This is a genomic window from Leclercia sp. M50, assembly GCF_037150775.1.
Lineage (GTDB): Bacteria > Pseudomonadota > Gammaproteobacteria > Enterobacterales > Enterobacteriaceae > Enterobacter.
The window spans coordinates 1-50021 of sequence record NZ_JBBCPK010000026.1 but is presented as its reverse complement, the minus strand read 5'-3'; the positions used below and the strand labels follow the sequence as shown (position 1 = coordinate 50021).

At 51.9% G+C, this 50021-nt stretch carries 53 protein-coding genes and 4 pseudogenes; 44 read left to right on the top strand and 13 right to left on the bottom strand.

What is annotated here, in order from left to right; all coding sequences use genetic code 11:
• The 4 genes and pseudogenes from WFM46_RS08805 to WFM46_RS08790 form a co-directional block, all read left to right on the top strand.
• A pseudogene (locus tag WFM46_RS08805) lies at positions 1 to 198 on the top strand (IS3 family transposase); the annotation flags it as partial.
• Positions 199 to 257: 59 nt separating this feature from the next.
• Positions 258 to 830, top strand: a complete 573-nt coding sequence (locus tag WFM46_RS08800) for a type II toxin-antitoxin system HigB family toxin (protein WP_309236370.1) — start codon at positions 258 to 260, stop codon at positions 828 to 830.
• Positions 827 to 1243, top strand: coding sequence for a helix-turn-helix domain-containing protein (locus tag WFM46_RS08795; RefSeq protein WP_114388500.1), 417 nt, complete (start codon positions 827 to 829; stop codon positions 1241 to 1243). Before WFM46_RS08800 ends, WFM46_RS08795 begins: the two co-directional genes overlap by 4 nt.
• A gap of 88 nt (positions 1244 to 1331) precedes the next feature.
• On the top strand, positions 1332 to 1571 hold the full coding sequence (locus WFM46_RS08790; RefSeq protein ID WP_114388499.1) for a hypothetical protein: 240 nt from the start codon (positions 1332 to 1334) through the stop codon (positions 1569 to 1571).
• A 316-nt stretch (positions 1572 to 1887) separates the two neighbouring features.
• Here WFM46_RS08790 and WFM46_RS08785 read toward each other — a convergent pair whose 3' ends face one another.
• Positions 1888 to 2067: an MbcA/ParS/Xre antitoxin family protein gene (locus WFM46_RS08785; protein WP_114388498.1), complete on the bottom strand. Its 180-nt coding sequence runs from the start codon at positions 2065 to 2067 to the stop codon at positions 1888 to 1890.
• A gap of 880 nt (positions 2068 to 2947) precedes the next feature.
• Here WFM46_RS08785 and WFM46_RS08780 point away from each other — a divergent pair.
• From WFM46_RS08780 to WFM46_RS08725, 12 genes are all read left to right on the top strand, one after another.
• Complete coding sequence (locus WFM46_RS08780) at positions 2948 to 3601, top strand: VRR-NUC domain-containing protein (RefSeq protein WP_114388497.1); 654 nt, start codon at positions 2948 to 2950, stop codon at positions 3599 to 3601.
• Positions 3598 to 4188 (top strand): hypothetical protein, encoded by a 591-nt coding sequence (locus WFM46_RS08775; RefSeq protein WP_139157132.1) that lies wholly within the window; start codon positions 3598 to 3600, stop codon positions 4186 to 4188. Before WFM46_RS08780 ends, WFM46_RS08775 begins: the two co-directional genes overlap by 4 nt.
• Positions 4189 to 4435: 247 nt before the next feature.
• Positions 4436 to 4558 carry a hypothetical protein gene (locus WFM46_RS08770; RefSeq protein ID WP_256369321.1) on the top strand — a complete coding sequence of 41 codons (123 nt, stop codon included), beginning with the start codon at positions 4436 to 4438 and terminating at the stop codon, positions 4556 to 4558.
• A 5-nt stretch (positions 4559 to 4563) separates the two neighbouring features.
• Complete coding sequence (locus tag WFM46_RS08765) at positions 4564 to 4842, top strand: hypothetical protein (protein ID WP_139157131.1); 279 nt, start codon at positions 4564 to 4566, stop codon at positions 4840 to 4842.
• Positions 4835 to 5155: a helix-turn-helix domain-containing protein gene (locus WFM46_RS08760; protein WP_114388494.1), complete on the top strand. Its 321-nt coding sequence runs from the start codon at positions 4835 to 4837 to the stop codon at positions 5153 to 5155. The genes WFM46_RS08765 and WFM46_RS08760 overlap by 8 nt, the downstream gene beginning before the upstream one ends.
• A gap of 426 nt (positions 5156 to 5581) precedes the next feature.
• A complete protein-coding gene (locus tag WFM46_RS08755; protein WP_114388493.1) occupies positions 5582 to 5872 on the top strand; it encodes a hypothetical protein in 291 nt (96 codons plus the stop codon).
• 149 nt (positions 5873 to 6021) lie between these two features.
• Entirely contained in the window at positions 6022 to 6450 is a 429-nt protein-coding gene (locus WFM46_RS08750; protein ID WP_234600378.1) for an ead/Ea22-like family protein, read from the top strand.
• Complete coding sequence (locus WFM46_RS08745; RefSeq protein WP_114388491.1) at positions 6447 to 6839, top strand: hypothetical protein; 393 nt, start codon at positions 6447 to 6449, stop codon at positions 6837 to 6839. The genes WFM46_RS08750 and WFM46_RS08745 overlap by 4 nt, the downstream gene beginning before the upstream one ends.
• Before the next feature lie 288 nt (positions 6840 to 7127).
• Complete coding sequence (locus WFM46_RS08740; RefSeq protein ID WP_114388536.1) at positions 7128 to 7403, top strand: type II toxin-antitoxin system RelE family toxin; 276 nt, start codon at positions 7128 to 7130, stop codon at positions 7401 to 7403.
• 80 nt (positions 7404 to 7483) lie between these two features.
• Positions 7484 to 7858 carry a helix-turn-helix domain-containing protein gene (locus tag WFM46_RS08735; protein ID WP_114388490.1) on the top strand — a complete coding sequence of 125 codons (375 nt, stop codon included), beginning with the start codon at positions 7484 to 7486 and terminating at the stop codon, positions 7856 to 7858.
• 107 nt (positions 7859 to 7965) lie between these two features.
• Complete coding sequence (locus WFM46_RS08730; protein WP_234600377.1) at positions 7966 to 8364, top strand: DUF2314 domain-containing protein; 399 nt, start codon at positions 7966 to 7968, stop codon at positions 8362 to 8364.
• Between the two features lie 9 nt (positions 8365 to 8373).
• A complete protein-coding gene (locus WFM46_RS08725) occupies positions 8374 to 8607 on the top strand; it encodes a hypothetical protein (RefSeq protein WP_114388488.1) in 234 nt (77 codons plus the stop codon).
• A gap of 879 nt (positions 8608 to 9486) precedes the next feature.
• Here the strand turns inward: WFM46_RS08725 and parM are convergent.
• Positions 9487 to 10239 (bottom strand): plasmid segregation protein ParM domain-containing protein, encoded by a 753-nt coding sequence (gene parM, locus WFM46_RS08720; RefSeq protein WP_234600376.1) that lies wholly within the window; start codon positions 10237 to 10239, stop codon positions 9487 to 9489.
• A 664-nt stretch (positions 10240 to 10903) separates the two neighbouring features.
• Between parM and WFM46_RS08715 the strand changes: the two genes are divergently transcribed.
• From WFM46_RS08715 to WFM46_RS08700, 4 genes are all read left to right on the top strand, one after another.
• Positions 10904 to 11329, top strand: a complete 426-nt coding sequence (locus WFM46_RS08715) for a hypothetical protein (RefSeq protein WP_114388477.1) — start codon at positions 10904 to 10906, stop codon at positions 11327 to 11329.
• Between the two features lie 139 nt (positions 11330 to 11468).
• Positions 11469 to 12314, top strand: coding sequence for a DegT/DnrJ/EryC1/StrS family aminotransferase (locus tag WFM46_RS08710; RefSeq protein WP_139157128.1), 846 nt, complete (start codon positions 11469 to 11471; stop codon positions 12312 to 12314).
• The gene (locus WFM46_RS08705) at positions 12314 to 12439 is read left to right on the top strand and encodes a hypothetical protein (RefSeq protein WP_256369320.1); all 126 of its coding nucleotides are present in this window, start codon (positions 12314 to 12316) and stop codon (positions 12437 to 12439) included. The genes WFM46_RS08710 and WFM46_RS08705 overlap by 1 nt, the downstream gene beginning before the upstream one ends.
• Positions 12403 to 13818 (top strand): terminase, encoded by a 1416-nt coding sequence (locus WFM46_RS08700; protein WP_246843654.1) that lies wholly within the window; start codon positions 12403 to 12405, stop codon positions 13816 to 13818. The genes WFM46_RS08705 and WFM46_RS08700 overlap by 37 nt, the downstream gene beginning before the upstream one ends.
• Positions 13819 to 13861: 43 nt before the next feature.
• On the opposite strand, the gene WFM46_RS08695 is transcribed toward WFM46_RS08700, so the two are convergent.
• Both WFM46_RS08695 and WFM46_RS08690 read right to left on the bottom strand, forming a co-directional pair.
• On the bottom strand, positions 13862 to 14632 hold the full coding sequence (locus WFM46_RS08695; RefSeq protein ID WP_139157127.1) for a hypothetical protein: 771 nt from the start codon (positions 14630 to 14632) through the stop codon (positions 13862 to 13864).
• A 462-nt stretch (positions 14633 to 15094) separates the two neighbouring features.
• Positions 15095 to 15382 (bottom strand): hypothetical protein, encoded by a 288-nt coding sequence (locus tag WFM46_RS08690; protein ID WP_104677979.1) that lies wholly within the window; start codon positions 15380 to 15382, stop codon positions 15095 to 15097.
• A gap of 370 nt (positions 15383 to 15752) precedes the next feature.
• Between WFM46_RS08690 and WFM46_RS08685 the strand changes: the two genes are divergently transcribed.
• The 5 genes from WFM46_RS08685 to WFM46_RS08665 all read left to right on the top strand — a co-directional run bounded on the left by WFM46_RS08685 (position 15753) and on the right by WFM46_RS08665 (position 19553).
• A complete protein-coding gene (locus tag WFM46_RS08685) occupies positions 15753 to 16874 on the top strand; it encodes a tyrosine-type recombinase/integrase (RefSeq protein WP_114388533.1) in 1122 nt (373 codons plus the stop codon).
• 86 nt (positions 16875 to 16960) lie between these two features.
• Positions 16961 to 17533 carry a hypothetical protein gene (locus WFM46_RS08680; RefSeq protein ID WP_104677981.1) on the top strand — a complete coding sequence of 191 codons (573 nt, stop codon included), beginning with the start codon at positions 16961 to 16963 and terminating at the stop codon, positions 17531 to 17533.
• A 90-nt stretch (positions 17534 to 17623) separates the two neighbouring features.
• A complete protein-coding gene (locus tag WFM46_RS08675; RefSeq protein ID WP_168194531.1) occupies positions 17624 to 17797 on the top strand; it encodes a hypothetical protein in 174 nt (57 codons plus the stop codon).
• A 308-nt stretch (positions 17798 to 18105) separates the two neighbouring features.
• Positions 18106 to 19226 (top strand): IS3 family transposase gene (locus tag WFM46_RS08670; protein ID WP_114388532.1). Its coding sequence is split into 2 segments (ribosomal slippage): positions 18106 to 18364 and positions 18364 to 19226, totalling 1122 coding nucleotides; the frame shifts between segments, so codons are not numbered across the junction.
• Between the two features lie 30 nt (positions 19227 to 19256).
• Positions 19257 to 19553: a hypothetical protein gene (locus WFM46_RS08665; protein WP_246843653.1), complete on the top strand. Its 297-nt coding sequence runs from the start codon at positions 19257 to 19259 to the stop codon at positions 19551 to 19553.
• 110 nt (positions 19554 to 19663) lie between these two features.
• On the opposite strand, the gene WFM46_RS08660 is transcribed toward WFM46_RS08665, so the two are convergent.
• Entirely contained in the window at positions 19664 to 19978 is a 315-nt protein-coding gene (locus WFM46_RS08660) for a hypothetical protein (protein ID WP_114388531.1), read from the bottom strand.
• 527 nt (positions 19979 to 20505) lie between these two features.
• Between WFM46_RS08660 and vapB the strand changes: the two genes are divergently transcribed.
• From vapB to WFM46_RS08635, 5 genes are all read left to right on the top strand, one after another.
• Complete coding sequence (gene vapB, locus WFM46_RS08655) at positions 20506 to 20736, top strand: type II toxin-antitoxin system VapB family antitoxin (RefSeq protein ID WP_039032651.1); 231 nt, start codon at positions 20506 to 20508, stop codon at positions 20734 to 20736.
• The gene (locus WFM46_RS08650; protein WP_114388530.1) at positions 20733 to 21149 is read left to right on the top strand and encodes a type II toxin-antitoxin system VapC family toxin; all 417 of its coding nucleotides are present in this window, start codon (positions 20733 to 20735) and stop codon (positions 21147 to 21149) included. Before vapB ends, WFM46_RS08650 begins: the two co-directional genes overlap by 4 nt.
• Before the next feature lie 73 nt (positions 21150 to 21222).
• Complete coding sequence (locus WFM46_RS08645; RefSeq protein ID WP_114388529.1) at positions 21223 to 22785, top strand: ATP-dependent nuclease; 1563 nt, start codon at positions 21223 to 21225, stop codon at positions 22783 to 22785.
• Positions 22770 to 23792: a DNA helicase UvrD gene (locus WFM46_RS08640; protein WP_114388528.1), complete on the top strand. Its 1023-nt coding sequence runs from the start codon at positions 22770 to 22772 to the stop codon at positions 23790 to 23792. Before WFM46_RS08645 ends, WFM46_RS08640 begins: the two co-directional genes overlap by 16 nt.
• Positions 23793 to 24338: 546 nt before the next feature.
• Positions 24339 to 25247, top strand: coding sequence for an HNH endonuclease (locus tag WFM46_RS08635; protein ID WP_114388538.1), 909 nt, complete (start codon positions 24339 to 24341; stop codon positions 25245 to 25247).
• Positions 25248 to 25432: 185 nt separating this feature from the next.
• On the opposite strand, the gene copM is transcribed toward WFM46_RS08635, so the two are convergent.
• The 4 genes from copM to silR form a co-directional block, all read right to left on the bottom strand.
• Positions 25433 to 25783: a CopM family metallochaperone gene (gene copM / locus WFM46_RS08630; RefSeq protein ID WP_114388527.1), complete on the bottom strand. Its 351-nt coding sequence runs from the start codon at positions 25781 to 25783 to the stop codon at positions 25433 to 25435.
• A gap of 147 nt (positions 25784 to 25930) precedes the next feature.
• Positions 25931 to 26362 carry a silver-binding protein SilE gene (silE, locus tag WFM46_RS08625; protein ID WP_114388526.1) on the bottom strand — a complete coding sequence of 144 codons (432 nt, stop codon included), beginning with the start codon at positions 26360 to 26362 and terminating at the stop codon, positions 25931 to 25933.
• 250 nt (positions 26363 to 26612) lie between these two features.
• Positions 26613 to 28088 carry a copper/silver sensor histidine kinase SilS gene (silS, locus tag WFM46_RS08620; RefSeq protein ID WP_114388525.1) on the bottom strand — a complete coding sequence of 492 codons (1476 nt, stop codon included), beginning with the start codon at positions 28086 to 28088 and terminating at the stop codon, positions 26613 to 26615.
• The gene (silR, locus tag WFM46_RS08615) at positions 28081 to 28761 is read right to left on the bottom strand and encodes a copper/silver response regulator transcription factor SilR (protein WP_114388524.1); all 681 of its coding nucleotides are present in this window, start codon (positions 28759 to 28761) and stop codon (positions 28081 to 28083) included. Before silR ends, silS begins: the two co-directional genes overlap by 8 nt.
• A gap of 189 nt (positions 28762 to 28950) precedes the next feature.
• Between silR and silC the strand changes: the two genes are divergently transcribed.
• The 7 genes from silC (at position 28951) to WFM46_RS08580 (ending at position 38619) form a co-directional block, all read left to right on the top strand.
• On the top strand, positions 28951 to 30336 hold the full coding sequence (gene silC, locus WFM46_RS08610) for a Cu(+)/Ag(+) efflux RND transporter outer membrane channel SilC (RefSeq protein ID WP_000475515.1): 1386 nt from the start codon (positions 28951 to 28953) through the stop codon (positions 30334 to 30336).
• Between the two features lie 28 nt (positions 30337 to 30364).
• Positions 30365 to 30718, top strand: coding sequence for a cation efflux system protein CusF (gene cusF / locus WFM46_RS08605; protein WP_114388523.1), 354 nt, complete (start codon positions 30365 to 30367; stop codon positions 30716 to 30718).
• Positions 30719 to 30831: 113 nt separating this feature from the next.
• Positions 30832 to 32124 carry a Cu(+)/Ag(+) efflux RND transporter periplasmic adaptor subunit SilB gene (gene silB, locus WFM46_RS08600; RefSeq protein WP_001446341.1) on the top strand — a complete coding sequence of 431 codons (1293 nt, stop codon included), beginning with the start codon at positions 30832 to 30834 and terminating at the stop codon, positions 32122 to 32124.
• A gap of 10 nt (positions 32125 to 32134) precedes the next feature.
• Positions 32135 to 35281: a Cu(+)/Ag(+) efflux RND transporter permease subunit SilA gene (gene silA / locus WFM46_RS08595; protein WP_336997443.1), complete on the top strand. Its 3147-nt coding sequence runs from the start codon at positions 32135 to 32137 to the stop codon at positions 35279 to 35281.
• 85 nt (positions 35282 to 35366) lie between these two features.
• Positions 35367 to 35807 carry a DUF411 domain-containing protein gene (locus tag WFM46_RS08590; protein ID WP_114388521.1) on the top strand — a complete coding sequence of 147 codons (441 nt, stop codon included), beginning with the start codon at positions 35367 to 35369 and terminating at the stop codon, positions 35805 to 35807.
• A gap of 126 nt (positions 35808 to 35933) precedes the next feature.
• Positions 35934 to 38381, top strand: coding sequence for an Ag(+)-translocating P-type ATPase SilP (gene silP / locus WFM46_RS08585; RefSeq protein ID WP_336997442.1), 2448 nt, complete (start codon positions 35934 to 35936; stop codon positions 38379 to 38381).
• A 40-nt stretch (positions 38382 to 38421) separates the two neighbouring features.
• Complete coding sequence (locus WFM46_RS08580; RefSeq protein ID WP_000843497.1) at positions 38422 to 38619, top strand: DUF2933 domain-containing protein; 198 nt, start codon at positions 38422 to 38424, stop codon at positions 38617 to 38619.
• 33 nt (positions 38620 to 38652) lie between these two features.
• Here WFM46_RS08580 and WFM46_RS08575 read toward each other — a convergent pair whose 3' ends face one another.
• Entirely contained in the window at positions 38653 to 39384 is a 732-nt protein-coding gene (locus tag WFM46_RS08575) for a peptidoglycan DD-metalloendopeptidase family protein (protein WP_077228014.1), read from the bottom strand.
• 62 nt (positions 39385 to 39446) lie between these two features.
• Entirely contained in the window at positions 39447 to 42344 is a 2898-nt protein-coding gene (locus WFM46_RS08570) for a Tn3-like element Tn5403 family transposase (RefSeq protein ID WP_040126169.1), read from the bottom strand.
• A gap of 94 nt (positions 42345 to 42438) precedes the next feature.
• On the opposite strand from WFM46_RS08570, the gene WFM46_RS08565 reads away from it, so the two are divergent.
• The 3 genes from WFM46_RS08565 to WFM46_RS08555 all read left to right on the top strand — a co-directional run bounded on the left by WFM46_RS08565 (position 42439) and on the right by WFM46_RS08555 (position 46518).
• Positions 42439 to 43044 carry a recombinase family protein gene (locus WFM46_RS08565; RefSeq protein ID WP_063618860.1) on the top strand — a complete coding sequence of 202 codons (606 nt, stop codon included), beginning with the start codon at positions 42439 to 42441 and terminating at the stop codon, positions 43042 to 43044.
• Positions 43045 to 43268: 224 nt separating this feature from the next.
• Positions 43269 to 44264: an HlyD family secretion protein gene (locus WFM46_RS08560; RefSeq protein ID WP_044157362.1), complete on the top strand. Its 996-nt coding sequence runs from the start codon at positions 43269 to 43271 to the stop codon at positions 44262 to 44264.
• Positions 44265 to 44331: 67 nt separating this feature from the next.
• Entirely contained in the window at positions 44332 to 46518 is a 2187-nt protein-coding gene (locus WFM46_RS08555) for an ABC transporter permease (RefSeq protein ID WP_158009095.1), read from the top strand.
• A 79-nt stretch (positions 46519 to 46597) separates the two neighbouring features.
• On the opposite strand, the pseudogene tnpA reads toward WFM46_RS08555, so the two are convergent.
• Positions 46598 to 46849: pseudogene (gene tnpA / locus WFM46_RS08550) on the bottom strand (IS200/IS605 family transposase); the annotation flags it as partial.
• On the opposite strand from tnpA, the pseudogene WFM46_RS08545 reads away from it, so the two are divergent.
• A pseudogene (locus WFM46_RS08545) lies at positions 46844 to 47732 on the top strand (IS3 family transposase); the annotation flags it as partial. The pseudogenes tnpA and WFM46_RS08545 overlap by 6 nt on opposite strands.
• 256 nt (positions 47733 to 47988) lie before the next feature.
• Here WFM46_RS08545 and WFM46_RS08540 read toward each other — a convergent pair.
• Positions 47989 to 48102 carry a hypothetical protein gene (locus tag WFM46_RS08540; RefSeq protein ID WP_013087254.1) on the bottom strand — a complete coding sequence of 38 codons (114 nt, stop codon included), beginning with the start codon at positions 48100 to 48102 and terminating at the stop codon, positions 47989 to 47991.
• Positions 48103 to 48492: 390 nt separating this feature from the next.
• On the opposite strand from WFM46_RS08540, the pseudogene WFM46_RS08535 reads away from it, so the two are divergent.
• The 3 genes and pseudogenes from WFM46_RS08535 to WFM46_RS08525 form a co-directional block, all read left to right on the top strand.
• Positions 48493 to 48873, top strand: a pseudogene (locus tag WFM46_RS08535) (tyrosine-type recombinase/integrase); the annotation flags it as partial.
• A 280-nt stretch (positions 48874 to 49153) separates the two neighbouring features.
• The gene (locus WFM46_RS08530; protein ID WP_001067855.1) at positions 49154 to 49858 is read left to right on the top strand and encodes an IS6-like element IS26 family transposase; all 705 of its coding nucleotides are present in this window, start codon (positions 49154 to 49156) and stop codon (positions 49856 to 49858) included.
• 52 nt (positions 49859 to 49910) lie between these two features.
• Positions 49911 to 50021: recombinase family protein (locus WFM46_RS08525; RefSeq protein ID WP_336997444.1), on the top strand; the 111-nt coding region annotated here is incomplete at its 3' end.

Here is a 50021-nt window from a genome sequence, read left to right as displayed (position 1 = left end):
CTTCAGCAGCCGCATTCACAACGCCATCGGGCAGACCTGAGACTGACAGGACAGATTAAACAGTTCTGGCTGGAATCGGGATGCGTCTATGGTTATCGCAAGATCCATCTGGATCTGCGGGACAGCGGGCAACAGTGCGGAGTCAACAGAGTCTGGCGACTGATGAAACGTGTCGGGATAAAGGCTCAGGTCGGATACCCGATTCGGCGTTGAAGGCGCTGCTGGGGGGCCTCACTGAAGAGGACAACCGCCTGCTGATGGTGTCCGAAGCGTACCTGAACGAGGGCTATTTCTACGACACGCAGCACGCCCCTATGGATGAGTATTACTATACCGTTCGCAGCAAGGCGACAGAAAATCCGCTGGTACCTGCGTCCTGGTGCGAGAGGGTCGCAGCCGAACTTTCCCCGGAGCTCTACCGCCCCCACAAAGGGCGGTTTTTTGTGCGCATAAAGTTGACCATTAGGCAACAAAAAGATATTCTGTTGACATACAGACAACACAGAGCGCTCGAAATGCACTTAATTTCAAGGAAGACGATCAGGGAGGCAGCAGAAAAATTTCCGCGCGCGGCTGCTGAGCTTATCGAAATGGCTAAGACGATAGAAAAGGGCTCTTTCGCAACGCCGGAAGACCTAAGAAAATTTTTCCGCTCGTTGGACAACCATAAGGATCTGAATAGACACTACATTATCGATATCGGTCATAACGAATGGCGAGCTGTTTTGAAAATCGACTTTGTTAATCAAATCGTTTTCGTAAAAGGTATTTTTACTCATAAAGAGTATGACGTATTCAACGCCAAAGCGAAGAAAGGAAAGATAAAATGAACATGCCAGAAATCACTAAAGCAGGCGCGGCGCTTTTTGCCGTTGCGCCTTTCATCGCTGGGATTCATACCGAAGAACAGCACGCCGCCGCGCTGGAATTTGTAGAAAATCTTTTCGACGCGAACGATACAGACAACCCACTCTTTGAGATCGTCGCTGCGAAAATTAAAGAATACGAAAGTACCGCGCCGGAATATGCAGAATTTAACGCGCGATTAGCCGCGATCCCTACAGGCGTTGCGGTATTACGCACTCTTATAAGCCAACATGATTTAACATTCTCCGACTTACCGGAGATTGGCGGAAAATCGATGGTATCTCGCGTGCTTAAAGGCGAGCGTAAATTATCATTAGACCATATCAAAGCGCTGGCAGCGCGCTTTGGAATTTCACCTGCGCTTTTCATCGATTAAGAACAGAGCAGCCTATCTTGTAAACCACCTTGATCTACACTTTCATAAAAAATACTGTATATAAAAACAGTAAAAAGGAGCGTAGATCATGGTCCGCCGATACGAAATTCATAGCGCATTTGTCGCAGCAATACATAACAATCCGAAGGGTTTTCAGTGTGTGCGCACTGACGATTTCATCAGCCAGCTGGCGAAAGTTCACTGGCACTTCAACTGGCAAGACGCCAACAACTGGATAGAGCAAAACCAGACGTTTTTCGTCGATAAGACACCCGATGACAGCCAGAATAAACTCTGGATGCTGCGTACTATGGGGAGGGTGCTCTGATGGCCTTCGCATCACCCGCTAACGACTACGTAGAGAGCAGGCTCACTCCAGAGAAGATCTGCGGCGTTGGCATCGACACCCAAATACTGGATACCTCAACGGGCTTTGCGGTGATTGAGCCCATCAGCCAGCTCGTTAATGGGCAGGTGTTGTTGGTGCTGTCTGGAGGCCGTACCCAGTTCGCCTGGGTAATGGGGAAGTCGCTTATATTCAATGACGGCGAGACGATGGAAGGGAGCGCTGCAGAGGAAGTGAATGGACTTACTTCATCAACCGTGCGGCCAGTGATGAGTGCCCCGTGTAGGCCCGCAGAGGCTCAGGAGTACACACCGTGCTCCAGACGAGTGATCAGTTTCATAACCTCATCGGTCCCCGCTTCGGACGCCATCAACTCTGATGGCGTCTTCCATTTCAGGGCCCTGTTAGGCTGACTCATCCAATTTTGTGCTTCAATCTCGTTGCCTTCAAACAGCGCGATCACTCGATCAATGTTCATGGCTCATCTCCGGTTCGTTACTTCAGCATAAGCAGGGCGGGCGTTAAACGGTAATGTTGGTGGCTGTTTTTCCATAGCTCCGCTACTCCTGACGAGCATCACAAAAAAGCGACGCTACAAGCCAGAAGTAGGCGAAACCGTGCCAGCTTTGAGATACAGGTAGTTACCCGCCTGCGCTCCCCTGATTGCGTCCTGACATCACACCCCGTCTCATTTTGCAGCCGGATATCCGCTCTTTCTCCTCGGTGGCGGTATCGCACTCCTCACCTGTTCCGGCACTGCTTGACCTACTGGGTGCTCGCTCCAACGCTGGGCCTTGTAATCAGACTCCCCGTCTGGCCCAGGCTAACGCGTCCACGCGCGGACTTATCTCTCCACTCCACGTCGCGCAGGCACGGTAAATCGCCGCCAAAGGCGTTAGCCAATGCGGTAACTGGAACCAGGGAGCGGAAAAATAGTGCGAGGTGATGGGAAATTTTCCCATATTGCTGCTTTAATCGGCTTGAACATATGCCTTAAGGCAGATACACTGACTTTACATTATGGTGACTGGTCCGCTCCCACGGTTCAGTTACCCGGCAAATGAGTCCTGAGAAAACTCATTTACCCGATTAAACCCCGCGCCTGAGAACGTGGGGTTTCTTCGTTTCAGGGACATACAGTATCCTGGTATCGCTTCGCCTGGAAGATCATTTTAGGGATCCCGGATCAAATTTTTCGCTCCTATTATCACTTTTTCACCACTTTTTCCCTCCCTCACATCAAGACGCCTGAACTCTTTTTAATTAACCTGAATCTAAGTCATTCTTTTGGGCGCGTCGGTTGTTTTAATATCCTAAGACAGTAATTAAATTACATAATCATGAACGATGGAGAGTGAATGGCACGGTTCGGGGAAGACTTTCTGCAGACACAACTAGAACGCCGTCAGAAGTGGGCCGAAAAGGGCCTGCGCAGCGGCTCCGGAAAGAGCTTCAATCTGTCGAACCCGACCAGCAAGCCCTCCAGCAAAAAGAAGGTACAGCGCCCTGTAGGCGCGCGCCTCGGTGACCCGGGCTACGTTTCGCCTCATGCCGTGGCAATGGCCATGCTGGCGAAGAAGCCGGACCTACGGAAAGGGAACCAGGAGTATTACGAGCAGGTCGAATTGTTCGCCCGTATCGAGGTCGCAGACCCGGAGCTGTATGCTCTGACCAGTGCGATCCCGAACGGGGGTTACCGCCCAGGAAAGACGGCAGGCATGATGACGGCCAGCGGCCTGAAAAATGGCTACCCTGATGTTATGGTCGATATGCCGCGTGGTGTATATCACGGTTGCCGTCTGGAACTGAAAGCGAAGGGCGGGCGTATCAGCGAAGCGCAGATATTCAAGCTGCGCCTGCTGGCCGAACAGGGCTACTATTGCACGCTGGCTGAAGGGGTGGAGGAGGCATATCAGTTGCTTATGCAGTATCGTCACCTTGCCCCGGGTGAATCCATACCGACGTGGCCGCGTAATGTTGCCTGGGCAGAAAAGGAGAACAACGAACAGTGAAGATGACAAGCAAGCGCGCCGATATCGTCCGCGCCCTGAAGAGCGGACCAGCGGAGTACCTGATGATCCGCCCGATGGCCAGCGTGCCCGCACACCGCCGCCAGACCCTGCTGTCCGGAGCGAAGCTGGTGGTGCTGATGGACGGCGAAGCCCAGGAGCCCAAGGGCGTACCTGCAGCCAGCGCCATGGCCGCGCACGGACTGATTGACGCGGGCTACCTTGTGGAAGTGAAACCGGGCGTACTGCGCTGGGGTCACCTGTATATGCTGAGCGATAGCGGTAAGGCTCTCGATCTGCAGAATGCCCCGACTGACCGTCTGGGCTGGGACTGTAACCAGGGGCCGCGCATTTTCCGCCGGGACCTGGAAGCGATCGCGGCCGGGTACGGCGCCAACGTGCTGTTTAACAATACCCGCCACTGGTGGGAGCTGGCGATCCCGGGTGAGGGCGTGCGCAAGCGCCGGGTGATGCTGACTAACACGAAGAACCAGCCGATCGCCAAACTTGGTGACCTGCCGCTGAGCGCCTGGCGTGAAGTGATTGACCGTGTGGCCGTGCAGAACGGGCTGGAAAAGAAAACCGACTGACGTTAAGGGGGGCCATTGCGGCGCCCTACCCCCTCAAACATCCTAACGATTTTCTGTTGCGCAAATCAATGGGTTTAACGCGAGGGAAATAATAGCGATTCAGATCGTAAAACGCCGCAAACCGGGTCCGGTTCGCCGCCGGAACCATAAAAAGGAAGCGGACTATCAGCGGGATCGTCGTGAGCGTGAACGTCAGTTGGGGATCCTCGAGCTGCGCGGACTGCGTATCTCACTGACCGAAAGAAAGATGCTGGACGATTTGGTGGATGTAACGAGGTTCAGCAGCCGTGGTGAATTGTTGATGACCCTGGCGCGCCGTGAGGCTGACCGGCTTGGGATGGATTATCGGGTTAGCGGGGAAGTGCTGTGATGCAAATGGAAAACACAAAATGTCAGGCCCTGCTGGAGCTGCTGAATAGCCACCAGGACCAACTGGCCGCCGTGAACGTGGCGCGCCTGTTCGGCTGGGGTAACAGCCGCGTTTTACGCCTGATGACGGCTCTGAAAAAGGCCGTGCTTATCGAACCTATTACGAACCGGCCGGGTGAGTTCACGGCGAACGTGGAGGCGCTGGTGGATGGCCTGCCGCAAAACATCGTTGAGCTGGTTACCGATGTGATGTTCAACGACAAGATCGGGGCCAGTTATGAGTGAGTTGATCACCTGCACAGATTGCGCGGGCGCGGGCTGCAAAAGTGCGTTCATCAACGGCGGCCGGGACTTATCTAAGCACCGCTATGGTGCGGTGACCTGTTTCCGCTGTGAAGGCAAGGGAAAGGTACCGGCGCAGGCCCTGCGCTGGGCTGAGTACGGCCAGATTCTGAAAAGTCGCCGCACCCGGGCGGGCTTTACGCTGATGGCCGGCGCCGAGGCGCTGAAGATGACCCCAGCGGCGCTGTCAGCTATCGAACAGGGCTACACTCCCGCGCCGGTGACCCTTCGTGAGGCTAACAAGCATGGCCGCTGACAAGGTGCGTAGCAGGGCCGTGTCTGTGCGCACCAGCGCCGTGCCCTGTGACGATTGCACACTGTGCTGCAGGGGGACGCGATCAGCTTGCGCCCCGAGCTCGGAGAAGACGTGAGCCAGTATCAGACAAGCCCGAACTGGCCGCCCAGGGCATCCGGATGCTGGCGCACAAAGAGGATCTTACGTGCGTATACCTCACCGACGCGGGCTGTTCCATCCACGGCCGCGCGCCGGTGCTGTGCCGGGCCGGGTGTTTGACTGCCGGGCGCTCATGAAGGCGCTGGGGCCCGAGAGAGCAGTGTGGGCGATAAAGCGCGGAATGCTGAGCCCTGAAATTGTACTGAAGGGACACGAGCTGATCCCCACGCTGTCAGTGTGAATCTGGGCAACTAACTATTCGCAATGCAAATCTACCGGGAAGATTAAATGGATAAGCCTAACAACAACGAAAAACACAAACCCATCCTCGACTTTACTGCCGACGAGGACGCCGTGTCCCGGCTGCATAAGCTGACCATGGAAATGCAGGATCTCAGCATGGCGCACAATATCCCGATGGTGGCGGGCTTCTGTATCGAGGTGCAGGACGGGATTCACGGTATTGTGCTGAGCTCCTACATCGACAGCTGCAAAACGCCAGCCCCTATGAACATGCTGGGCGCCGTTGAAATGCTCAAATCGGAACATATTTCCCCGGAGTTGGTGAAAATGTTGTAAGTGCTGTAAGTGCGTAACAACAGCACAACCCCGTGTGACTGCGAGTCCTGCCGTGCTGAGAGTGAGCGCGAAGACGAGCCAGATAGCTCCCTGCGCGGCGCAGCGCCGGGCGTGGTGCTTCACTGATGGGCGGGGAGAAGGTGGAAGCGATGAAACTGAGTAATGAACAGGTAACGAAGCTGATGGCCAGCGCCGATCCTGATGTTCGTCTGATGGCCCACCGGGTAGACGAACCGGCGACGTTGGCTGAGGTGGCGCTGCTGCGCGAGGAAAACCAGTATATTCGTATGCGTTATAAGGAGGCGGATCTGCTGTTTGGCAAAATGATACTGGCCATGCGTGCGGCCATCATTGAAAGCGAGCATGGCAAGGGTGCAGACGCCGGGATCGAGTGGCTGATCGATGCCCTCGAAGGCCCCGGCGAACTGCCACCAGCCAGCGAGACAGACGCGCGGGCATACTTTGAGCGCGAACTGGTATCCATAGATGCGGAAATGGATGTCTGTTTCGACTATTTCCAGGCACGACAGAAGAAGATCATCGCCGCCCAGCAATCGGCGCAGGGAGACGCACAATGACAAGCGAGAACATCAAGCCGCTGGTGGATGAATACGAGGGCCTGCTGGCAGGCATTCAGTCGAAATGCTCAGGCTTTTCAGCGGATAGCATCGTGCGCACGGTGCAGTTCATCCGTAAGTTCACCGCGGAGTATGCCGCCCTGCTGGAGGTGACGCCGCTCGAAGTGCTGGCGGCGGTCGAGAAGGCGCGGGGCTACACAGCCCCGAACTATTACCAGCAGTCCAATTTCCCTAACATCAAGGATGTGACGGTGTTTGCCAGCCTTGGCGCATTGCAGGCGGCGATCCCCAGCAAGCAATTCCGTTGCCCGTGCTGTATGGGCGTGTCCAGCGGCCCCTACACCTGCAACAGCGGCGAGAAGAGGAAGGATGGGGCGGACTGTAACTGAACGAGCTACGGCCTGTTCGGCACGCTCGGTAAAAGCTTGCGCGTGCTGGTGAAAGACGCCTTCCTGTCCCAGCCCCGCGTGCATGAGATTTTCATGCCACTGATCCCCCGACTGACGCCACGGCGGCCTGAGTGAAAGCCTCTGCGGAGGCTTTTTTTCTGCCCGCTGCGGGTGATGGATATCACTAAATAACTAAATATATAACTAAATATGTTTAGAAATAACTAAATTATGTTATATTGGACTCATCCCACGAGGGATATGTTCTTTAAAAACATGAAGAGGCAAATGCCTGAAATTGTCTGGACGGGTAAAGCCACCAAACAACTTCTAAAGCTCCCCACCGCTGACGGTGACGCGATAGAGGAGGGGGTGGAAGAACTGCAAAAGTGGCCGAACATTCCACACCTGAACGTGAAGAAGCTGACGGATGACAAGAAAGGGCGGTGGCGGTTAGCAGTAGGCAACTACCGGGTTCTCTGGACGGTAATCAAAGGGGAACCCGTGATTATCGAGGTGCTGGAAGTGCTGAAACGAACCACAACAACCTACAAAAAACGCTAACAGGAGCGGCGGGGAAACCCGCCGGAACCTGCCTCTTCATGAATGGCTAAGCACTGAACCTCACAATGACGAGAGTAATCATGAGCAAAGTACAATATGTGACTGACGAGAACGGCAACCGGATCAGCGCCATTATCCCTATCAGCCTGTTTAACCGGCTGGTGGCACAAAGCGATCTGGACGAGCTGTATGAATCCGTGCCCGTTGAGGCGGGCGAAAGCGACGTTGAGACGTACCCTCACGAGGTCGTCAAGCTGCACCGGAAGGAGGGCGTACCCATGCACGTTGCCTGGCGCCTGTTCCGGGGGCTGTCGCAGGAAGACGTGGCCAAAGAGCTGGGCATCACACAAGCCGGTGTCTCGAATATGGAGAAGCGCAAGAAACCCCAGAAGACCACGCTAGAGAAGCTGGCGGCGCTGTATAACTGCCGCGTCACCCAACTGGTACTGGATTAAGCGCCAATGGCTACGTTTGAAGATGCACAACGTATGGAGCGCCTTTACCCGGATACCTTCGCCGCACCTGGCCAGACCGAACTGGATTCGGTTGTGGTCGGGTCAGCGTGAAAGTCTGCGTAGATCGGGAGCGTTTCTGGGTGGCGGTGACGGCTGTCGAAGGTGACACCGTAACGGGACGTATCAACAACGATCTGTTGCATACGGCCAGACATGGCCTGCGCGACGGGGATAGCGTCACCTTTGAGAAGCGCCATATCTACGACGTGCTTGATGAGGAACGCGATCAGCTGCTCGCCGCCACACCGTTCCCGCACGAGGAAGGTGAAGCTATGTGCCAGCGTATCGCCAGTGAGTTTCATGCACGGGGCGGGAAGGCCGATCTTGCCGTCTCTGCGGCGCTGGTGAAGGAGTTCTACGCTTGGACACGCCTACACCAGGAGATTAGCCAGCAGGGTGTGATGGTCATGCAGATGCGCATTACGCACCTGTCGAAGAGTCATTGAGGAGAGAAGATGGAACAGGAAATACCGCTCTTCCCGTGGAGTACGCCGTTTGATCCGTCGCAGGAAACCTACATTCATGATGGAGTGTATGCCCGGTTCGACGGCTACCAGGTCTGGATACGCACCGATGCGGGTGACTCTATCGCGCTGGATGACGCGACGCTGGGCTTGTTGCTGCAATATCGTGGACGGGTGGAGGACGTGCTGAAAAAGGCGGAGAGCCCGCCGGAACCGGCACATTAACCAATAAGAAAGGCGCCCGAAGGCGCCTTTTGTTTTCGTATCAGTCAAAAAACTTACTGATTTGTTCTAAAAGCTCGAGCGCCAGTTTTGCAACGACGATCAGGCCTTTCAGAACGATGATTAATTTACTAATCATACGTACCTCCAACGATGCGGAGGGAGAGCACCGACGTCTACTCCAAATGGCCTGTTACATCGGTTTTTTTCTCTTACGTGTCAGCTAAAGAGAGCACTCCAACCTATGAGAGCACTTTGTATCGCGGTACCACCCGTTCTACAAAGCCAGGGCTTTTGGTGTGTTTTGTATCTAAACGTCGTTTGCCGCGACCAAAATATTCGCGTATCATTTTTCCTGTCAGCTAAAGAGAGTACCCCCCGGTTGAGTTACCAGCTCATCCGGAACCGCAAAGACCCGACCTTACCAGTCGGGTTTTTTGCGTCTGGTCTTTCTAACTCTATGACTGACAGTGATTATTCTAAAGGAGTTTATTTCCTGAACAAGAGTTGATTTTGAGGTTAAATTGAGGTTGTCAAGCAATAAAAAATCGCAAGTGCCCGTACCGTAAGGCTTGGATGTCATGTCAATATTTCAGAAAAAAATGAAAATTTGATCGACTGCTGATTTCTTCAGCTTTTGTGTCAAAAAGCGCGTCAAACCTATGCTCCATCGGTGTCAAAAGTGAAGTTTTCCCCTCTAAATTTCAAAAATAAGGCCCCAAAAGGAGCCTTATTTATGCTGGCGGATCGGTTACTGGCCCATTTTCGGCAGGGCTGGTCTGTGCGCAGGAGTTTGCTTCGTTTCCGTTGGTGGCGTCTGCACGGTCTGAGGTGCGTGTTGCACCGGTACTTCCTCTACAACCGGCGTAACAGGTTTCGCTGTTACCACGTCACTTTCTGGCTGGTGGACGGCTGACCCAGCAGGGCCAGCAACTCATTGATCAGGATGTTTCGACGCACCGATGGCGTACCGGCCAGATACGCAGGGTGCTGATCCAGCATGATGAGCGTATCCAGTACGCCACACTCTTTAAGCAACATCCCGCCCGCTACGCACTGCGTAACCAGCAGGCCCTTACCAGCGGTATCGGCCTGTAGCATGTTGTTAAGGTATTCAGCAGCCTCTGTAACCAGATCAGAAACGTCGATACGGGCGGCAATAGCCTGCGGGGTTTCCAGTGAGGAACCGATGTAACCACGGCTGATCACGGCCTTCACGTCCGAGTCTGGCATCGACTGCACGTCTTCAATGTGACGTTCACGCGCCAGCAGGGTGCGGAAGTGGCTAACCATCAGGTGAATGCCGTGTTCATGGGTGCTGAAGTCCACGATCTCGTCGCCGGTGCTGATGATGGCGTAATCGGCGGTAAACTCGCCCAGGTCAACGACCAGCGTCTTATGCTCTTCCGGGTAGGACTGGTTACCTTCCTCACGGGTGGCGCAGTAGTAATAGGCTGGCAGGGCTTCCGGGTAGACGGTAACGGACATGATGACCGGGGGCTCATACGCGCCGTACGCGTTGGTGCAGCCGCCCATGAGGTTGTCTTTTTTGGCCTGAATACGGGTCAGGTTAACCGGCTGCGAGGCGTCGCCGCGGTTATAGAACTGTTCCACCGGCAGGGTGCAGCCAACCACGCACGCTACACCGCCAGATTCGCTTTAGACATCGTATCAACGGCCAGAACGGAGTTGGTAGGCCGGATCTAGGGTAGTCAGTGGTTTGGTAGGGTTACGACGCACGGTAAAGCGGTTTCCCAGACGCTGTTGCTCATGTGAGAGGAACCGAACCCGGCGGAGGCATCTTGCTCGATCAGTGAGGGCTGGTGGGTTTCATACAGGGCACCTTCAGCGTCATGGAACGAACAGGCGATGTTGCCGCTGCCGTCGTCTAGTGCTACCAGCGCAATAAATGGCTATTCAGGGTTAGGATGTTCTGCCGCTGCTTTAATTTTTTTAACGTTCATCTTCTTTGCTCCTTGATGTCAGATGAGGCTGATAAGCCAGACGACATGATAGCCGTAAGTGGCTCTCAAAAGAACCTATTTTCCTCTAAAAAAACTGAATAATAATTCGCGTCGCGGAGCTCTTCACGTCGCCACCACATTTTAAGGTACTGAAATTCCATAAAATGGCTAAAAATGGGCAAAAAAAGCAAACAGGGATTTTGTGGTATTAATACGGGGCGATTGTACGCTTCATATGCGACCGAACCGGTGCCTGTTTTTGTTTCTGGTTTACAGATTAATAGATAGGAAAAATCGTTAGGATGTTTTTAAGCGGGCATAACAGAGGCGCGGGCGTGGCAAAGACGGACTGGCAGTATCACATAGCTAACTACCTGGAGCAGTACGCCAGCACGCTGACGCTCGCGCAATATGCCGAGGCTAACGGTCTTAACCCGAATACCGTCCGTCGTGAAATGAAGCCCGCTATCAACGTGGCGCAGGCCAACCAGCCCGCCGGTAAGAAACCCGCCAGCAAGAGCAAGAAGCCCCCGAAAACCCCCGACGAACCGGCCCCTGTCCTGAAGGTCGGCAAGGTGCTGCGCGCGGAAGTCCGCCAGATGTCCGCCGACCAGCGGGCCGCCCGAAAACGTGATCAAAACAGTGATCAAAACAGTGATCAAAACGGTGGTGATCAAAATTCTGATCACAATCAGGCTGATCACAATAAGGGGCGGGGAAAGCGGGAGCCCGCACCCGGCAAGGCGTCCGGGGGGAGGTAAGGGCAAAAAAGCGGGGGGCGACACACACGCTGATCACCCGGCCAGCACGCGTGATCAGAATTTCCGGGATCATTCACCGACGCGCCCAAATGATGCCGCGTTGCCCGCGTTATACGGCGAGGTGGGCGGCACCCATAACATGGATTTCGGCGGTTACTGTTCGCTGCTGGAAATGGACGACGACATCGTGGAGCTGGCGCTGGCCACCGGGCTGGATAACCGCGACCTCGTTTTAGCCCAGGGCCGGTACATGACCATGTACCGCAAGCAGAACCAGATCCTCAAGAAGATAGCCGAGGACTACGACAGCTCGCCGTGGGTGGATGAGGAAGGCCAGCCGATGCCGCGCGACCAGGTTGAGGCGCAGGCTATCTTCGGTACCAGCCAGCGCATGACCGAGCTGGAGTCGGCGATCGCCCGCCACAAGCTGGGGCTGATGAAGTTCGAGCTCGACCGGCAGAAACAAGCGCTCGATGCCCGCAAGCAGGCACTGGCCGAGTGGAACCGGCACCCGATGCCGCTGGCCGAACGTATCGAGCATACCCGGGCCATCATGAAACACCGGGTGGACAATGAGCTGTCAGCCCTGGAGACGGCGCGCCTGTTCGACCTGGAGCACCTCGAGTACCCGCCATCGCTGCACGCGGAAATGCTCAAAGAGGTGAGCTGGATAGAGCCTACCGCCCATAAGGAAGGCGGTGTCACTGACGAGGAGCTCGAGGCAGAGTCCCGCGCCTACCGCGAGCAGCAGCGGGTGCGCGAAGAGTGGCTTCTGGCCCGTAATGAAGAGATTACCGGCATCATCGCCAACGAGGCCGCACACCAGGCCGGCGAGCTCCTGCAGGAGGACGACTTCACCGGTACCGACGGTGCAGACGGCGAGGGCGTGCTGGTGGGGGATGTCGTGGACGCATGGACACCGGATGACGCCCTTCCGGACGACGAAGACGACGACCCGAACGCTGAGCCAGAGGAAACCTGGTAATGGCCAAGATACGCTCCATTACCCGCGACCCGCGCTACCGTGACCTGGTGCGCCGGTACCGTTATGACTGGACGACGGCCGCGGTGGAGTGTTCGGTAAACACCCCACCTGGCAGCAGGAGCTGATCCTCAACTCCACGCAGGAAACCGGCGCCAAGACGGCCGTCTCTTCCGGCCACGGTACCGGTAAGTCGGACATGACCAGTATCATGATCCTTATCTACATGCTGTGCTTTCCCGGCGCCCGTGTGGTGGTGGTAGCCAACAAAATCGGCCAGGTACAGCAGGTCGTCTGGAAGTACCTCAAAATCAACTACCGTGAGCTCTGCCGCCGTCACCCGTGGGTGGAGCAGTATTTCGTGCTGACGGAAACGACCTTCTTCGAACGCTCCAGTAAGGGCGTATGGTTCGTCAGCCCGAAGGGTTGCCGTATCGGTAACGAAGAATCCCTCGCCGGTGAGCACGCCAAACACCTCTTCTACATCGTCGATGAGGCCTCTGGTGTCTCGGATAAGGCCTTCGGGGTAATGACCGGCGCTCTGACCGAGGAAGACAACCGCATCCTGCTGCTGAGCCAGCCAACGCGTCCAAGCGGCTACTTCTACGATTGTCACTACAAGCTGGCCAAGCGTCACCCGGGCGACAAGGAAGGCTACACGGCGATCAAGCTCAACTCCGAGCAGTCGCCGCTGGTTACCACGGCGTTTATCCGTACCAAGATCCGCGAATACGGCGGGTCCCGTGACGCGCCGGAATACATGATTAAGGTCCGGGGCGAGTTCCCGCGCACCAGCGCCGCTAACCTGCTGTCACGCGACGAGTGCGAACGCGCCACCAAATCCACACCGAAGCTGGCCAAGGGCTGGGGCTGGCTGCTGCTGGCCGACGTCGGCAACGGCCGCGACAGCTCCGTGGCCACCCTGGTGCGCGTCAGCGGCGATCGCTACGAGCGCCGCGTGGTGCCGGTGTCCGTGAGGGAATGGCCGGGTACTATCGATCCGGTCAACTTCGGCCGTCTGCTGGCCGCTGAGTACACGCCAGACCAGTACCCTAACCTTTCCTATGCCTTTGACGGCGACGGCGTAGGGGCCGATACAGCGACGATTCTGGAGGAGGCCGGGCGGCGGGTGCAGCGCATACGCTGGGGTCAGCCGTGCTTCTCCCAGGACGACAAGAAACGATTCCTCAATAAACGCGCCTACGCCAACATCATGACGCGCGATGCCGTGCGAACCGGCCGCCTGCGCCTCGATCGCCACGAGAAGACCCTCGACCAGGCCTCACGTTTGCCGTGCAAGCTGAACGAGCTGGGGCTCTGGTGCATGATGCCCAAAGAGACAATGCGTAAGGAAATGGGCCTGCCGTCTCCCGATCGCTGGGATACCTATTGCTTCAGCTTCATGGTTGATTATGTTCCGGCTGAAATGGTTATTACCCGCGATATGGTCAAAGAGCGTGAATCGGTGGCGGGATGGGCGAAGGATCTGGTTGCGGAAGATGTCTGATGCCCCGCCTGGGGAAGGGTGCGGCGGGGTGCAGAGACAACACTTATTTTTGCTTCTGACGGGCCTGATATTGGGCGCGGGCCTTCAGAATCTCACTTTCCTTGTAGACCAGCCCGGCGAGCCCGGACAGGGAGCAATCCAGCGGTACCACACCCAGATGCTCGAGACGGTCTGAACGCGGCGCCATGACGCGCGGCGTGCGGATCTCGATGCTGCTGTTTGGGGCGGCGAACGCGATCCCTACGCGTGGTACCCGTACCTTATTGCTGGTTCCATCCGTGAACGTCAGAGTACAGATTGTTTCCGTGCTGCAGGTATTGCGGATCCGGTAGTGAGTCTCACTGTCACCGGCCAGCATTTCACGTTCACGCACGAGCTGGCGCAGCAGCGTGCTGTCGTGGCTCACATCCACGCCCTGGCGCGCGTGACGAATAGCGCGGTCATAGCGGCCCAGAATGCTCGCTTTGGTGTACTTTTTGCTGGTGGTGGCGCTGCCGACGGCAATGGACATCGAGCGCACGCCATGGATCACCTGCGGTACCGGCGCCAGCACAAAAGCATTGCTGGGGAAGCGTACCGGGTCGGCGAGGGTGAGGTCGCGTGCGCGGTTTTCCCACTCCTGCGTCAGGCGCTGCAGGTCCAGAATGATGTCACTGTCAGACAGCACCGCAACGTGACGGTGTTTAACGACAGCAGCCGGGGCCTCCTGTGACTCCGGGTCGGTCCGCTCTTCCAGCGGGATATTCTCTTCTTTTATTTCATGATGGACCGAAAAGCTCTCGATGATCTTTATAGCGGTATTTCGAACGTTCAAAAACTTTTCGTACCGAGCGATGTCGATGGCCATGGTTGGTTTTACCTTTGCCTAATGTAACTTCAGATAAATGCGAGCCTGATACAGATAAATGCGACCTTAATACGGGGGGGTACCGGATCAATACGCCGGGTCATATTAGCTCACAAAAGGACCGTTTAAAATAGCTTAGGAAGTGAATCAAGGCTTTACGCCAGAACTTGGGAGGAACTGGCGTCGATACGGTTTAGCGGCGTTTAACGTCTCTGTTAGCCGCAAAGAGCACCAGGAATAGCCAGAGAATGGCGCCAGCTATGGTGAAGTGTAGTTGAGTATTGAATGCGTGCAGTGCAAGGATGCAAAGAGTTATGCTACATATGCGTACAGCAAGTCGATAAGGAGTATCCGTTAGGAAGTCGAGAGGGAGGGAAATTAAGATTAATCACACTGCGGCCTGGATGGCTATATCTACAGGAACCCGGCTTAGCACTCCACCGGTAAGGAGTCGCTGGCGGTCGTGCGGGCCAGTTCTGTCAGTTGAGTCGCTGGGGTGTATTTAATCTCCTTCATGGCGGCCACGAACAGGCGACGGATTCTGGCTATTTCGCCCTGGAGGCTGTCTGGGATCGCAAACTGATAAATGATCCACGCGGACAAGATATCTGAACCTCCACATACGGCTTCCACGTCGGCGATGTTCGCCGGGAGCTGAAGAGAGGCCCGATTGCGTCCGGTGGCGCGGCTGTAAACAAAGTCAATATTGTTTACCATTTCTCTTACTTCCATTCCTTCGACCTCAACATGTTTCACCCGAGCTGGCGGGTGGGTCATCTTATTCTGTCATATTACTGGGCGTGCGAGCGGTTTCCCGGTGCGATGGCACTGCCGCCAATACTGACAGATATCACTAATATTTGCAGGGTTAACTACATCAGGCCCCTGTAAAACAGGAACCGGCTCACAATATAAAACTTACACAAGTTGACACAGGGTAACATCGAGATTGATTCGGACGAACACACTACCCTCATAAAAAGACTTATTTATCAATTCGGACTAATGGCAGTTATTCCGATTTGACCCCATAATACACAAGCGCAACCGACGCGCCTAATAATTACAAAAAAGTGGAATTTCCTTTATGACGCAGCTCATTAATCCCGACGCCGGGCAACTGTTTCCGGCTGAAATCATAAGCAGCATTGATAGTTTGGATCTCGATGCTTTTTCGCCGGGTGACCTCGGGGACCTCATTCGCCGCGCGCGGCTGCATGGCCATCGTATCGAAAAGCACCCGCGCATCCAGGACGCCATCAGGCAGAACCTCGAGGCGTTTCAGTTCCGCGCCGGTCGCTACTCCGATCGCACGCTGGAATCGCTCACCGGTGCCTGGCAGCGTTACGTCACCTGGTGCAGCCAATATGATGACCGGTCGCCATTACCCGCAGACGTGGCCGACGTGGAAGCCTACCTGACCGAGCGTGCCGGTTCGGTGCATCGCAACACCCTGGCGATCGACCGCTGGGCCATCGGCCGGGTAAGCCGCGCCGCCGGTTGCCCGGACCCCACGACGGATGAGCGCCTGAAGGACACCTTCGCCGCCCTGGTGCGGGCCAAGGTGCAGGCGGAGGAAACGACCGAGCAGGCCTCGGCGCTGCGGGAGCTGCACCTCGATCAGCTGGTGGAGTTGTGGCGTGAATCGCCGCTGCTGGTGTGCAGGCGCGATCTGGCCCTGCTGGTGGTGGCGTATGAAACCCTGCTGCGTGCGTCGGAGGTGGCGCGTATCCGCTGCAGTCACCTGCGCATATCCAGTGATGGCACCGCCATCCTGACGATCCCCATCACGAAAACTAACCACTCCGGCGAACCGGACAAGGCCCCGCTTTCCCGCCAGGGAGTTCGCGTGCTGCTGGACTACCTGACGGCCGCCGGTCGCAAGCTCGAGGGCGATCAGTACCTGTTCGGCAAGGTGACGAAACACAATAATGCCGCCTATGTCAGCGGCCCGCTTTCGGTCGATACGGTGGAGAATATCTTCGCCCGGGCCTGGAAGGCGCTCGGGCTGGAGACGCTCGGGATCCCGCGCTGGTCGGGACACTCCGCCCGGGTCGGGGCCTCGCAGGACCTGGCGGCCGAGGGGTACAACACGCTGGAGATCATGCAGGCCGGGCGCTGGACAAGCGAAAGGATGGTGATCCGTTACTGCCGTGACATTCTGGCCGGAGAGTCGGCAATGGCGCGTCGCCGTGCCAGAAAGTATTAGCAGCGTACCGGGAAGCCGTAAATGGTTAACTTTGATACGCCCGGACGATATAATTGCTCCAGGCTTAAGATAAAGGACGACATTAATTGAGCATCCTATCCACACAGCAACTCCACGAGCATTGCCTTGCCACTACACAACAAGCTATTGAAGTGATTGGGTGGACTAATATCGAAGTTGGCATATTAAGTGAAGAAGAAAAACGCCAGCTTGAAGACGCTAGCTTACAAAGTAACTTGAACTGGCGATGGGCAATGGAGGCTTATAGCGGAAACGCTGATGACGGAATACTGGATATAACCTTAAAGCTGAGCGACCGCGACGCGCCAGAAGAGCTGCAGGCAGTTATCATTTGTAAATACGATCAGCGCCGTGAGCAATTTTTAATTTGCATGTTAGAAAATTTCATTTCGGATGAAGAAACTGAACTGACAGGCAATGTATTAATTATTGCTCTCATCTACGCGACAACTTTCTGCGAAATCGCTGATCTTGACGACATTTATATTAAAGATCCGACAGACGATGCAAAACCACGTTATCGCAGTTATGGATTTGCTCAGGTATGGGATGACCACAATAAGATGTCAGCAAGTGCGCTCGACGTGCTCGATACCATACGCATGAAGGTGAATGGCGTTAACCCTGATGAAGAATGACAACCGAAACCAGCAGTCGACAGGCTGTTTGTTTAATGTACGCGTTTGTTATAAAATTAGTCGTACAGGCTCTGGCCAAAGAGGTTAAAAATGATTAAACAACAAAAAAGAATCACTTCTGATAAAGCTATTGCTGGTGCGAAACGCTCTCTCGCCTTCTGGGCTTCCATCGACGGCAACAAACTTGCCAGAGTAGGCCTGAAGGAAAAAGACATGGATATGGTCGGGCCGAAGAAAGGCGTAAAGCCAGTAAGCCACGGATAATATTCATTATCCCGATCAGACAGTAAGGCTCCCACTGGGAGCCTTTTTCATTATGACCATTCGGAGCTGCTACTACGCACGCAGGATCATGTTGCGGAAACGCCTTTGGACATCTTTTGACAGGTGTTGGTTGAACTCCCACGCAAGCGCATAGCCTTCATCACCACCTACTTCATTTTCGAAACCACAAGTCTGGAAATAGCTGACGTAATTATCAAGCAAGTAATCATGCACCTCTGACCTGCTCCCCGTTGATTAGTACACCCCGATGTTAGTAATGTCTTCATAAGCCACATGAGGACATCCCCATGAAGAAGCGTTTTTCCGACGAACAGATCATCAGTATTCTCCGCGAAGCCGAAGCTGGGGTACCCGCCCGTGAACTCTGCCGCAAGCATGCCATTTCCGATGCCACGTTTTACACCTGGCGTAAGAAGTATGGCGGTATGGAGGTGCCTGAAGTTAAGCGCCTGAAGTCGCTTGAGGAAGAGAACGCCCGCCTCAAGAAGCTGCTCGCTGAAGCCATGCTGGATAAGGAGGCGCTTCAGGTGGCTCTGGGGCGAAAGTACTGACGACAGACCAGAAGCGGGAAGCTGTGGTGTTGATGTGTGATGCGACCGGTCTGTCGCAACGTCGTGCCTGCAGGCTTACAGGTTTATCCCTGTCGACCTGCCGCTATGAGGCTCACCGTCCGGCTGCTGATGCGCATTTATCAGGGCGCATCACTGAGCTGGCACTGGAGCGCAGGCGTTTTGGCTACCGACGCATCTGGCAGTTACTGCGCCGTGAAGGCCTTCATGTTAATCACAAGCGCGTGTACCGCCTTTACCACCTTAACGGGCTGGGCGTAAAACGCAGACGACGTCGTAAAGGGCTGGCAACAGAACGTCTGCCGCTGCTCCGTCCGGCGGCGCCCAATCTGACCTGGTCGATGGATTTTGTCATGGACGCACTTTCCACCGGTCGCAGGATCAAGTGCCTGACCTGCGTGGACGACTTCACGAAGGAGTGTCTGACGATTACCGCCGCATTCGGGATTTCAGGCGTTCAGGTCACGCGAATTCTGGACAGCATTGCACTGTTTCGAGGCTATCCGGCGACGATAAGAACGGACCAGGGGCCGGAGTTTACCTGCAGAGCACTTGACCAGTGGGCTTATGAGCATGGGGTGGAGCTGCGGCTTATCCAGCCGGGCAAGCCAACACAGAACGGATTTATTGAAAGTTTTAACGGACGATTCAGGGATGAGTGGCTCAATGAGCACTGGTTCAGCGATATAGTTCACGCCAGGAAAACGATTAATGACTGGCGGCAGGATTATAACGAGTGTCGTCCACATTCATCGCTGAACTACCAGACTCCGGCTGAATTTGCAGCGGACTGGCGAAACGGGAAATATGAAGAAAAACCAACCGACATTACTAACTGAAGGTTGTATCTAATCCTGGGGGCAGGTCACATGAATGGAAATCTTACTCGCACTTATCATCGCCCCGTTCCTGTTGCCTATGTAGTATGGGAACGTTATTTTCGTATTTTCCCGCTGTCCTATTTCGGCATTGAGAACGTCCAGCTAATCGCTAAATGGGAAAGCACCGAATGGCGCGTACAGGTGTTTGCACACGAGGGAATGACCAGCAATGAATGGATCAGAGTTAATAACCGCCAGCTGGAAGTTATCCGCGCTGAGCTACGCCAGACAGATATCGAATCTTTATCCAGCATGTTATCTTTTGCACTTCCCATAACGTCATGATCTATAAAGAAATTAACCGAATCGAAGAGCCCGTTTATCACTGGGCCCTGCGCTAAAGAAATCAGGCTATAAGATAATCATAAAAAAAGAGGGGTCGAGCCCCTCTTGGATTATGCAAAACCTTCCAACATGGAAAGCTGAAAAAGTTGCCATTTTGAAATGACCTCAGTCAGCACATCTTCCGGAAGGTAGTCTCTGCTTTCCGGAACAATAATCCAAGCTTCAGAGCGTAAATCCCAACAACATGTATCCTGATCCCAGTCGGCAAGCACACGGTGATTACAATCAACAAGAGCGTAGTAGTAACCGACGCCAGCAACCCCCACATAAAACTTGGTGATCCAGATACGACGATGACCTAAACGGTCCTGAAGAAAACTCACTGCTGCATATGCAGTTACAAAACTAATCATTACTTTGTTCATAATTGATATCCTTATCAGTTGAACGTTTATATTTATACCAAATGACTTCATGTCGCTAAGTGGTCTAAAGTTAGCACGCGTAATGTGACGCATAGGAATTACCGGACGACCATAGCCGGAACTTCCGAAAATCTTCCTATTTCAATTATCCGGAAGCAGGAAGTTCTCTACTATGCTTACATCCTGACTACAACACCCGTAACGCCTACCCGTTAAATTCTGCTAACTGTCTATATTGTACCATGGTTATGTTTTACGTTTCATAAATCTGAGTAAAACACAAGGTTGATCCGGGACTACCTTTTTTCGGATCTCAGCATTAAAAGAGAGTCGAAAGCCTATACATCACATATCCATATGCCTGGCATCTGCATAAGTCAGGCATACGCATATCTATCACATCTGCATATGTGACCCCTATACATATGCTATGCATCTGCCTATACTTGGCATATGTACACACCCGGTGCAATGAACATCGTTTCGGATATGTGCCACATATCCACACAGACTCGGGAGAGAACACCATGAGAACAGTATCCATTTTTAAAAACGGCAACAACCGCGCCATCCGTCTGCCCCGCGATCTGGATTTTGAGGGGGTGAGCGAGCTGGAGATCGTCCGGGAAGGGGACAGCATCATCCTGCGCCCTGTCCGGCCGACCTGGGGCTCGTTCGCGCAGCTGGAAAAAGCAGATCCGGACTTTATGGCGGAGCGTGAGGACGTTGTCACCGACGAAGGACGATTTGACCTGTGAACAAGATTTATATGCTCGACACGAACATCTGCTCATTCATCATGCGCGAGCAGCCGGAAGCCGTCCTGAAGCGCCTGGAGCAGGCGGTGCTGCGCAGCCAGCGCATCGTTGTCTCGGCCATCACTTATTCCGAGATGCGCTTCGGCGCCACCGGGCCGAAGGCCTCACCGCGGCATATCGAGCTGGTCGACGCGTTCTGCGCCCGCCTCGATGCCATCCTGCCCTGGGACCGCGCCGCGGTGGATGCGACTACAGAAATCAAGGTGGCGCTGCGCCTCGCGGGTACACCGATCGGGCCGAACGACACGGCGATCGCCGGGCACGCCATTGCCGCCGGCGCGGTGCTGGTGACGAATAATGTGCGGGAATTTGAGCGGGTGCCGGGTCTGGTGCTGGAAGACTGGGTAAGATAACGCTGTAATACAAAACAGGCGGTCTGGCGCTGCCGGACACTCTTTCAGTCAGCGGTATATAAAGGAATAAAAGATGCCTCTGATCACGCGGCTTATGCTGCAAAACTTTAAAAAGTTTCCGGAACTGGATCTGCGCTTCACTCATGACCGTAACATTCTGGTCGGTGACAACGAGTCCGGGAAAAGCACGATTCTGCTGGCCCTTGACCTTGTGCTGAGTGACAGCCGGCACCGGGTCGAGGCATTGGGTGTGGAATCGCTCCTGTCCCAGTCAGCAGTCAGGCATTTTCAGGAAGGTGAGCGCCGCGCCGAGCTGTTACCCGTGCTGACAGCTGACGTTTTCCTGAGTAATGGGGGAGATCCTGACCTGAACGGCAGGCAAAATCTGGCGGGTATCGATGCGGATGGACTCAGAATGCGCATTGCACCAATGACGGAGGAATACGGTCAGGATATTCACAATGTACTACAGCAGGATCCCGATAATTTTCCCTATGAATACTATTCCGTGCGGTTCAGCACCTTCTCCGGTGGTCATTTCGCCGGCTTCAGACGCTATCTGCGCCATCTGCTGTTAGACAGTGCACGCATCGATAACGAGCACGCCGCACAGGAATATACGCGCACAGTTTACAGCGTCAATGTGCCGGTGGCCGATCGTTACCGGCTTGAAAACAGTTACCGGCAACAGAAAATGCTCTTCTGCACCCGGCATCTGTCAGCCATAAACGACACGCTGGAAACGTATCAGTTTGGCGTGCGTTCCGGTGCTAAATCAGGTCTTGAGGCGAATCTGGACATTACCGAGGACGGTATTTCCATTCGTCACCGTGGAAAAGGAAGGCAGTGCTTCATCAAAACAGAGTTTGCGCTGCAGCGCCATCAGCAGCAGGGAGAGCTCCACGCACTGTTGCTTGAGGAGCCGGAGAATCATCTCAGCCATGTCAGTATGAAGAGGCTAGTTAATCAGCTTGCCACTGAACGGCAGACGCAGGTATTTATTGCCACACACAGCAGCCATATCTCCTCCCGCCTCGATCTGCGTAAGGCAATCCTCCTCGGATCTACCCGGCCGGTACTGATGAATGAACTTTCCGCTGAGACTGCCGCCTTCTTCATGAAAGCACCGGATAATAACGTGCTGGAATTTGCGCTGGCCAGACGTGTACTGCTCGTGGAGGGGGATGCTGAGTTTATTCTGATTGAGGCCTTTTATCGCCGCCTGTATGGCAGGGCGCCGGAGGATGACGGGGTTCACATCATCGCTATCGGCGGAACGAGTTTCCGTCGTTATCTTGAACTGGCCCGTCTTCTGGAAAATCGCGTCGCGGCCCTTCGTGATAATGACGGAAACTATCAGCAAAACTGCGATGAACGCTATGCTGACGTGCTGTGTTCCCGCACCCGGGTATTTGCTGATCGCGACAACACCCGATCCACATTTGAAATCTGCCTGTATCAGGATAACGCTGCTCTGTGTGACGCGCTTTTCCGCGGAACCCGCCGAACACTCACGGTGCAGGAATACATGCTGGCCAATAAGGCAGAAGCAGCATTCCGGCTGTTACAGCTGCACGCCGAAGAGCTGACGGTACCTGATTATATTCAGGAGGCACTGGCATGGATAAGAGAGTGATATTTGCGGTTGCCGGCTCGGGCAAGACCACGCTGCTGATACGGCGGTTGAGTGAGGACCGGAGAACGCTGATCCTGACCTTCACCGTGAATAATGAAGCGCATCTGCGGGCGCAGATTATCAGACGTTTTGGCTTTATCCCGGACGGGATCAGGGTGATGACCTGGTTTGAGTTTCTGCACGGTTTTTGCTTCCGGCCTTTCCTGCAGGAGCGGCTGGCATCGCGTGGCCTGAGCTTCGACCGACCCCCTCCCGGAATACCGCGCACGAATGCCCGGCATTATCAGGATCCCGCCGGACGGCTATATCACCGGAGGCTCGCAAACTTGCTGACAGCCCGGGGGCTGCTGCCGGATATCCGTACCCGGCTTGCCCGTTACTACGATGAACTGCTTCTCGATGAAGTCCAGGACTTTGCCGGACATGACTTTGATTTTCTGCTGGAGCTCTGCCGTGCGGAAATCACTGTGCTGTGTTGCGGTGATTTTTATCAGCATACCTTTGATACAAGCCGTGACGGCAACGTTAATTCAACGCTGCACGATGACATTACGCGATATGAGGCCCGCTTCGCCGCAGCAGGTTTCATGGTTGACCGCAACACGCTCAACCGAACATGGCGTTGCTCGGCTTCGGTGTGCGAGTTTATCACCGGGCAACTGAACATCCGTATCGCTGCCCATGGGATACATGCCACCCTGATTGAAACGATCACAGATGCAGAGCACACAGCCACCCTGCACGCCGATAATACGGTGATTAAGCTCTTCTATCGTGAACATCACCGTTACGGCTGCTATTCCATGAACTGGGGCGTCAGCAAAGGGCTCGATCACTTTCAGGATGTCTGCATTGTGATGGGGCCCGCCCACTGGAAGCTTCTGACCCGTCAGGAACTGGCAGCCCTTCCACCGTCGTCCCGTAACAGGCTGTACGTGGCATGCTCACGGGCGCGCGGCAACATTTATTTTGTTCCGGAAACTCATCTGCGCCGATTCCGAAATTGAGTTAGCTGCTTCTCAGTAGGGCACAAATCAGTAAAAAGCGAGGGTCATCGACGGAAATACCGGCTGGACAGGTGCGGTTCCGGTTCTCGCTTTCCGGAACCTGGCTGACAATATGTAACATTATCATTAAATTCAATTATGCCAGTTATTTTCATTCGCAAAATGTGAATAATGTGGCATACACGCCAGCATGAAATTATTGTTAACATTTTAAGTTCTGGATGGTTTTTCACTTGTTCAGTTAAAAGTGCAGGTCATTGAAAACATTGTACGGTTTTATTGACCGGAGACTATTTCATCATCGCGGATAATGAGCGGAATTAACTGTCCATTATATCTTGGCCAGACAGAAAACATGGTATAGTCGGTGATGGATGCTGAAGTTTAGTAATTTCAGAAATAATTTAATTTGAGATGCCATGACAATGGTTTTTCTGATTTACCAGAGCTGAAAATATGGCATACTGCAGATGTTACCTGACTGCACTCATACCGGGTAACGGACTGTGTATTGTGATGATTTTTTTATTACAGGAGGGGGTGATCGTGATCTATAAGATTTGCCAGGTAATTGACGGGGAGTACGTCTGCGACATTGATATCAGTGTGGAAGAATGGAAAAATCTGTTAATGAATGAAAAGGTTTTTGACTCTAAAAGTATTGAGGCGTTAAAAAAATGGTATATTGAACCAAATCATTCCTGCACATGTTTTGATATAGGCAAAAAGTACGACCAGCACAGTATGAGTGCTAATGGCGTTATTAACGGGCTCGGTGGTAGAGTTCAAAAAGAGCTAGGAAGGTTTGAAGTTAAAGGGATCGGTAATATAGCACCTGGCACAAAATTCATTACAGTCATGAAGAGTAAAGAAACCGGTGAAAAACCAAAAAGATACTTATGGACTATTCGTGATGAACTTGTTCAGGCAATTAAAGAGCTAGATTTATTTGGTGCGGAAGAAATAACCATCAATGAGTATTGCTCAGACGATGAGTTGATCAACGCCATGGAAGCGAATAATACATTTGATATCGCCCAGACATTTGAATATACAGGGGAAGCTAAACCAAAGAAACATGCAATTGAAGTAAAAAATGGCGTCTCGTACCCAAGAAATAAAGGGGTTTCGAAAAATGCACTGAACAAAGCAGGTTACAGATGTGAAGTCGATGGTGAACACCCAACCTTCAGAAGGCGTAACTCTTCCCTGAATTATACTGAACCTCATCACATTGTACCTATGTCCAAACAGGATGATTTTAACACTTCGCTTGACGTCGAAGAAAATATAATATCGCTGTGTTGCAATTGCCATAAGCAAATTCACCTCGGCCAGGGATATGAAGAAATGCTTGAGAAAATATATAATGAGAGAAAGGAGTTATTAAAACAGGTAGCTATCGATATATCTCTGGAGGATTTGATTCGCTATTATAAAGGCGAGAACAGGTGAGTGTTATTCAATAGTAATGTTTTTACCTTGCTTGCAGAGAAGGTCATTATTTCCTGGTAGTTACCGATTTGGCGCGTAAAAATACAAAACCCGAAATTAATCGGGTTTGAATTATATAAAGATTAACAGACTCCCGCGCCCAGGAGCGATGTAAAATCACGCTTGTCGTGACGTTTCTGCAATGTTTACTTTTGACTATCAAGCCATTTATTCATCTGCTCAATTTCACCTTTTTGAGCTTTAATGATGTCCTGCGCGAGCTTTCTCATTTCCGGATCTTTTCCGTATTTTAGCTCGGTCTCAGCCATTGCTATTGCCCCTTCATGGTGCGCTACCATGCCTTTCGCAAAAGCCTTGTCGGGATCGGATTCATTTACGGCAGCCATCATTTTGTCATGCATGTCTTTCATGCCAGCCATATATTCCTGTGACGAAGCCGAGGTAGACATATCAGTCATTTTCATTTCTGAATGTTCTGCTGAAATCGCTGGCAGGGATAACATTAATACTGCAAATAAAGTGTTTCTGGCTTTCATAAAAAATATCCTTTTAGCGTTGATACCCGTTAACTGTAGCAGAATCTGATAAAAATGCCCCCTGTAGGGGGCAAAGATGTTGCCATATATCCGGTTACGGAAAAATCTATCAAGGAAATAAGGACAGCACAGATACTTCCCTAGCCGTCAGCCTGCACTGAGCATGCGACGATGCGCTTCGGCCATGGCCTGATGTGGGCCAGACTGACCGTTATTCATAAATTCATGGGCAACTGCAGCTCTTTCATGCTCATTCATTGCCGCTAATGACTTCGACGGCCCGGTAGGGGAAACGGTCTGACTTCCCATCATCCTCTGATGACTTTCCACCATTTTCTGGTGCGCATCCGCCGACCCGTTCGTCATGGTTTCATGAGCAATAATGGCCTGTTCATGCTGGTCCATACCGGCCATACGAGGTGCAGTCCCCTGGATCCCGACAGGAGCCGCAGCAGACTGCATCTGGTGAGCAGGTGCCTGTGCATTGTTGACCCGCTCATGGATATTCACGGTTTCAGTGGCCCCGGCCGAAGAAATTAAGCCAAAGCCCAGCAAGGATGCTAATACGATATTTTTCATGATAACTCTCCATTTCTTAATTAGTGATGTCCGGGGGAGTACAACCGGTGTTTTCAGTTCCATAACTGAAACAGGTTCGGAAGTGTTTATTTCTCCGGGAGGGGACTGGATATTCATTTCCTGGCGTACACTGACGCCGGATATTGATAAAGCAATCCAGCCTTCCTGATAAGTTGCACTAATTATATCGAATGGCTTCTGTTTGCTGCATGACAGGCTAATGACATCTTTGTCATTTAAATCTTTATTCTCAGTACTGGGTGTCCGGAATAATTTTCTCCAGTCTGGGCACGGATAAGATAAAACGCGTTGAGTGTACGTCCGATTCCACCTGCACTCTTCCGTGATGTGCTTCCACGATTGACTTCACAATCGCAAGGCCGATGCCGCTGCCTTCTCCTTTTCGTTGTCTGGACGGATCCACCCGATAAAAACGGTCAAACAACCTTGATAAATGCTCTTCAGGGATTGGTTTCCCCGGATTTTCAATCACAAGATTAAAAAAACTCTCCTGCTCCCTTATTGAGACGGTGATTGCTTGTCCCTCTGGGGTATAACGCAGGGCGTTGGATAACAGATTATTGATCGCTCTTCTGAACATTTGTGGATCTCCCTCAACCAGGCAGGGCATCCCGTTAAATTTGAGCATAATATTGCGTTCTTCGGCCCAGGCTTCGAAAAACTCGAAGACTTTCATGACTTCTGCTCTGAGGTCAAACCGAACCCTGTCAGGTATCAGCTGATTATTGTCCGCCTGTGCCAGGAACAGCATGTCGCTGACCATTTTGGTCATCCGGTTATACTCTTCAAGGCTGGAATAGAGGACATCCTCAAGTTCCTTCTGCGTTCGATCCTGACTCAGAGCTATTTCAGTCTGCGTCACCAGATTGGTGATGGGGGTTCTGATCTCGTGCGCGATATCGGCAGAGAAATTGGCCTGGCGGGTAAAAACATCCTCAATCTTTCCAATCATATGATTGAACGAGATAACCAGCTGCTCCAGCTCAATGGGAACGCGTGTCGGTTCCAGCCGCGCATCAAGATTCTCGGAGGTGATGTTTTTAATGGCATTGCTGACATTACGAAGGGGCAGGTGCCCCTGACGGACAGCAATGCGAATGATCAGAACAATCAGCAGGCTTATCACGACGGCAATCGCAATCAGATTTTTTTTCAGCGCATCGAGGTAATGGAGATGGAAATTAATGGAGAGGCCAGTCAGCATGACATAGTTCTGCTGTTTGCCCTGAAATGTCGCCTGGCCAGAGGAGGCGATAATCCGGTACGTTTCCATCTTCATTCCAGACCCGGTATCCATCGCTCTCGCAGGATCCTCCACCGTCCAGAGAAAGACATCCCGTGCGCGGCTGTGCTCGCTAAAATCGGCTGAATTCACGGCCGGGCGTAGTGCTGCCCCCTGCGCAGAACTGTACAGCACCTCACCCCGGGGATTGAGGAGCAAAAGGGCAACGTTGCGGTAGCTGGCGATCGATTCCTTTATTTTGCTTACTTTTTTTTCATCCGGATCTGCCGGGGACTGGAGTATACGGCTCAGTGTGGTGCTGATTTGTTGCAGATCGCTGACATCCTGCTCGGCAAAATGCTTTTCAACAGAATGGAGCATAAACCAGGTGAAGGCGATAAACGCCAGTATTGTGGACAGGCTGATAAAAAAGGTCAGCCGCAGAGCGAGTGAGAAAGGTCGTCTGGACGGTTTGCTATGCATCCGGGATCTCCAGCATGTAGCCCACGCCCCGCACTGTCTGGATCAGTTTTGTCCCGTAATCGTTGTCTATTTTAGCGCGGAGTCGCTTTACTGCGACATCAATCGCGTTAGTGTCGCTGTCAAAATTCATGTCCCAGACCTGAGAGGCAATCAGGGAGCGGGGAAGAACTTCTCCCTGATGGCGAATGAAGAATTCCAGCAGGCTGAACTCTTTACTGGTGAGCACAATGCGGTTCCCGGCGCGGCTGACTTTTCTGGATACGAGATCAACCGAGAGGTCAGCCACTTTAAGCTGGCTTTCCGTGATCATCGTGTTTCCCCGCCTGAGGAGGGTTCTTACCCGGGCGAGCAGTTCAGCAAACGCAAAGGGCTTCACCAGATAATCGTCCGCACCCAACTCAAGTCCTTTGACCCTGTGTTCAATCGTGCCAAGGGCCGTCAGCAGTAATACCGGCATCCCCTTTCCGGCACTGCGCAGCATACGGATGATATCCCAGCCGTTTACATCAGGCAGCATGATATCCAGGATGACTAAATCATAATCGGCTGTCATGGCAAGATGATATCCGGTCAGACCATTATCAGCATGATCCACGACGAACCCCGCCTCTGTCAGCCCCTTGCTGAGATATTCACCTGTTTTAATTTCGTCTTCAACGATTAATATTTTCATCATGCTCCCCGGCTGGCTACTAATGTCATTTTATTGCGCCCACGATCGTTATCAACGGATTACAGCAAAAATGACAACATTGTCATTATCCTGTCACCCGGCAAACAGAGAGCGTTCGGTAAAGTATCCCTATCAATACTCTGGACTTCGTTTGAACCATTTACCAGGTCTGCCTGTACGAGAAGCGTTATGTTCAAATTAAAATTACTCAGCATCAGTACCATATTCATCCTGGCAGGTTGTGTTTCTCTGGCACCTGAATATCAGCGTCCGCCAGCTCCGGTTCCCCAGCAGTTTTCATTGTCTAAAAACAGTCTGACGCCTGCGGTAAACAGCTATCAGGATACGGGCTGGCGAAACTTTTTTGTCGATCCCCAGGTCAGCAGGCTGATCGGTGAAGCCCTGAATAATAACCGTGATTTGAGAATGGCGGCCCTGAAGGTTGAAGAGGCCCGGGCCCAGTTCAACGTCACGGATGCAGATCGTTATCCCCAACTGAATGCCTCATCCGGGATCACATACAGCGGTGGTCTGAAAGGTGACAAGCCGACCACACAGGAGTACGACGCGGGTCTGGAGCTCAGCTATGAGCTCGATTTTTTTGGCAAACTTAAGAACATGAGTGAGGCTGATCGCCAGAACTACTTTGCCAGCGAAGAAGCCCGTCGTGCCGTACACATCCTGCTGGTCTCCAACGTTTCACAGAGCTATTTCAGCCAGCAACTGGCGTACGAACAACTCCGTATTGCGCGGGAAACGCTGAAAAATTATGAACAGTCTTATGCATTCGTTGAGCAACAACTGGTGACCGGGAGTACGAACGTTCTGGCGCTTGAACAAGCCAGGGGGCAAATCGAAAGTACCCGCGCCGAAATAGCCAAACGAGAAGGCGATCTGGCTCAGGCAAACAATGCCCTGCAACTGGTGCTGGGAACGTACCGCGCAGTTCCGTCAGAAAAAGGGATGAAAGGTGGGGAGATCGCACCAGTAAAATTGCCACCAAATCTGTCGTCACAAATATTGCTGCAGCGTCCGGATATTATGGAAGCGGAATACCAGTTGAAAGCGGCTGATGCTAATATTGGCGCAGCGCGAGCGGCTTTTTTCCCGTCCATTACCCTGACCAGTGGCCTCTCCTCAAGCAGTACGGAGCTGTCCAGCCTCTTTACGTCAGGAAGTGGAATGTGGAATTTTATTCCTAAAATTGAAATTCCTATATTTAATGCTGGCAGGAACAAAGCCAATCTGAAGCTGGCTGAAATTCGCCAGCAACAGTCCGTGGTTAATTACGAACAAAAAATTCAGTCAGCCTTTAAGGATGTTTCCGACACGCTTGCGCTGCGCGACAGCCTTAGCCAGCAACTTGAGTCACAGCAGCGTTATCTTGATTCACTTCAGATAACTCTACAGCGTGCCAGAGGATTGTATGCAAGTGGTGCTGTCAGTTACATCGAAGTGCTGGATGCAGAACGTTCCCTCTTCGCGACGCAGCAAACCATTCTCGATCTTACCTATTCCCGACAGGTTAACGAAATTAATCTGTTTACCGCGCTGGGTGGCGGTTGGGTAGAGTAAATTTATTCAATTAATCAGGAAATTAAAAATGCATAATTCACTTAAAGCCGTTTTATTTGGTGCCTTTTCTGTCATGTTTTCTGCCGGTCTTCATGCTGAAACACATCAGCATGGCGATATGAATGCTGCCAGTGATGCTTCGGTACAGCAGGTTATCAAGGGCACCGGTATCGTTAAAGACATTGATATGAATAGTAAAAAGATTACCATTTCGCACGAAGCAATCCCGGCGGTGGGCTGGCCTGCAATGACCATGCGCTTCACTTTTGTTAATGCAGACGACGCTATCAATGCCCTGAAAACCGGCAACCATGTCGATTTCTCGTTTATTCAGCAGGGCAATATCTCCTTACTCAAAAGCATTAACGTTACGCAATCCTGATTAACAGTCCGGAGCGAATACATCCAGTGCGCCTGAACATTCATTATGGGATTACTATGAATGAATGATCGGGCGCATATGCCAGGTGTTTTGATTTTTCAGCGAGAAATTGTATGGCTTCTTTAAAGATAAAATATGCTGCAATAATTATCAGCAGCCTCATAGCAGGAGGGCTGATATCGGTTACTGCCTGGCAGTATTTAAACTCATCACAAAAAACAGTACCAGCAGAACAAAAGGCACCGGAGAAAAAGGTACTTTTCTGGTATGACCCGATGAAACCGGATACCAAATTTGATAAACCCGGAAAATCTCCCTTTATGGATATGGACCTGGTGCCGAAATATGCTGATGAAAGTGGCGATAAAAGCAGTGGCGGGATCCGTATCGATCCAACTCAGGTTCAGAATCTGGGATTAAAAACGCAAAAAGTCACGCGAGGAATGCTGAATTATTCTCAGACAATCCCGGCTAATGTCAGTTACAACGAATATCAGTTTGTCATTGTGCAGGCGCGTTCTGACGGTTTCGTCGAAAAAGTGTATCCCCTGACGATTGGCGATCATGTGAAGAAAGGCACTCCGCTTATCGATATCACCATTCCTGAATGGGTTGAGGCACAAAGTGAGTTTCTGCTGTTATCCGGTACAGGCGGTACGCCAACCCAGATAAAAGGGGTTCTGGAGCGACTTCGTCTGGCTGGTATGCCGGAAGAGGATATTCAAAGGCTGCGTTCAACCCGCACAATCCAGACCCGTTTTACCATTAAAGCACCTATTGATGGTGTCATTACTGCATTTGACCTGCGCACAGGCATGAATATTTCGAAAGATAAGGTGGTGGCTCAGATTCAGGGGATGGACCCGGTCTGGATCAGCGCTGCAGTGCCAGAATCTATCGCCTATCTGCTGAAAGATACGTCGCAGTTTGAAATTTCGGTACCGGCTTATCCGGATAAAACATTCCATGTCGAAAAATGGAACATTCTTCCCAGCGTGGATCAGACAACCCGCACGCTTCAGGTCCGCCTCCAGGTTACTAACAAGGATGAGTTTCTCAAGCCGGGCATGAATGCCTATCTCAAACTGAATACCCAAAGTCAGGAGATGCTGCTGATACCAAGCCAGGCCGTTATCGATACCGGCAAAGAACAGCGCGTGATTACTGTTGATGATGAAGGCAAGTTTGTGCCGAAACAGATCCACGTTCTGCATGAATCACAGCAACAGTCTGGCATTGGCTCCGGTCTTAATGAAGGCGATACCGTGGTGGTCAGTGGCCTGTTCCTCATTGACTCCGAAGCCAATATTACGGGCGCGCTGGAACGTATGCGCCACCCTGAAAAAACAGAAAACAGTATGCCAGCAATGTCTGAGCAGCCTGTAAATATGCATTCAGGGCACTGAGGAGACGACGATGATTGAATGGATTATCCGGCGCTCTGTCGCCAACCGTTTCCTGGTCATGATGGGCGCACTGTTTCTCAGCATCTGGGGCACATGGACGATAATTAACACGCCGGTCGATGCGCTGCCTGACCTGTCAGATGTGCAGGTCATTATTAAAACCAGCTATCCCGGACAGGCCCCGCAGATTGTAGAAAACCAGGTCACCTATCCGCTTACCACCACCATGCTGTCCGTACCTGGCGCAAAAACCGTGCGTGGCTTTTCACAGTTCGGTGATTCGTATGTGTATGTCATTTTTGAAGACGGGACCGATCTGTACTGGGCCCGTTCGCGCGTGCTGGAATACCTGAATCAGGTTCAGGGCAAACTGCCTGCGGGTGTGAGCTCTGAAATCGGCCCGGACGCTACGGGAGTGGGCTGGATATTTGAATATGCCCTGGTCGATCGCAGCGGAAAACACGACCTTTCAGAACTGCGTTCTTTGCAGGACTGGTTTCTGAAATTTGAACTGAAGACCATCCCGAACGTGGCTGAGGTAGCCTCGGTTGGTGGCGTGGTGAAGCAGTACCAGATTCAGGTCAATCCGGTAAAACTGTCCCAGTATGGGATCAGCCTTCCCGAAGTGAAACAGGCTCTTGAATCGTCTAACCAGGAGGCCGGTGGTTCATCCGTTGAAATAGCCGAAGCGGAGTATATGGTCCGCGCCAGCGGCTATCTGCAGAGCATTGATGATTTTAATAACATCGTCCTGAAAACAGGCGAGAACGGCGTGCCGGTTTATTTGCGGGATGTTGCCCGCGTGCAGACAGGGCCTGAAATGCGGCGTGGTATTGCCGAACTGAACGGCCAGGGGGAAGTCGCTGGCGGCGTGGTGATCCTGCGGTCGGGTAAAAACGCGCGTGACGTAATCACGGCAGTGAGGGATAAACTGGAGACACTGAAGGCCAGTCTGCCGGAAGGTGTTGAAATCGTGACCACCTACGATCGCAGCCAGTTAATCGACCGGGCGATTGATAACCTCAGTTCCAAACTTCTGGAAGAGTTTATCGTGGTGGCCATCGTCTGTGCCCTGTTCCTGTGGCACGTACGTTCTGCCCTGGTGGCGATTATCTCTCTGCCGCTTGGCCTGTGTATCGCCTTTATCGTCATGCACTTCCAGGGACTGAACGCCAATATCATGTCGCTGGGAGGGATAGCTATTGCCGTCGGTGCGATGGTGGATGCCGCCATTGTGATGATTGAGAATGCGCATAAACGGCTAGAGGAGTGGGATCATCAGCATCCGGGTGAGCAGATTGACAACGCCACCCGCTGGAAGGTGATTACCGACGCCTCCGTGGAAGTGGGACCCGCACTGTTTATCAGCCTGCTGATCATCACCCTGTCCTTTATTCCTATCTTTACCCTGGAAGGTCAGGAAGGACGTCTGTTTGGCCCGCTGGCATTCACGAAAACGTACTCCATGGCGGGCGCGGCCGCGCTGGCCATCATTGTCATTCCGATCCTGATGGGATTCTGGATCCGGGGAAAAATTCCTGCCGAGACCAGTAACCCCCTGAACCGGGTGCTGATCAAAGCGTATCATCCATTGCTGCTGCGGGTCCTCCACTGGCCAAAAACAACCCTGCTGGTTGCGGCCTTGTCCATTTTCACCGTTATCTGGCCATTGAGTCAGGTGGGGGGGGAGTTTCTGCCGAAGATCAATGAGGGCGACCTGCTGTATATGCCGTCAACATTGCCTGGCGTCTCTCCGGCAGAAGCTGCAGCACTCCTGCAGACGACGGACAAGTTAATCAAAAGCGTTCCTGAAGTGGCCTCTGTATTTGGCAAGACCGGTAAAGCAGAGACCGCAACGGATTCCGCACCGCTTGAAATGGTGGAAACCACGATCCAGCTCAAACCTGAGGATCAGTGGCGTCCGGGTATGACGATTGACAAGATTATTGAAGAACTCGACAAGACCGTCCGTTTACCGGGTCTGGCAAACCTGTGGGTTCCGCCAATCCGTAACCGTATTGATATGCTCTCAACCGGGATCAAAAGCCCGATAGGTATCAAGGTCTCAGGGACTGTCCTGGCCGATATTGATGCGACTGCGCAGAGTATCGAGGCGGTAGCCAAAACCGTGCCGGGCGTGGTGTCTGCCCTGGCTGAGCGACTTGAAGGCGGGCGTTACATCGATATCGATATCAACCGGGAAAAAGCGTCCCGTTACGGTATGACTGTCGGTGATGTACAGCTGTTTGTCTCATCAGCCATCGGCGGCGCAACGGCAGGGGAAACGGTTGAAGGCGTGGCCCGCTACCCGATTAATATTCGCTATCCGCAGGATTACCGGAACAGTCCAAATGCATTGAAACAGATGCCGATCCTGACCCCGATGAAGCAGCAGATCACGCTGGGCGATGTCGCGGATATTAAGGTCGTTTCAGGGCCGACTATGCTGAAAACGGAAAATGCCCGTCCAGCCAGCTGGATTTACATTGACGCGCGCGGCAGGGATATGGTGTCGGTGGTTAATGATATTAAAACGGCTATCAGTCAGAAAGTGAAACTGAGACCGGGTACCAGCGTGTCATTCTCCGGACAATTTGAACTGCTTGAGCACGCCAACAAGAAACTTAAACTGATGGTGCCGATGACGGTGATGATCATTTTCATCCTGTTGTATCTGGCGTTCCGCCGGGTTGATGAAGCATTGTTGATCCTGATGAGTCTGCCGTTCGCCCTGGTTGGCGGGATATGGTTCCTGTACTGGCAGGGCTTCCATATGTCAGTCGCAACCGGAACCGGGTTTATCGCCCTGGCCGGTGTGGCAGCAGAGTTTGGCGTGGTCATGCTGATGTATCTGCGTCATGCCATTGAAGCGCATCCGGAACTGTCAAGCAAGGAAACGTTCACACCGGAAGGTCTTGATGAAGCCCTTTATCATGGTGCCGTGCTGCGTGTCCGCCCGAAAGCCATGACCGTGGCGGTGATCATCGCGGGTCTGCTGCCGATACTCTGGGGAACCGGCGCAGGTTCAGAAGTCATGAGCCGTATTGCGGCCCCCATGATTGGCGGGATGATCACAGCTCCGCTGCTGTCCCTGTTCATTATTCCTGCCGCCTATAAACTCATCTGGCTGCGCAGACATAAAAAGAGCGTGTCATAACCCTGAAAGGACACCCCTGCAGGTGTCCTTTTGCATAAATTCACCCTGACGTCAGGGTTTATATCGATAACATACAGAGGTGAGTATGAAAAAAATAATTTTAATGACCCTGGCTTTTGGCCTTTCACTGCCGGCAATGGCAGGTGAAAAAGTAATAGACATGTACAAGTCTGAAAACTGTGGTTGCTGTTCCCTGTGGGGCAAGGCGATGGAAAAGGACGGGTTTGAGGTGCGGACCCACGTCATGAATGATCAGGCTCTGTCAGCCCTGAAAGAAAAATATGCTGTTCCTGCTGGACTGAGAAGCTGTCATACCGCAGTTACTGGTAATTTGATCATTGAAGGTCATGTGCCTGCAGCCACGATACATAAGGCAATGCAGTCTGGTTCAGGGATTTATGGCCTTGCCACCCCCGGCATGCCTGCGGGAAGCCCGGGAATGGAGATGGGGGCCCGTAAAGAGGCTTACGATGTTATCGCATTCTCCCCGGAGGGCAGTAAAAAGATCTTCCAGCGAATCAAATAGTCAGCGGAACGGCTGATAACGGGACGCCGGTAGCAGGCACTCCTGTGCCGGCGATATTCGTGGTAATCGCATCCATGACATACCCTGAAGACAGAAGATGCTTCGGTATGCATAAGGAGAGTTACTGTGAAAAATGACAATGCAGTGCAACACAACAACCAGACTGCTTCTGAGCAGACATTATCCCCGGACGAGGGCCACGTATTGCATAAGGTGAGAGATCCCGTGTGCGGGATGGTCATCCTGCCTGACAAGGCGCACAGCAGCATTCGATACCAGGACCATCAGCTTTATTTCTGCTCCGCCAGCTGTGAGAGCAAATTTAAAGCCCATCCCGATCATTATTTTACCGAAGATGCCAGTGAACATTCCCATCACCATCACCACGATCATCACGAAGTCAGCCCTGATCAGATAAAACAGCCTCACAACCAGGCGGAAAAAGAGAATTCTGAAGGTGTGTGGACATGTCCGATGCACCCGGAGATACGCCGCAGTGGTCCCGGAAGCTGTCCTGTCTGTGGAATGGCACTGGAGCCGCTCGTAGCTACGGCATCCACGGGGCCGAGTGATGAACTTCACGACATGACAAGACGCTTCTGGCTGGGGTTGTTGCTGGCGTTTCCGGTTCTGGTACTCGAAATGGGATCTCATCTGTTTCCCGACTTGAGGAATACAGTACCGCCACAGTACAACACATGGCTGCAGTTGCTTCTGGCCTCCCCTGTCGTGTTGTGGTGTGGCTGGCCATTCTTCGCCCGGGCCGGAATGTCGTTACGTAACCGCTCCCTGAATATGTTTACCCTTGTTGCAATGGGGACCGGCGTAGCCTGGGTTTACAGCGTCATTGCAACCGTCTTCCCCTCCTGGTTTCCTGCATCGTTCAGAAACATGGATGGCCTGGTGGCCGTTTATTTTGAAGCCGCAGCAGTTATTACGGTGCTTGTTCTGCTGGGACAGGTTCTTGAGCTGCGGGCACGGGAACAAACCTCAGGCGCCATTACTGCGCTTCTGAACCTTGCCCCCAAAACCGCCAGACGGCTGGATCATGACGGTCATGAAACGGATATTAATGCGGAAGATGTCCTGCCTGGCGATAAGCTCCGCATCAGACCTGGAGAGAGTATTCCGGTCGACGGTATCGTGGTCGAAGGCAAAACAACCGTTGATGAATCGATGGTGACCGGGGAATCTATGCCTGTTACCAAAACGGAGGGTGACCCTGTCATCGGGGGGACCATTAATCAGACAGGTAGTCTTATCATCCGTGCAGAGAAAGTCGGTGATGAAACGATGCTCTCACGAATTGTTCAGATGGTCGCTGATGCACAGCGTTCGCGGGCCCCCATCCAGAGAATGGCAGACAGCGTTTCAGGCTGGTTTGTTCCTCTGGTGATACTTATCGCGGTTGTTGCTTTCTTGATCTGGTCTGTCTGGGGGCCCGAGCCCAGGATGGCGCACGGTCTCATTGCGGCTGTGTCGGTCCTGATTATTGCCTGTCCCTGCGCGCTGGGACTGGCCACGCCGATGTCGATAATGGTGGGGGTGGGCAAAGGCGCCCAGGCCGGGGTGTTAATCAAGAATGCCGAAGCCCTTGAGCGTCTTGAAAAAGTGGACACGCTGGTTGTCGACAAAACAGGCACGCTCACGGAAGGTTCGCCTACGGTGACAGGGATTATCAGTCTCAGTCCGGGTGGGGAAATATCTCTTTTACGTGTAACAGCTGCAGTGGAAAAAGGTTCGCAGCATCCGTTGGGTATGGCTGTTGTCAGAGCCGCGCATGAAAAGGGGATCGTGATACCTGCCGTCAGTAATTTCAATGCCCCGTCGGGGAAAGGTGTCTCAGGCGATGTCGAAGGTCAACGGGTTGTTATTGGTAATGAACTGGCTATGCAGGAAAACAGTATCGTTATTGATAATCAAAAGGCCGTTGCGGATACGTTGCGGATGGAAGGCGCTACCGTTATCTATGTGGCCACAGACGGGAACCTTGCAGGCCTGATAGCTATCTCGGATCCCGTGAAAGCAACCACGCCGGATGCGCTTAAAGCTTTGCGTCAGGCGGGGATCCGCATTGTTATGCTCACCGGGGATAACCAGCTTACTGCTGAAGCAGTCGCACGGAAACTGGGAATAGATGAGGTTGAAGCCGGGATTCTGCCGGATGGCAAAAAAGCAGTGATAACCCGACTGAAAGAGTCTGGCCATGTGGTTGCGATGGCCGGAGACGGTGTGAATGATGCCCCGGCGCTGGCAGCGGCTGACGTGGGTATAGCCATGGGAACGGGTACAGATGTGGCAATAGAAAGTGCTGGCGTTACCCTTCTCAAAGGCGATTTGATGATACTCAACAGGGCCCGTCATCTGTCAGAGATCACCATGAAAAATATCCGGCAGAATCTGTTTTTTGCGTTTATCTACAATGCTCTTGGGGTGCCTGTAGCTGCAGGTCTGCTTTATCCTGTGTATGGAATACTGCTGTCGCCAGTTATTGCGGCGGCGGCCATGGCCCTTTCCTCCGTTAGCGTCATTGCAAATGCGTTGCGTCTGAAAAGTGTCAGGCTCGGGAAATAACACTGAGTGAAGGGGCTGTTACGAACAGAAGGAGTCCGGTATGAAAAGTACAACCTATGCGCTTATTGCTGTCGCCGCGATTGCGGCATTTGCTCTCCTGCGCGAACACTGGTCACATGTGGCAGGTTACTGGCCATATCTGTTATTGCTGGTCTGCCCGCTAATGCATCTTTTCCACGGCCACGGAGGGCATGGAGATCATCAACATCAAGGAAGTGAAAACGATAAAAAAAATTAATCCGGCAGACGGGGCCGCGTCGCGGCCCCGTTATCAGTCCAGGTATCGTTCGTAGTCTCTGGCATGCGCAAAGGCATGCTGTTCAAGTTTGTTATCAGCGGGTGCCGCTGCCCGGAACGCCAGTGAGTTAACAGGATTGTTATTGATGACCAGCTCGTAATGCAGATGAGGACCGGATGAACGTCCGCTGTTACCGGATAACGCAATAGCGTCTCCCCGGGTAACCCTGGCCCCTTTAGTAACGAGTATTTTATTGAGGTGGAGATAGCGAGTTTTAACACCGGCTTTTCCCGTTACTTCAACAAAATATCCCATGGTACTGTTGTATTCGGCCCGGGTGATTTTTCCGTCGATGACGCTGACTATTTTCGTGTTCATGGGCATGGAATAATCAATGCCATTATGGGGACTCACTTTTCCCGATACCGGGTTAAGTCTTGCAGGATTGAAAGGCGAACTGAGTCTTGCTGTGGCCGGTAACGGATAATCGAGACTGCCTTTCCCGGAAGTATCGGAAAGGTTATAGAACTTTTTATCTGATATACGATACGCCGTGTAATTAAATGAACCGGACGTAAATTTATAGGCCACGACACGTGATTTTCCCGCTTTCTTTTGCAGTACGAGTTTTAATGATTCATTTTTTTTCAAATGCCGCAGATTAAACCGGGAAGGCAAGGAGCGCTGAAGAGTAGCGATCTCGTTCGATTCCAGCCCCGAGCGGGTGGCTGAAAGGTAGGCATTTTCTTTTACGACATCGGTAATGCTGCCAACTTACTGATTTAGTGTATGATGGGGTCGGTTCCGGCTGAGGGCGAAATGACACCCTAAGCTTTCGGTTCCTTGGGCCAAAGATATTCGCCAGTCAGTAGAATGTGCGCCCAGCCCAATGGGGATATGTGGGGAAGAAATTCAGGGGGAACATCCAACCCTTCGTTCCGCCGCTCCGTGACGGCATGACCAAGATGGACGGTATTCCAGTAAATGATCACCGCAGTCAATAAATTGAGCCCAGCGATTCGGTAGTGCTGCCCCTCTGTCGTGCGATCGCGAATTTCCCCCTGCCTCCCGATACGGAGCGCATTTTTGAGCGCATGGTGGGCCTCTCCCTTGTTAAGACCGATCTGAGCACGCCGCTGCATGTCCGTATCCAGGATCCACTCAATAATGAAAAGGGTCCGTTCAATACGACCAACTTCACGAAGCGCAACTGCAAGGTTGTTTTGTCGTGGGTAAGAAGCGAGCTTGCGCAGGAGTTGGCTGGGCCTGATTTTGCCAGCGGTCATCGTCGCGGCACAACGGAAAATATCAGGCCAGTTCGCAACGATAAGATCCTCCCGGGCTTTTCCACCTACCAACTTGCGTAACTCCCTGGGGGTCGTATCGGGATTAAATACGTACAACCGCTTCGATGGCAGATCCCTGATTCGCAGAACGAGATTGTAGCCGAGCAGGCTACTGGCTCCGAACAAATGGTCGGTGAATCCTGCTGTATCGGCATACTGTTCGCGAACATGGCGACCGACCTCGTTCATCAGTAGTCCATCGAGAATATACGGTGCCTCGCTCACGGTCGCCGGGATCGACTGACAAGCGAATGGCGCGAACTGGTCGCTTACGTGAGTATACGCTTTGAGGCCGGGAACAGAACCATATTTGGCATTGACCATGTTCATGGCTTCGCCATGCCGCGCTGTCGGGAAAAACTGACCATCGCTCGATGCTGACGTGCCCATCCCCCAGACGCGTGACATCGGCAGTTTACCCTGCGCGGCCACCACAATTGCCAATGCCTGGTTCATGGCTTCGCTTTCAACATGCCAGCGGGCAAGGCGTGAGAGCTGCCAGTAATCATGCGTGTTTGTAGCTTCCGCCATCTTACGCAGGCCCAGATTGAGCCCTTCAGCGAGCAGGACGTTGAGCAGACCGATCCGGTCGCGACATGGAGCTCCGGTTCTCAGATGGGTAAACGCATCTGTGAAACCAAGGGCTGCATCAACTTCAAGCAGCATGTCGGTAATCCGAACGGACGGCATTCGGCGATACAGATCCAGTATGAGTGCCTCGGCACCATCCGGCACGTCTGCTGTCAACCTGTCGATCCGCAACGTTCCATCTTCTATGCTACCGTGCGGAATAGTGCCGTTACGGGCAGCCCGGGCCAGCCGCTTAAGAGCGATCGTGAGTCGCGCCTTTCTGTCTGCCAGCCAATCCTGTGGGTTGGAAGGCACGGCCAGTTTTGCATTTTCCTGCGCCGCGATCATCGGCACCAGTACCTGCTTGAGGTCACCATAGCGGCGCGAATGAGCGAGCCAGACATCTCCGGAACGAAAAGCATCCCGGAGGTGAAAGAGTACCGCCACTTCCCAAAGACTGGTATCTCCTTTTTCCTGAGCTCGTAAATGACGGTTCCATTTGGAGCTGGGCCGCAGGAAACGCCTTTCTGGCGATGCAACACCTTTCATCTCTCCGATCGACAAAGCTGCTGCTACCAATGGTCCGGCGACCGGCGCGGCTTCGAGCTTCAGACAGCGCAACATGCGGGGCGCATAACGACGAAAGCGATGGTATCCCTGCCCGACATATGCAAGAGGCTCATCGGCTAGCGTGTTGCTGAGTTGAGTCCCTGTCGCTACCAGTTGAGCGAGCCGGTCCCATGCAACCGAACTGGCGACAGCCATCTCCAGCGGGGTTCCGTCACTGCGGGCCTCAAGCAACGAAGCTCCCAGCGCGGTGAAGGTACGGATCGTATCCGTGAGTGTGGCTTTAGAGCCGGAAATTGTTTCGTCATGCTGGCGCTTCGCTTCCCGCCAGGTTTTTCCTACGATCCTGTCATGGGTTTCGACTATGGCATCAGCAATCGCCGCTTCCCACTCCACAACACAGACGGCAAGGATCGCCCAGCGGCGGTCCGAAGTGATGTCACGCAAACCGTCGGTGAAGTAGCGTTCACCCTGCCGACGCAGCCGGGCAATGCGATGGGCAGGTATGCTGGCCAAAGCACTATGATTGATATTCAGGGTACGCAGAAATTCGAGCCTGTCGAGCAAACGGTTAGCAGCAGCCGAGTTGTTACCAACCTCGAAGTTGCGAAGCCAGATGAAACGACTGATATTGCCGGCGAGCATTTCACTCAGAAGTTTGTCCAGGTGATCGCGAACATCCGCTGTTAAATTTTCCGCAATCCGCGTTTCAATCCGCCGCTCAGCGGCGACCAGAGCATCCGCGCACAAGCGCTCGATTGTCGATACTGCGGGCAGAATGGTGGAAGTTTCCCGACACCGCACAATAAAACGATGAGCAAGATCCTCGTTTGATCTGGCATCTTCGGCCTGGCCGAAAGTCCACTCCCGCAGATCACGGGCACCACGGCCCGTGAAGGTCTTGTAGCCGTAAATTTCGCGCAGCGTGTCCATGTGCTGCTGACGGGTTTGGCGCCGTGTGGCATAAGTGAGAAGCGCATCAGCCGGAACTCCAAGCTGAGCACCGACGAAGGAAAGGACTTCACGCGGGATCATCTCACCAGGAGCCAGTGCACGGCCCGGATATCGTAAGGCACAAAGTTGCAGGGCAAAGCCAATCCTGTTTTCCGGTCTGCGGCGCTGCCTAATGTTTTCCAGGTCATCATCGCCCAGCGTGTAGAACTTCAGTAGCGACAGTTCGTCCGTGGGCAGATCGAACAGCGCTGCTCGCTGCCGTTCGGTGAAAATATGGCGTCGTGACATACAAATTCGTCCCTTTTGAAGTATAGTCTGTTTTGGACAACAGCCAGCCCATATAAATCAGGGCGTTCCGATACAAAAATCCAGGAGGGTTCAATTGGGACATCGTGCCGCCATTTACTGCCGGGTTTCAACAGCGGATCAGTCTTGTGAACGCCAGGAATTTGATCTGCGAGCCTTCGCCGGCCGTGCCGGCTACGACGTGGTGGGAATATTTAAGGAAACAGGTTCAGGAACTAAACTCGACCGGGCCGAGCGAAAGAAAGTCCTGGCGCTTGCCCAGTCCAGACAAATTGATGCAATCCTGGTCACTGAGCTTTCCCGGTGGGGGCGCTCGACGCTCGATCTGCTCAATACGCTACGTGAACTGGAGAACTGGAAGGTTTCCGTGATAGCCATGAATGGAATGGCGTTCGATCTTTCGTCGCCGTATGGACGAATGCTGGCGACGTTTCTTTCCGGCATTGCGGAGTTTGAGCGGGATCTCATCAGCGAGCGGGTCAAGTCAGGCCTTGCTGTTGCGAAGGCACGTGGTAAGAGGCTTGGTCGTCAGGCCGGAGTGCGACCAAAATCAGACCGACTTTTGCCTATGGTGGTTGCGATGAGGGCCGAGGGACGCAGCTATCGCTGGATCGCACGCGAGCTCGGTATCAGCAAGAATACCGTCGCTGACATCGTGCAACGACACAGAGCTAACGCTTAGGGTGTCATTTCGCCCTCAGCCGGAACCGACCCCCAGTAGCTGAACAGGAGGGACAGCTGATAGAAACAGAAGCCACTGGAGCACCTCAAAAACACCATCATACACTAAATCAGTAAGTTGGCACCATTACCATTTCATTGAAAGAATAAGATGAAATAACTGTAAATGTTGTTAAAATGGTAGAAAGCTAAAGGAGATAGACGGAGCTTGAGGATGAAAATAGCATGACGATAAAAAATAAAAAAATTAAGATAGCCATACTTATTGTTATAATAATGGTGTTATCTGCCGGGTTTATTTTATCTCACTCCTCAGGGCCGGAGATATTAGAAGGCATTGTTGATACAGATGAAATTAATATAACCAGTAAGGTTACAGCAAGAGTTGATAGCTTGCATGTCAGAGAAGGAGACAGCATCCGTAACGGGCAGGCTTTAGTCAGTTTGTATGACAGGCAAATTACTGAGAATTCCCTGCAAGCAAAGGAAGCATTAGCTGCGGCTGTAGCTAGTCAGGAAAAGGCATATAACGGAGAGCGTACAGAGTATATTGAGTCATTAAAAGCTAACTGGATAAGTGCTCAAGCAGATGAAAAAAACATAAAGTTATCCACGGATCGAGTAGTAAAACTCTATGATGGTAGTAAGGCTGTTTCTGCCCAAGAACGTGATGATGCCATTGCGAGATATAAGATTTCTAGGCAGAAAACTAATGCTGCCTATGAGCAATATATGCAAGTCAAACGGGGTAACAGGGCAGAGGATATTCGCATTGCTGATGCTAATGTAAATTCAGCCAAGGCGGCTTTTGAGTCTGCGGATTCCTTGGTCAGAGAGCTGAGTGTTCATTCAAAAAATGATGGAGAAATTGCCAAGCGCTTTGCTAATCCGGGAGAACTTGTTTCTGCTGGCTCACCTATATTCAGCATGATTGATTTAAATAATCTTTGGGTAACTATTAATTTACGGGAAGACCGTTTTAACGCATTAAAAATAGGTGATGTGATTGAAGGGGCGATTCCTGCATTGAAATATAAAAATGTTAAATTCCGTGTTTTTTTTATTAACCCCAAAGGAAATTTTGCCACATGGAGAGCGACTCGTCAGTCAAGCGGTTATGACGTCAGAACATTTGAAGTACGGTTACATCCGATGAATAAAATAGAAGGAATGCGCCCGGGGATGTCTGTTATTTTTGATTGGCCTTTTGATAATGACTAATAATACTTTATCAGACTTTTCAGCTTCATTGATAGATGAAATTAATTTCATCTATCATGACCGCTACATGAAAATCTTACTGTTTATTGTGCCGGTGTTTTTATTAACTTTTGTCATCGCTATCTTCAGTTCTGGTGTGCCTGAGAAAATACCTGTCGCACTGGTAGATTATGATCATTCATCATTGAGTCGGGAAATAATCAAAAATATTGATGCATCGAAGAGTATTGAGTTAATAGAAACAACGGACAATATTTCCCTGGCTCAACGCCTGATGAAGAGTATGAAAATTTATGCTTTTATAGAGATCCCCCGAGGTGCATCTGGATCAACTATCCGTCAGGATGATAATAAGGTCGTAATTCGTTATAACGGGCAGTTAAGAACAACTGGTAATGCTGCGTTTATCGGTTTGCAGGCAGCGGTGAATGATGCCTTTAACTCAATAAATAACAGGAAGTCACTGGGTGTTGAGCATAAAGGTACGGGCAACTCAATGCCAAATATACAAGTAATCAGTATCAGCAATCCACAAAATAGCTATGAAAGATTCTTGACCCCAATTGCAGTGCCGGTGTTGCTGAGTATAGTTCTAAGCAGCGCTGTAATTTGCGCTATCGGACGTTTTTTTGAAGAAGGTAATCTCTGTGACGATTGGATTAAGAAAAAAACAATATATTTATCAGTTCAGATTGCTTCCCGTTGCCTACCATATATAACCATCATTTTTCTTTGGGGATTAATATTCAATGTCTGGCAAGTAGTGGGGCGGGGTTGGCCAATTTTAGGTAATTCATGGTTGTTAATTCTGGCGATGTTTATGTTGTGTCTTCTTACTGCATCTATCGCCATTATGTTTATTTCAATAACGCGAAATGTACTTACAGCTTTAAGTATCTCAACGGTATATGCTAGTGCTGCGTTAACCTACTCAGATGGTACGCTTTCTATTTTGAATGCCAATGGTTGGGCTAAATTCTGGAGTAATTTTCAGCCATTCACCCACTATTACCGAATACAGTTAGAGCAGGTCAATCTTGGCAGTTATATCACAACGAGTTTTTCCCAATTTGGTATCTTGTCACTCTATATTATCATTCCTTTAACTATTTCTTTTATTATTCTTGCAAGACGTAATTATAGTCAACAGCCGGTAGTCTTTCAGGAGAATGTAAAACTCGATGGTGTTTTACAGAGTTTTATTAGTACTGTTAAATCAATAAGAAAATGTCAACCTATATTTTCAACGGCAGTTATGTCATTGATTCTTTATAGTGTTTTTTATCCAAGCGCCTACAAGGCACAAATTAACCTCAAACTTCCCGTTGCGGTAGTTGATTTTGATCAATCATCATTGTCACGTAATCTGATCGATAATCTGCAAACCACACGTGAAATTGATGTTACCCAGGTTGATAGTTCTCTGTCTGATGCATTAATTTTATTGCGAAACAGAAAAGTTTCCGCGGTGATAGCTATTGATAATGATTTTAAAAAGAATCTTATCAGAGGAGAGAACGCAGGGATCGATGTGCACCTATCAGGCGGTTATATGGCTGTTGCTGCCGATTTGAGAACGGCAGTGACTAATGCAATAAACGCTACGACGGATGTTAATAGATTAACATCTAAAGCTACTAATAACATCATTCCTCTTCCTCTATATAATCCAACATTGGGATACGAATCTTTTATTATGCCGCTGGTTTTTATTATAATACTTCAGCAAACACTTATCTTTACCAGTTCTATGCTTATTGCATTGCGTAATAGTATCGGTTTAACAAAAATTAATTCATCTCAGTTTATCGGGACGTTTTTTGGGTTGTTTATGGTTGGTTTTTTTGGAGCGGTTTTTGTGTTTGGTTGGGTTTATTATTTGCAAGGGTATCCCAATGAAGGAAGTATGTTTTTACAGGTTTTGTTGATTGTTCTTTTTTCTGCGGCAGTAAGTTCAATGGGGATGTTGATTGGTAGTTTTCTGGATAACATCAACCGTCCAATGCAGATCCTATCGGCTACCTCGATGGTTATTTTTTATGCGTCAGGAGCCTCGTTTCCTACATTTAATATGCCTGAATGGGTTGTGAAAACGATGGTGATTTTCCCATCAAGTACAATGATAAGTGGGTTTACTATGCTGAACTCTCAGGGGGCAGGTATCTATGAGTTGGCACCCGTAATAATAAAAATATCTTTGCTAGCAATTATATTATTTTTACTTGCTATGTATCGTCTAGTTTGGCAGAAGTAAGTATCCTCCGGCAGAGCCGGAGGCTTTAGGGTGAGCGCCTCAAAGGCGCCGACAAACCATGAGCCGCCCAAGGCGCCTGTTATACGTTCAGATTCATCTGGTCGTAACGTTCGTCTTCTCGCTCTTGCTTGCGTATGTAAGCCCTGACCGTGGCTTCATCCAGGCCTACAGTTGAAACAAAATATCCTCGTGCCCAGAAAACTTCACCAGTGAAGTTTTTTCCTCTGCCGAACTGCCGGGCTATCGCTATCGCACTTTTCCCCTTCAGATAGCCGACGATTGTCGATACCGAATACTTTGGTGGAATGCTGATGCACATGTGAACATGATGCCGCTGCTCGATACCCTCCGCGTAAGTCACGGAGTCGGACCGGTATGCCATGAGCTGGATATCGCCCCGTCGACATACTACCGGTACCAGAACCAACGTCAGCATCCGGAAAAACGCAGTCAGCGTGACCGGCGTGATGACCAGCTGAAGCTGGAGGTACAGCGCGTGTACGACGAAAACTACAGTGTCTATGGAGTTCGTAAGGTCTGGCACCAGCTGCAACGGGAAAGCTTCAGCGTGGTCAGATGCACCATCGCGCGACTGATGAAAAGCATGGGGCTTACCGGCGTGCGGCGGGAAAAAAGTACGAACCATGGTCAGCAGGAAAGAAGCTGCGGCAGGCGGCCGGGTAAACCGTCAGTTCGTGGCAGAGCGTCCCAATCAGCTGTGGGTAGCAGACTTCACGTACGTGAGTACTTGGCAGGGGTTCGCGTATGTAGCGTTCATCATCGATGTGTTTGCCGGCGGCATCGTGGGTTGGCGAGTGTCGTCATCGATGGAAACCACGTTCGTGCTGGATGCGCTGGAGCAGGCGCTGTGGGCCCGTCGCCCTTCCGGCACCATCCATCACTCGGATAAGGGCTCGCAGTACGTGTCGCTGGCGTACATGCAACGTCTGCAGGACGCGGGCTTACTGGCCTCGACGGGCAGCTCAGGCGACTCCTACGACAATGCGATGGCGGAAAGCATCAACGGCCTGTACAAAGCGGAGGTGATACACAGACAGAGCTGGAAAAGCCGAGCAGAGGTTGAGTTGGCGACGCTGACGTGGGTGGACTGGTACAACAGCGGCCGACTACTGGAACGGCTCGGTCACATCCCCCCGGCTGAAGCCGAAAGAGCGTATTATGCTTCCATCGGAAACGGAGCTATGGCAGCCTGAGTTCGCGGACTAAAAACTCTCCCGGAAAACCGGGGCGGTTCAGGATCTTCTTGAGATCCTCTCTACCTACGAGTAATCTCTTGCTCTGTAAACGAAAAAAACCGCCTTGCAGGGCGGTTTTATCGAAGGTTAAGCCAGCTTGCAGGCTGCTTAACCAGGTAACTGTCTTGTGCGAGACTAGTCACCAAAACTGTCCTTTCAGTGTAGCCGCAGTCAGGCCGCCACTTCAAGTACTCTCTAAATCTCTCGCACATCATCAGTTACCAATGGCTGCTGCCAGTGGCGTTAAGTCGTGTCTTTCCGGGTTGGACTCAAGACGATAGTTACCGGATAAGGCGCAGCGGTCGGACTGAACGGGGGGTTCGTGCATACAGTCCAGCTTGGAGCGAACTGCCTACCCGGAACTGAGTGTCAGGCGTGGAATGAGACAAACGCGGCCATAACAGCGGAATGACACCGGTAAACCGAAAGGCAGGAACAGGAGAGCGCACGAGGGAGCTACCAGGGGTCAGTTTGGATATAGAGAATTATTGTACGGTAAGCCTGTTTTTTGAACAGACTTACCTATAGCAATAGGGTGTACTCCCGCGCTATACGGCATTTTCAGAGGTTTGACCTTAATCGGATAACCTAAATGCGATACTGCAAGAGCGACAACTTAAAAGCGATAGCCACTGACGCAAAATCAACCCCTTACGAACCAAGATTGGTTAAATAATGCGCTTAACGTACAAAAATTTCCGATCTCCAAACTGACCCCTGGAAGGGCGCCCTGGACACTGACCGGGTATTTTTATCCCGGCGCGGCAACGGATTGTCCCGCCAGCAGGCCTATCGCATTGTGCGTGAGGCCGGCGAAAAGGCCGGCATGACCATAGAAATAAATCCGAAGATGCTCAGGCACGCTTGTGGTTTCGGACTGGCAGAGCGGGGCGCGGGTACCTGTCTGATTCAGGACTTTCTTGGCCACCGTAACGCTCGGCATACAAAAAAATACACTGAAAGTGATGACAGTCCTTTTATCGACTTGTGGCAGGATACCTGGGGGGGAAGTGACGATAAAACAAAGGGTTGTAACGAGAGTGTGGACGGGGAAGAACCGTGTGAAAAAGGTAACAGTTGGGGCCAAACTGACACCTAGTGAAATAACGTACTGTACGATTTTTCTATTTGTATTAAATTTCAATTGGTTAGATTGACATTACACGGATGTCATGGTTAGAAAACAGGGAGTTCTGGCTGAATCCTGGGAGCGAAAAAGTGATAGAGCAGGAAAATGAGATATCAGATTTAAAGGACAGGAGTAACGTAAAAAGTCTTACTTTATATTACAAAACAAAGTGTTAGTGACCGGAGTGGGCACTGTTGCAAATAGTCGGTGGTGATAAACTTATCATCCCCTTTTGCTGATGGAGCTGCACATGAACCCATTCAAAGGCCGGCATTTTCAGCGTGACATCATTCTGTGGGCCGTACGCTGGTACTGCAAATACGGCATCAGTTACCGTGAGCTGCAGGAGATGCTGGCTGAACGCGGAGTGAATGTCGATCACTCCACGATTTACCGCTGGGTTCAGCGTTATGCGCCTGAAATGGAAAAACGGCTGCGCTGGTACTGGCGTAACCCTTCCGATCTTTGCCCGTGGCACATGGATGAAACCTACGTGAAGGTCAATGGCCGCTGGGCGTATCTGTACCGGGCCGTCGACAGCCGGGGCCGCACTGTCGATTTTTATCTCTCCTCCCGTCGTAACAGCAAAGCTGCATACCGGTTTCTGGGTAAAATCCTCAACAACGTGAAGAAGTGGCAGATCCCGCGATTCATCAACACGGATAAAGCGCCCGCCTATGGTCGCGCGCTTGCTCTGCTCAAACGCGAAGGCCGGTGCCCGTCTGACGTTGAACACCGACAGATTAAGTACCGGAACAACGTGATTGAATGCGATCATGGCAAACTGAAACGGATAATCGGCGCCACGCTGGGATTTAAATCCATGAAGACGGCTTACGCCACCATCAAAGGTATTGAGGTGATGCGTGCACTACGCAAAGGCCAGGCCTCAGCATTTTATTATGGTGATCCCCTGGGCGAAATGCGCCTGGTAAGCAGAGTTTTTGAAATGTAAGGCCTTTGAATAAGACAAAAGGCTGCCTCATCGCTAACTTTGCAACAGTGCCATGGCGTTCGATCTTTCGTCGCCGTATGGACGAATGCTGGCGACGTTTCTTTCCGGCATTGCGGAGTTTGAGCGGGATCTCATCAGCGAGCGGGTCAAGTCAGGCCTTGCT

Bases quoted from the DNA above. Each gene is read 5' to 3' on its own strand.
- copM (WP_114388527.1), bottom strand. From the start codon at position 25,783: ATGAAAGCCAGAAACACTTTATTTGCAGTATTAATGTTATCCCTGCCA.
- WFM46_RS08580 (WP_000843497.1), top strand. From the start codon at position 38,422: ATGAAAAGTACAACCTATGCGCTTATTGCTGTCGCCGCGATTGCGGCA.
- WFM46_RS08740 (WP_114388536.1), top strand. From the start codon at position 7,128: ATGCCTGAAATTGTCTGGACGGGTAAAGCCACCAAACAACTTCTAAAG.
- WFM46_RS08690 (WP_104677979.1), bottom strand. From the start codon at position 15,382: ATGGTAAACAATATTGACTTTGTTTACAGCCGCGCCACCGGACGCAAT.
- silR (WP_114388524.1), bottom strand. From the start codon at position 28,761: ATGAAAATATTAATCGTTGAAGACGAAATTAAAACAGGTGAATATCTC.
- WFM46_RS08685 (WP_114388533.1), top strand. From the start codon at position 15,753: ATGACGCAGCTCATTAATCCCGACGCCGGGCAACTGTTTCCGGCTGAA.
- silE (WP_114388526.1), bottom strand. From the start codon at position 26,362: ATGAAAAATATCGTATTAGCATCCTTGCTGGGCTTTGGCTTAATTTCT.
- WFM46_RS08745 (WP_114388491.1), top strand. From the start codon at position 6,447: ATGACAAGCGAGAACATCAAGCCGCTGGTGGATGAATACGAGGGCCTG.
- WFM46_RS08770 (WP_256369321.1), top strand. From the start codon at position 4,436: ATGCTGGACGATTTGGTGGATGTAACGAGGTTCAGCAGCCGTGGTGAA.
- WFM46_RS08590 (WP_114388521.1), top strand. From the start codon at position 35,367: ATGAAAAAAATAATTTTAATGACCCTGGCTTTTGGCCTTTCACTGCCG.
- WFM46_RS08555 (WP_158009095.1), top strand. From the start codon at position 44,332: ATGAAAATCTTACTGTTTATTGTGCCGGTGTTTTTATTAACTTTTGTC.
- WFM46_RS08785 (WP_114388498.1), bottom strand. From the start codon at position 2,067: ATGAACATTGATCGAGTGATCGCGCTGTTTGAAGGCAACGAGATTGAA.
- silS (WP_114388525.1), bottom strand. From the start codon at position 28,088: ATGCATAGCAAACCGTCCAGACGACCTTTCTCACTCGCTCTGCGGCTG.
- WFM46_RS08760 (WP_114388494.1), top strand. From the start codon at position 4,835: ATGAGTGAGTTGATCACCTGCACAGATTGCGCGGGCGCGGGCTGCAAA.
- WFM46_RS08675 (WP_168194531.1), top strand. From the start codon at position 17,624: ATGATTAAACAACAAAAAAGAATCACTTCTGATAAAGCTATTGCTGGT.
- WFM46_RS08765 (WP_139157131.1), top strand. From the start codon at position 4,564: ATGGAAAACACAAAATGTCAGGCCCTGCTGGAGCTGCTGAATAGCCAC.
- WFM46_RS08800 (WP_309236370.1), top strand. From the start codon at position 258: ATGGTGTCCGAAGCGTACCTGAACGAGGGCTATTTCTACGACACGCAG.
- cusF (WP_114388523.1), top strand. From the start codon at position 30,365: ATGCATAATTCACTTAAAGCCGTTTTATTTGGTGCCTTTTCTGTCATG.
- WFM46_RS08790 (WP_114388499.1), top strand. From the start codon at position 1,332: ATGGTCCGCCGATACGAAATTCATAGCGCATTTGTCGCAGCAATACAT.
- WFM46_RS08540 (WP_013087254.1), bottom strand. From the start codon at position 48,102: ATGCACGAACCCCCCGTTCAGTCCGACCGCTGCGCCTTATCCGGTAAC.
- WFM46_RS08750 (WP_234600378.1), top strand. From the start codon at position 6,022: ATGAAACTGAGTAATGAACAGGTAACGAAGCTGATGGCCAGCGCCGAT.
- WFM46_RS08640 (WP_114388528.1), top strand. From the start codon at position 22,770: ATGGATAAGAGAGTGATATTTGCGGTTGCCGGCTCGGGCAAGACCACG.
- WFM46_RS08755 (WP_114388493.1), top strand. From the start codon at position 5,582: ATGGATAAGCCTAACAACAACGAAAAACACAAACCCATCCTCGACTTT.
- WFM46_RS08780 (WP_114388497.1), top strand. From the start codon at position 2,948: ATGGCACGGTTCGGGGAAGACTTTCTGCAGACACAACTAGAACGCCGT.
- silB (WP_001446341.1), top strand. From the start codon at position 30,832: ATGGCTTCTTTAAAGATAAAATATGCTGCAATAATTATCAGCAGCCTC.
- vapB (WP_039032651.1), top strand. From the start codon at position 20,506: ATGAGAACAGTATCCATTTTTAAAAACGGCAACAACCGCGCCATCCGT.
- WFM46_RS08735 (WP_114388490.1), top strand. From the start codon at position 7,484: ATGAGCAAAGTACAATATGTGACTGACGAGAACGGCAACCGGATCAGC.
- WFM46_RS08705 (WP_256369320.1), top strand. From the start codon at position 12,314: ATGGCCAAGATACGCTCCATTACCCGCGACCCGCGCTACCGTGACCTG.
- WFM46_RS08570 (WP_040126169.1), bottom strand. From the start codon at position 42,344: ATGTCACGACGCCATATTTTCACCGAACGGCAGCGAGCAGCGCTGTTC.
- silA (WP_336997443.1), top strand. From the start codon at position 32,135: ATGATTGAATGGATTATCCGGCGCTCTGTCGCCAACCGTTTCCTGGTC.
- silC (WP_000475515.1), top strand. From the start codon at position 28,951: ATGTTCAAATTAAAATTACTCAGCATCAGTACCATATTCATCCTGGCA.
- WFM46_RS08660 (WP_114388531.1), bottom strand. From the start codon at position 19,978: ATGAACAAAGTAATGATTAGTTTTGTAACTGCATATGCAGCAGTGAGT.
- WFM46_RS08725 (WP_114388488.1), top strand. From the start codon at position 8,374: ATGGAACAGGAAATACCGCTCTTCCCGTGGAGTACGCCGTTTGATCCG.
- WFM46_RS08645 (WP_114388529.1), top strand. From the start codon at position 21,223: ATGCCTCTGATCACGCGGCTTATGCTGCAAAACTTTAAAAAGTTTCCG.
- WFM46_RS08795 (WP_114388500.1), top strand. From the start codon at position 827: ATGAACATGCCAGAAATCACTAAAGCAGGCGCGGCGCTTTTTGCCGTT.
- WFM46_RS08560 (WP_044157362.1), top strand. From the start codon at position 43,269: ATGACGATAAAAAATAAAAAAATTAAGATAGCCATACTTATTGTTATA.
- WFM46_RS08530 (WP_001067855.1), top strand. From the start codon at position 49,154: ATGAACCCATTCAAAGGCCGGCATTTTCAGCGTGACATCATTCTGTGG.
- WFM46_RS08665 (WP_246843653.1), top strand. From the start codon at position 19,257: ATGAATGGAAATCTTACTCGCACTTATCATCGCCCCGTTCCTGTTGCC.
- WFM46_RS08710 (WP_139157128.1), top strand. From the start codon at position 11,469: ATGGATTTCGGCGGTTACTGTTCGCTGCTGGAAATGGACGACGACATC.